The sequence below is a fragment of the Halomonas sp. EF61 genome (assembly GCF_040147045.1).
GTDB classification, from domain to species: domain Bacteria; phylum Pseudomonadota; class Gammaproteobacteria; order Pseudomonadales; family Halomonadaceae; genus Halomonas; species Halomonas litopenaei.
On the sequence record NZ_JAMSHM010000001.1, the window covers coordinates 634,252 to 690,977 of the forward strand.

Sequence of the window (56,726 nt, forward strand, 5' to 3'; positions counted from 1 at the left end):
GGCGACGCCTATTGCGCTTTCGGAGTCAGGTCCTTGAGAAACTGCATCAGTACACGCGTGGCCGCCTCACCGTCGGCGGCGGTGATGGCTTCGTCCGGATGGTGACTCAGGCCATCGGTACAACGCACGAACAACATGCCGATACCGGTCAGGTCGCACATCGCCAGACCGTCATGACCGGCGCCGCTGAACAGCAGATCAGCCGGCTCATCGCACCGTTGGCAGGCATCCCCCAAGGCCTCGATCAGCCAGTCCGCGCAGGCCACTGCTTCGGCCTCATAGGTCGTCTCCACCGTCAGTGACAACTCGCGCGCCTGTGCCAGTTGTCGGCAGGCGGCCAGAATGTCCTCGCGACCACGACGCCGAACCTCGGCGTGGGGAGAGCGCAGCTCGAGGGTGAACACCACCTCGGCAGGAATCACGTTGACCGCGTTGGGGCGTACCTCCAGCTTACCCACCACCCCGACAAAATCCTCGGTGGCGTTAAGGATGCGGTCGACCTCGGCGATCATCTCGGCAGCCCCCACCAGCGCATCGCGACGGCCCGGCATCGGCGTGGTGCCGGCGTGGCCTGCCTTGCCGGCAACCGTCAGCCGGTGACGCTCGATCCCGGTCAAGGAGGTCACCACGCCGAGAGCGTGATCGCGCCGTTCAAGTACCGGCCCCTGTTCGATGTGGACCTCGACGAAGCCCAGCACCGAGTCAGGATCTCGGGCCAATGACGGAATTTGCTCAGGATCACCACCAAAGGCCCGAAGCGCCTCGCCCACGCTGATGCCATCGGCATCCCTGGCCTCCAGACTGGCAGGATCGAAGATACCGGCCAGGGCACGACTGCCGATCAGCGTCGACTGAAAACGGGTCCCCTCCTCATCACCGAAGGCCACCACTTCGACGCCGTAGTCGAGCTCGATCCCATCCTTCTTCAATCGCTCCAGCGCCAGCAGCGGCAGCGCTACGCCGAGCATGCCGTCATACTTGCCACCTTCGACCACGGTGTCCTGGTGTGACCCCATGATCAGCGTGCGCGCGCCGGCGCGCGCCTTGTCGCATCGGCCAACCAGATTCCCGGAGGCATCCAGTTCGGGCTCAAGTCCGGCCCGGCGCATCCAATCGGCGATAAGTTCGAGTACCTGGCGGTGTTCCTGCGAGCAGAACTGCCGGGTCACGCCGGCACCAGGCTCCGAGAAACACGCAGCCTCGTCGAGGCGCTCGAGCAGTTGTGCGCCGAGCGTCATGGTCTCGTGGTCAGCGGTCATGATATCTCCAGATCGGGTGCCTTCAGGCACCGGAATAACCAAGGAATAGCGTCAACGACGCGGCAGGGACGCCAGAAAGTCGGCAAAGGCAGGCGCGCGCACACGCCTGGCCAGGGCGCGCAACTCGCCCGCGATATCGCCCTCACACCAATCGACACGCAGATCGAGGGGGGCCTGGGTGAACGACTCGATACGCAGGGCGGCGGAGCGCGTGCCTCTGACGTCGCCCCCCTCTGCCAGGGCGACCTCCAGGGCGTCGATCAGTCCCTCGAGCAGCGTCGCCTCATAGTCGTCGCGGTACTCGGGCGTTGCGCCCTGGCGCACGGCGTCGGCGTTGGTACAACAGGTATCGACAAAGGCATGAGCCAGGGCCTCGACCACCTTGGCGCTGGCCAGCAGGTTGCCCGCCGCGGCCACGCCGGGATAGCAACAGGAAGCGACAGTGGCGAGGTTGTCAGCACCGCTATGCAGCGCTGAGCGCCCCTGAGCATCCATCACCAGGCACTGGCGCAACGCGGCACCCTTGTCGGCGTCGACCTGCCGGGCAAGCGCACCGCGGGCATCCTCCCCCCGTTCCAGCGCCCGGCGGACACCGTCGGGATACCAGGGGTGGGTAACCCGCCCCTGGGTCGCGCAGGCGCCGACGCCACGCCACACATGGTGAACGTAGCCGCCCACCGCCACACCTCCGGTAGCGGTGAGGGCGGCTACCGTGCCGGTAGCCGGATGAACATGCAGCAGCGACAGTGTCATGGCGCAACCTAGTAGCCGACCATATGGCCGATCACCAGCCCACCCCAGGACAGCAGGTAGACCAGCGCCATGAAGGGCAGGATAGCCTTCAGCCACTTCTCGTAGGACACCCGGCCCAGCGCCAGCATCGCCAGGGTGCCACCGGAGGTCGGCACGATCAGGTTGGTCAGGCCGTCACCCACCTGGAAGGCGGTGATCATCAGCTGGCGGCTCATGCCGACCAGGTCGGCCACCGGCACCAGGATCGGCATGGTCACCAGCGCCTGGCCAGAGCCGGATGGCACAAACAGATTGATCACCCCCTGGACGACGCTGGCCATGATCGCCGACAGCGCCCCCGGGATGTCCTGAATCAGACCGCTCAAGGCGTAGACGATGGTGTCGATGATCTGGGCGTCCTTGAGGATCACCTGGATCGAGGCGGCCAGGCCGATGACCAGGGCGCCCGCCGTCACGCCGGATGCCCCCTCCATCATCTGCTTGACGATCTCGTTGGCCGACAGGCCGTTGACGATGCCGATCACGATGGCGATCAGCAGGAACATGCCGGCAATCTCATTGATGTACCAGCCCTGGGTAAAGACCCCCACCAGCATGGCGGCGAGGCCACCGACGAACACCACCAGCGTGAGCTTGTCGCGCTTGCTCATGTGGTACTCGTCCAGCGACTTGCTCATGGCCTTGGCGTCGTTGGGCTCCTCGAAGTCCATGCGGGTGACGAAGCGACAGATATACCAGGACAACAGGCCCAATGAGGTCAGCACCAGCAAGGCACGCAGCCAGGCGCCGGAAAAGGTCGGTAGCTCGGCGATGCCCTGGGCGACACCCACGGTATAGGGATTGATCGGCGACAGTGCAAAGCCCACGCCGATGCCACCCACCGCCATGGTGGTGCCCACCAGGCTGGAGCAGCCCACCGCGCTGGCGATCAGCACCGCGATGGGCACCAGCGCAATATTGTTCTCGAAACCGACGGCCACACCGAAGAAGCCGTAGATAAAGGTGCCGGCGGTGATGATGACGTTACGCCGTTCGACGCCGACGCGATTGACCGCCACCCCGATGGCGTTCTCGAGGGCGCCGGTGCGTTGAAGGATATGGAACAGCCCGCCGGCGATGAACACGATGAACAGGTACAGAGAGGCCGCGTTCAAGCCCTTGGGAATCGCCACGAAGATGTCGAAAGGCGAGATCGCCGCCACGTCGCTCAGATAATGAAAGGAGTCCGGCACCACGCGGGTGCGTCCATCCTGCATGACCCGCTCGAACTCGCCGGCGGGAATGATGAAGGTCAGCGCATAGGTGGCGAGCAGGATCAGGAAGATCAGCACCATCGGGTCTGGCACCGTGCGATACCACTTCTTGCGCTCTTTCAGCGTCTGGTCGTGGGCACTCATGGAGTTGTCCTTGTTGTGGAAGAACCGTTCTGGATCGTTTGTCGAAGAAGGCCTGGCGATGGAGTGACGCCGCGAGCGTATCGCGGCTACCTCCAGATGAACAAAAGTATTTATCATGATAAATAGAGGGTCAAGTCGGAACCGACGAGGTATCCGGACTGCCAGCGTTGGCAGGTGACGCGCGATTTGCCTGGCGCCCCGCTATGCTCAGCAACATGGGCGCAGGATAGTGCGCCCACCGCCTGAACATGGCCCGGGAGGATGCGATGGAAGAACTGGAACAACTACCCTTCGTGTCGCTGCTGCTGGGAGAGGTTCAGGCCTACCTGTCAGACATTGGCTCTGCTGGCCCACGACTGGCCGCCGGCCTGCTGCTGATCCTGGTGACCTGGCTGGTGGCGAGATTCGGCCGCGCCCTGGTGGCGCGGGTGGCTGACAAGGCCAAGCTCCGACGCAATCTGCGCGATGTCCTGACCATGCTGACGGGGCTCTGTCTTTGGCTCGGGGGACTTCTGATCACCATCACCCTGATCTTCCCCACCGTCACTCCCGGCAAGGCCCTTACCACCCTGGGCCTCGGTTCCATCGCCATCGGCTTCGCCTTCAAGGACGTGTTCGAGAACTTCCTCGCCGGCCTCTTGATCCTGTGGCGAGAACCCTTCCAGATCGGCGACCACATCGCCCTGGAGGCCAACGACGTGGAAGGTCAGGTAGAGCAGATCACGGTGCGCGACAGCCGTATCCGCCGCACCGACGGCCAGATGATCGTGGTGCCCAACGCCCTGCTGTTCCAGCAGCCGGTCATCGTCCGCACCAACCGCGATATCCGGCGCACATCCATCATCGTTGGCGTCGCCTACGACGAGGACGTGGACCAGGCTCGCGAGATCATCCAGGGCGCGGTCGCCGAGGTGGACTCGGTGCGCAGCGACGTACGTGCGGTGCAGGTCTTCGCCAAGGCCTTCGGCGCCAGTTCCATCGACTTCGAGGTGGCCTGGTGGACCGGGTCCCGCCCCGTCGACATCCGCGCTTCCCGCGATCAGGTGGTGGCATCCATCAAGCGCGCGCTCGATGAGGCCAATATCGAGATTCCCTTCCCCTACCGCACTCTGGTGTTCAAGGACCAGGCAGAGGCCGAACGCTTCCATCCTTCGGAAGCAGGTCGCCCACCAGACTTATGAACCAGCACTGTTTACGCGGTTCGTACTAGAAACTACGTGATCGCCTATCTAGACCAAGAGAGAAAATGGGTAGGATTCAAGTCGGAAGGACGCAGCTTATCGAACCAGTCTCCCTCAACTGCACACCGGCATCACGCTGGATCTACAGGACGAGATACCGATGCATCGCCCTACTGCTCCCGGATTTCCCGACCCTGTCGCCCCCGGTCACTCATCGCCCCAGGCCTTCGAGCTCAGGCGAGTGCTGCCGGGCTACTGGTTCGACAGCCTGGCGGGGCGCGAGAGTCGTCTCGACTTCTGTCTCAACGCTACCCTGGCGCTATCGTTCTACTATGCCGCCCTGTGGGCGACCACCATCACCGCCCCCGCCCTCGAGGACGCATTGACGATCAAGGCAGGCCTGCTGGGGATCTGGTGGGTTGTCATCAGCCTTCAGCCCTTGGTGCTGCACGGCACTCGTCGCCTGCACGACCTGGGCCAGGCGGGCTTGTGGAGCCTGATGCTGCTGGTCCCCGGCGCCAACCTGCTGCTGACGGTGGTACTCGCCATGCAGCCCGGGGAGTCCAGCGACACCGAGCACGACGAACGGGGCTCCACCAGCGGTGCAGTATTGGTGCTGAAGCCACTGCTGATCCTGGCCACCTGGGTCGGGTTCTTTTACGTCTTCCGTCAGTAGGTGCCGCAAAGCTCGGCCCTTCATCACCGGTCACCCGATCCGCAACCCATGCTGCTTGAGCTTGCGCACCACGCTTGGCTGGCTGATGCCCAGGTGTTCGGCGATGGCGTAGGTGGTGGGAAGGGTACGGCAACAGTCGGCAAGGATCTCACGCTCGCGCCGGGCCAGGGCGGCCTTCAGGCTCTCGCCCCGGGCAAGCGGCAGCTCGGGTCGAGCTGCACCTGGAGCGGATAGTGTCGCGGGTGACGTAGCGCCATCAGCCAGCGCAGCGGAGGCTCCGGTGACAGACGCCGCCGTCTGCTGCGCTTCACGCTGCTGCCCGCCGAGCTGCCCTACCGAGGCCCCCGTGGACGGCACCAGCAGATCGCCCTGGATGACATCGTCACTGGATAACCAGGCCCTTTCCAGAGTGTTTTCCAACTCACGCACATTGCCCGGCCAATCCCAGCCCATCAGCGCCTGCCACACGTCTCGCGACAGCATCTTGTCGCGTCCATAACGCCGATTGAGGCGCTTTAGCTGGCGCTCGACCAGGCCGGGAATATCCTCGCGACGCTCGCGCAGGGGCGGCAGGGTGACCGGAATCACGTTCAGCCGGTAGTACAGATCCAGGCGAAACAGGCCCTGCTCGACCCGTGCCGACAGGTCCTGATTGGTGGCCACCACCAGGCGAAAGTCGACCCGTCGCGGGGCCCTGTCCCCAAGCCGGGTAATACTGCCATCCTGGATGGTCTTCAGCAGCTTGGTCTGCACCGCCAGGGGCAACTCGCCGATCTCGTCGAGAAACAGGGTGCCGCCCTCGGCCTGCTCGATCAGCCCCTTGCGGCCCCCCGGCGCGGCGCCGGAAAACGCGCCCTTTTCATGGCCGAACATCTCCGATTCAAACAGGCTTTCGGGGATGGCGGCGCAGTTGACGTCGATAAAGGGGCCATCGCGGCGAGAACTCCAACGGTGCAGCTGGCGGGCGAAAGCGGTCTTGCCCACCCCGGACTCGCCCAGCATCAAGACCGTGGCGTCGGTGGGCGCGACCCGCTTGAGCAGCAGCGCCACCTCGCGCATCAGCTGGCTTTTCACCTCCAGGTCATCGAGCTCGGCCTCGAGTGCTTCGCTGTCGCTCTCCAGCGCATGCCCCCGGCGCAGGTGCTCGCTAAAGCGGCGCTGCAACAGCGCGTACTCCTGCTGCAGCAGCTGCAGATCGGTCAAGTCCATGGAGCGGCTGACCACCGCCACCAGCCGCTCACCCTCGAATACCGGATGGGCCTGGGCGATGACCCGGCGTCCGGTGCCGGTGCGCTGGACCAGCTGGGCCGGCCGCCCGCTGCGAATGACCTCCAGGCTGACCGACGGGGTCAGCACGCCATCGGCCTCGAGCCGCTGCACGCTGGTGGCGCAGAGCTCTTCGCAGGACATGCCGTAGACCGCCGCCGCCCCAGGACTGACGTCGCGGATACGACCGTCCGGCGCGACGATGAAGAAGTGGTCGTGGGCGGTATCGATGATGGTCTTGAGAATCTTGGTGTCGTCGTCGCTCATCCAGCGATCCATAAATGCATCATTGATTCAGAAGTGTATCACGATGCGTCGAGATCGTGATTCACTTCTGGATCACTTCTATCACCACAGCAGACCATCCCTTGGAATCTCTGCACCTCTATTACATCTTTAGTATAAATGCTCAAAAGATGGCACGGCGTCTGCATCACTCACAACAACCGTCAGGCCCAGGGCCGCGACCGTCCCCATCCACGATGCCAGGAGTTCCCTGTGAGCGACTTCAATCAACCTCTCGGCGGCAACGAGATGCCGCGCTTCGGTGGCCCTGCCACCATGATGCGTCTGCCCACCCAGACCAGCGCCGAGGGTCTGGACGCCGCCTTTATCGGCATTCCCATGGACATCGGCACCTCCAACCGCCCGGGCACCCGACTGGGGCCGCGCCAGATCCGCGACGAATCGCGCATGCTGCGCCCCTACAATATGGCCACCCGTGCTGCACCCTTCGACAGCCTGCAGGTGGCGGACATCGGCGACGTGCCGATCAACACCTTCAACCTGCCGAAGAACCTGGACATCATCAGCCGCTTCTACGACGACGTCCTGTCCCACGATTGCGTGCCGCTGACCCTGGGCGGTGACCACACCCTGACCTGGCCGATCCTGCGCGCCATCGCCAAGAAGCATGGCCCGGTCGGGCTGATCCATATCGACGCCCACGCCGACGTCAACGAGCACATGTTCGGTGAAGAGGTGGCCCACGGCTGCCCGTTCCGCCGTGCCCAGGAAGAAGGGCTGCTGGACGCCAACCGGGTCGTCCAGATCGGCCTGCGCGGCACCGGCTACGCCGCCGAGGACTTCGACTGGTGTCGCCAGCAGGGCTTCCGCGTGGTCCAGGCTGAACAGTGCTGGCACAAGTCTCTCGAGCCGCTGATGGCCGAGGTGCGCGAGCAGATGGGCGATGGCCCGGTGTACATCTCGTTCGACATCGATGGCCTGGACCCGTCGGTGGCGCCCGGCACCGGCACGGTGGAAATGGGCGGCCTGACCTCGGCCCAGGGCCTGGAGATCGTGCGCGGCGCCCAGGGGCTCAATATCGTCGGCGGCGACCTGGTCGAAGTCTCCCCGCCCTACGACCCCAGCGGCAACACCGCCCTGATGGGCGCCACCCTGCTCTATGAAATGCTGTGCGTGCTCCCCGGAGTCGCGCGCCGCGACTGAATCCTCACAGGGCCAGGGAGTGGCCCTGGCGACAGCCAACGAGGCGCCCGCGTCAGGGCGCCGACCATTACAACAGCAAAGAGTGATCGCCCATGTCCTCCCACCTGCATTCTGCCGACAAGATCACGACCGACGGGGGCAAGCTAAGCACCCATGGTCTGATCAAGTTCCTCGTCCCGTCGTTGATCGGCATCCTGCTGTTCCTGGTGCCCTTCTCGGTCGGTGATACCATCAACATCGGCATGGGTCTGGCCGCCGACTGGCTCAAGGCCACCCTCGGCGACGCCCTGCCCGCCATCGCCACCGTAGTGCTCACCCTGTCCATCGTGCTGACCCTGGTGGTCAAGCTGACCAAACCAGGCTGGGCCCGCCAGGGCGCGATGAAGGAGCTGTTCGACATCGCCCCGCTGTGGGTGGTGATGCGCGCCCTCGGCGCCGCCTTCGCGCTGATGACCTACTTCCAGGTCGGCCCGGAGATGGTCACCGCCTCCTTCACCGGCGGGGTGATGCTCAATGACCTGGCGCCGGTGCTGCTGACCTTCTTCTTTTTTGCCGCCATCCTGCTGCCCTTCCTGGTGGACTTCGGCTTCATGGAGTTCATCGGCTCCATGGTGCGCACGCCCTTTCGCAAGATCTTCGGGCTGCCCGGGCGCAGCGCCATCGACGCCACCGCCTCCTGGATGGGCTCCGGCACCGTCGGCGTACTGATCACCACCCAGCAATACGAGCAGGGCTTCTACAACGCCCGCGAGGCCTCGGCCATCGCCACCAACTTCTCGATCGTGTCGATCGCCTTCGCCCTGCTGGTGACCAGCTTCATCGGCATCAACCACCTGTTCGTGCCGTTCTACCTGACCGTGGTGGTCGCCGGCCTGGTCGCCGCCGTCATCGTGCCGCGCCTGCCGCCGCTGTCACGCAAGGCCAACACCTACTACGAGCCGGTGGGCTGCCAGATCCAGGAAGAAAACACCGGCAACCAGAGCCTGTTGCGCTACAGCCTGGGCATCGCCGTGGCCCGCGCCGAGACCGCCCCGGGCCCGCTCAAGCTCGCCCGTCTGGCGCTGTTCAACGTCGCCGACATCTTCTTCGGGCTGCTGCCGCTGGTCATCGCCATCGGTACCGTGGCGCTGGTACTGGCCGAGTTCACTCCGCTGTTCACCTGGCTGTCCATGCCGATGGTGCCGGTGCTCGAGTGGATGGGTCTGCCCGAGGCCGAGGCCGCCGCGCCGGCGACCCTGGTGGGCTTCGCCGACATGTTCCTGCCGGCGGTACTGGCCAGCGATATCGAGAGCGAACTGACCCGCTTCGTCATCGCCTGTCTGTCACTGACCCAGTTGATCTACATGTCAGAGATCGGCGCCCTGCTGCTGAAGTCACGGATCCCGCTCAAGCTGTGGGAACTGGTGGTGATCTTCCTGCTGCGCACCGCCATCACCCTGCCCATCATCGTGGTCATGGCCCACTGGCTGGTGGGTTGATCGGGAGGCCGACATGACAGACCCAAACGATGCTCACGCCGTCGGCAAGGCGGCCTTCACCCGCATCGACCAAAGCACGGCAGAAGACTGGGCGGTGATCGCCGCCCACGACGCCGACTACCTGGCCGGCCTCGCCGACAGCGTACTGGACACCCTCGCCCGGCTGGGCGAGGGCCACCAGCCCTACCAGATCACCCGGCTGGAGCACTGCCTGCAGAGCGCGACCCGGGCCGAGCGTGCCGGCGCCGACGAAGAGATGATCGTCGCCGCCCTGGTCCACGACATCGGCGACGAACTGGCGCTTTTCGATCACGCCGCCTTCGCTGCCTCGATCCTGCGCCCCTTCGTCAGCGAGAAGACCCACTGGATCGTCCAGCATCACGACGTCTTCCAGGGTCACTACTACTGGGACAAGGTCGGCGGCGACAAGGACGCCCGCGAGCGGTTCCGCGGCCATCCCTGGTTCGACGACTGCGAAGCCTTCTGTCGTGACTGGGACTGCCCGTCCTTCGACCCCGCCTATGACACCCAGCCGCTGGCGCACTTCGAGCCCATGGTCAGGCGGATCTTCGCAAGAGCCCCCTACTCGGTGGCCCCGGACCCTGCCCTCGCCTCTGGCTCGTCTCAAGCCCCTGAACCGTCTCAAGGAAGTACCGCATGACCTGCGCTGAACTGCTGATCCGTCTGCTGCGTGACACCTACGACGTGGACACCGTCTTCGGTATCCCCGGCGTCCACACCATCGAGCTCTATCGTGGCCTCGAAGGCGGCAATGGACACGACCACCAGGGCAGTGGCATCCGCCACGTCACCCCGCGCCACGAACAGGGCGCCGGCTTCATGGCCGACGGCTACGCCCGTACCACCGGCAAGCCCGGCGTGTGCTTCATCATCACCGGCCCCGGCATGACCAATATCGCCACCGCCATGGGCCAGGCCCTGGCCGACTCGGTGCCGATGCTGGTGATCTCCAGCGTCAACCGCCGCGACACCCTGGGACGCGGCCAGGGCCGGCTGCACGAACTCCCCGGCCAACGCGAGCTGATGGCCGGCGTCTCGCGCTTCAGCCACACCCTGCTCGACCCGAACGGCCTCGGCGAGGTGCTGGCCCGTGCCTTCGCCGTGTTCGATGGCGCCCGTCCCGGCCCGGTGCATATCGAGATCCCCATCGACCTGTTCGACGCCCCGGTCAGCGAGCCTGTCAGCACGCGCCGCACGGCGCTGGCCAAGGCCGCACCGGCCCCCGCCGCGCTCGAGCAGGCGCTCGACTGGCTGGTCGACGCCAAGCGCCCGCTGGTGCTGCTCGGCGGCGGCTGCGTCGATGCCCCGGACGCCGCCCGTCGTCTGGTCGAGAACCTCGACGCCCCCACCGTCACCACCATCAACGCCAAGGGCCTGCTTGGCCGCGACCATCCGCTGGATCTGGGCGCCAACGCCTCGCTGCCGGCGGTGCGGGAGCTTGCCCATGAAGCCGACGTGGTGCTGGCCATCGGCACCGAGCTTGGCGAGACCGACTATGACGTGGTGTTCGACGACAGCTTCACCCTCGACGGTCGACTGATTCGCATCGACCTGGACCCCGAGCAGCTTGCCCGCAACCAGCATGCCGACCTGGCACTGGTGGCCGACGCCGCCTCCAGCCTCGAAGCGCTGGCCGCCGGCTGCGACCAGCGCCTCGGCGGTGAGCAGCTTTCGCGCGATGGCCGCAAGCGTACACATGATGCGCTGAGCGCCCTGGCGCTGGCCGATGATCCGGCCTTCCGCCCCTATGTGCCGCTGTTCGACACCCTGCACGAGAGCCTGCCGGGGGCGATCCTGGTGGGCGATTCCTGCGCCACCACCTACGCCGCCAACCATCTGGTAAGCCAGGACGCGCCGCGCCGTTTCTTCAACGCGTCCACCGGCTACGGCACTCTCGGCTACGGCCTGCCCGCGGCCATGGGCGCGAGCCTCGGCCAGCCGGACCTGCCAGTGGTGGCGCTGGTGGGCGACGGTGGGGTGATGTTCACCCTGACCGAGCTTGCCTGTGCGGTGGAGGAAAGGCTGCCGGTCATCGTGCTGCTGTGGCACAACCAGGGCTACGAGGAAATCCGCCGCTTCATGGACAACGCCGGCGTCACCCGCCTCGGCGTGGACATCCAGGCACCGGACTTCCAGACCCTGGCGGCCGGCTTCGGCTGCGCGGCGACCCGGGTCGGCAACCCCGCCGGCCTCGCCCGGGCCATCGCCCATCGCCCCGAAGACGGCCCGATGCTGATCGAGATCGACGCCACGGCATGGAACGCCGCGGTGGCCTGATCCAGCGACGCCCCCTTTGCCGGCGCCACGGCGCCGGCCCTTTTGCTCCGTTTTTTGCTCCTTTTATCTGCTCCGTTTCTTGCTCCCAATTTCACTCCCCTGCGGTACCTACCAACCATAACCACAAAGGTTTCCATGATGATTTCACTCAAGCGGCTGATCGGCCACGACACCCTGGATGAACACCAGCATAAGAGCATGGGAGGCATGGCCACCTTCGCCCTGTGGCTCGGCGCCAACGTGGTCGTCACCACCATCCTCACCGGCATGCTGCTGGTGCCCGATCTGCGCTTCCCGGTCGCCATGACCTGGGTCCTGATCGGCTCGCTGATCGGCGCCATTCCGCTGCTGCTGGTCGGGCTGATGGGCCAGCGCACTGGCCTGCCCTCGATGGCCCTGACCCGCCGCGCCTATGGCCCCACCGGCTCGAAGATCATTTCGCTGGTCAACATGGCGGTGCTGATCGCCTGGAGCTGGATCCAGGCGCTGCTGGCCGGCATGAGCCTGGACTACGCCATCGAGGCCACCACCGGCTACTCCAACCTGCCGCTGATGACGATCCTGTGCGAGACCATCGTGGTGCTGATCGTGCTGCGCGGCCACCTGGGTATCGAGCGCATCGAGCGCTGGGCGGCGGCGGCCATGATGGTGCTGGCGGCCGGCGTGGTCTACCAGCTCAACCGTCACTACGAGGTCGGTGCGCTGTTCGAAATGCCCGCCGAATCCCGCAACGGCATCACCCTGGGCATCGCCTTCGACATCGTCGTCGCCACCGCCTTCTCGTGGATTTCCACCTCCGCCGACTACAACCGCAACTGCAAGAGCGGACGCATCGCGGTACTCGGCACCTACGGCGGCTACGTCTGCGCCTCGATGATCGCCATGGGGCTGGGTGCCGCGGTATCCGGCCTGTCGGTGCTCGGTGGCATGGAACAGACCTACGACCCGACCCGGCTGCTGTCCGGCTTCGGCTTTGGCCTGCCCGCCGCGCTGGTGATCTTCTTCTCGGTGATGACCACCAACGTGATGGCGGTCTACAGCGCCACCCTGTCGTGCATGAACGTGTCCCCCGGCATGGCCTTCTGGAAGCCGGCGCTGGTGATCGGCGTGGTGACGGTCTTTGGCGCCCTGATCCCCGGTATCCTCGACCAGTTCCAGAACTTCCTGTTGCTGATCGGCGCCTTGTTCATTCCGGCCTTCTCGGTGATGATCGTCGACTACTACCTGGTCGGCCGTGACGGCTACAACGCCGAGCTGCTGCGCTCGCCGCACCAGCTCGGTCGGCCCACCGCCGGTATCGCCATCGGCGCCTACCTGATCGGTGCGGCCCTGGCGGCCTACTGGACCCTGGTGGCACCGCTGTCCATCGGCGCCTCGCTGCCGGTGTTCGTCATCACCGGCGGACTCTACTGGCTGGGCTGTGCCCTGTTCACCCGTTCCAGCCTCGCTACCCAAGGAGACTGATCCATGCGCCTGATGCTGGCCCAGACCGACCCCGTCCACGCGGATGTCGCCGCCAACCTCGATGCCCTCGATGGCCTGTGCCAGCAGGCGGTGGCCGCCGGCGCCCAGCTGCTGGCCCTGCCGGAACTGGCGCTGACCGGCTACAACGTGTTCGAACGGCTCGATGAACTCGCCGACGAAGGCGAGTTGATCGATCAGGTCGCCCGGTTGGCGCACCAGTATCGCCTGCACCTGCTGTTCGGCCTGGCCCAGCGCCAGGCCGACGGCCGCCTGACCAACTCGGCGGTGCTGGTCGACGACACCGGCACCACCCTGGCCTGCTACCACAAGCGCCAGCTATGGGATCGTGAGCACCAGTACTTCATCCCCGGTGACGAGCTGTGCGTGGTCGACACCCGGCTCGGCCGCCTGGGCCTGATGATCTGCTACGACAACGAGTTCCCGGAGATAGCCAGAGCGCTGGCCCAGGCCGGCGCCGAGGTGATCCTCTCGCCCACCGCTAACATGGTGCCCAACGCCGAACGCCAGCAGTTGCAGATCCGCGCCCGGGCGCTGGACAACCAGCGCTTCGTCGCCTGCATCAACCGCGCCGGCATCGAGGGCGAGCTGCACTACTGCGGCAACAGCCTGGTGGCGGGACCGGACGGCGAGGTGCTGGGGCGCCTTGGCAACGACGCCGGAGTGCTGGTGGTGGACATCGAACACTCGCGTATCGACGAGAGCCGCAGCCACCAGGACTACCTGAAGGACCTGCGCGCCCTGCCGGGAGGTAACACGTGAGCACCTTCACCCTGCCCCGGGGTGACGCCGCCAGCTGGTATCGCACCCAGCGCCTGGCCGACGGCATCACCCTGATCGACGAACCGGCCATCAAGCCGTTCTACCGCTGCAATATCTGGCACGTTCGCGGCCGCGAGCGCGATCTGGTGGTGGACTTCGGCCTGGGCGCGGTGCCACTGCGCGAGCGCGTGGCACTGCTGGCCGAACGCGAGATCGTGGCGGTGGCAAGCCACACCCACTTCGATCATATCGGCGCCGCTCACGAGTTCGACTGCTGCCACGTTCATCGCGCCGAGGCCGATATCCTGGCAAGCCCCGACAACCGTCGCACCCTGGCCGAGGCCTTTCTCGACGACGCCATGTTCGACGCCCTGCCACCGCTGCCCTACGCCCACAGCGGCTATCGCATTGCGGCGCCGCCGCGTATCGAGACGCTGGAGGACGGCGACGTCATCGAGCTGGGCGATCGCCATTTCGAGGTGATCCACACCCCCGGCCATTCGCCCGGCGGCATCGCCCTGTGGGAGGCCGCCAGCGCCACCCTGATCAGCGGCGACATCATCTACGACGGTGAGCTGATCGAGGACGCCTATCACAGCGACCTGGACGACTACGCGGCGAGCCTCGAGCGCCTGCGGCGGTTGCCGATCGCCACGGTGCACGGCGGCCACTTCCCGAGCTTCTCGGGCCGTCACTGCCACGCCATGATCGATGACTGGCTCAAGCGCCACCAGGCGTGAACGCGGGACACCCCCTCATCTCGCCGATCATTTCATTCGCTTATTCCCTCTAATGTCTTTGCCCCTGGAGTCCCTCCGTGCAACAGCTGACACAACAGTTTATCGACAACCGCTGGGTCGATAGCCACAGCCGCCGGCGCCTGGCTGTGACCGATCCCTACCGCCAGACCCAGATCGCCGAGATCACCGCCGGCGATGCCAGCGACGTCGACGCCGCCGTGGCCAGCGCGCGTGCCGCCCTGCCCGCCTGGCAGGCGCTGGGCGGACAGCGTCGGGGCGACTTTCTCGAAGCCTTCGCCACGGCCCTCGAAACCCGCCGCGGCGATCTCGAACGGCTGTCCTCCACCAACAATGGCAAGGCCCTGGCCGAGGCCGCCATCGACCTGGACGACGCCATCGCCTGCTACCGCTACTACGCCGGCCAGGCCCGCGCTCTGGAACAGCGTCAGGGTCGCCTGCTCGAGCACGGCATGGACGGCGTCGAGGCGCGGGTGTTCGAAGACCCCGCCGGCGTGGTCGGACTGATCACCCCCTGGAACTTCCCGCTGGTCACCAGCGCCTGGAAGATCGCACCGGCACTGGCCGCCGGCTGCACCCTGGTGTTCAAGCCCTCCGAGGTCACCCCGCTGCCCGAGGTGGCGTTGGCCGACATCGCCGTGGAGATCGGCCTACCCGCCGGTGTGCTGAACCTCTTGCTGGGTGACGGCGAAGGCATCGGCGCTCCCCTGTCCGCCCATCAGGGTGTGGATAAATTGTCCTTCACCGGCAGCAATGCGGTAGGCGAGAAGGTCATGCGGGCCGCCGCCAACGGCGTGCGCGGCGTGTCACTGGAGCTCGGCGGCAAATCGCCGATCCTGGTGCTCGATGACGCCGAGGTCGAAGCCGCCGCCGACTGGGTGATGGCTGGCATCTACTTCAACTCCGGGCAGATCTGCTCCGCCACCTCGCGACTGATCGTGCATCAGACGCTGGCCGAACCGCTCTACCAGGCCCTGGCAAGCCGTATCGACGGCCTCACCCTGGGTGACCCGCTGGCCGAGGGCACCGACATGGGCCCGATGACCAGCGCCCGTCAGCGCGAAGCCGTGGAGCGCTACCTCGAGATCGCCAAGGACGAAGGTCTGACGCCGGTGCGTGACGGCCGCCATCGTGACCTGCCGGCCCAGGGCGAATTCGTCGCCCCTACCCTGTACCGCGACGTGCCCACCTCAAGCCGTCTGTGGCGCGAGGAAATCTTCGGCCCGGTGCTGTGTGCGCGCAGCGTAGAGAGCGAAGCCGAGGCCATCGCCCTGGCCAACGATAGCGCCTTTGGCCTCGCCGCCACCGTGATCTCTGGTGACGCCGAGCGCGCCAGGCGTGTTGGCCGCGCCCTGCGTGCAGGCAGCATCTGGTTCAACTCCGAACAGCTGGTGATGCCCGAGGCCAGCTGGGGCGGCTTCGGCGCCAGCGGCATCGGACGTGAACTCGGCCCCTGGGGGCTGTCCGGTTATCTTGAGGTAAAGCATCTGATTGGCCCTGCCGCTTAACCTCTCCCGGTCCTGTTTCCGGACCATCGCCTCAGCGACGACTCAGTATCTCCCAGGCAATATCTCGACAACATCACCCCGATGGCAGGGCAAGGCGCCCGGCCATCGGGGTGTTTTTTTGTCGCAGCGACGCAATTTCGTGCCAGTTCGGCCAACCCGAGGTCAAATAATTAGAAAATTCTTAAAAAGAGAAAGTATGTAGGAGATCCCCTATATCCTCTGACGAAATGGCTTTCTAGAGTCGCAGTGAAGCCTTCGCTGCAGGCACCAATGATGCGTTCCTCATGCAAGGACAACATGCGCCACCGCCAACCATTGCCATGACGACTGACCATCCATCAAGGCATGGGAAAATCCGACAACGCCTTGACACCTTTGATGAATCGAAGACCGATTTAAAGAAGGAAACAGGAGAAGAAGATGAGACTCAACTCCATGTCGTCAGCCACCTCATCTTCCGTCACCTTGCCGCTGCCGCTGTATAGCGTACCCGGTAGAAGCAGCAGACTCTGGTCAACTCGTGGCCGTATCGGGCGCATTCGCTACTGTAGCCGACTTGCCGCAGTAGGACTCATCTATAACCTCGCGCTCTTTCTCCCACTTTATCTCGACTACCTGTACCCTGCGACACTCACCCAGAGCACCTTTACCATCCTGTTCTACGCCTACGCAGGCCTGTACTCAGTCTTCACCCTTTTCGCCATTCTTCAGGCAAAACGTCGCCTTAACGATCAGGGGCGTTCTGGGTGGGTACTGCTTCTTGGACTGATTCCCCTGATCAACGTATGGCTGGTCATCACCCTGGTCTTCTCTCGTGGCACACCAGGAAGCAACCCCTTCGGACCACCACCTTCTCCATCGACTTCATCGGAAACGAAGCGCTTCTGGTGCTTGCTCATTCTTAACATTGCCGTGGCGTCAGCGGCCATCTGCTATGGACCACTACAGTTTCACCTGGGTCTTTAGACCCTCCCAGTGGACTGCTAAAAGCATAGATATTAACCGACTCGGCGAAAGGATCGCCGGAACTCTTACCCCAAGGAAGGAAGCAGCAAGATGACAAACGAAAGCACTACGTTAGATAACTCAAATGAAATCAACTTCCCTTCAGATACAGAAATCTCCAACACGCAAGGTGATGCAAACGACCGCCAGGTAGCAAATAAAAACCCTGGACTATGGTCGACCAATGGTCGTATCGGTAGAGTAAGATACTTTAATCGCTTGACCTTGCCGGTGTTGTTCGTCTATGCCGTATACGGGATACTTATCTACTATAGTCTGACGGCAACACCGGCCGCTGCAGAGACAGCCGCCAGCGCCTTTACCATCAGCCAATTCGTGCTTGGAATTCCATTGACTATCTTTGCGCTAATCCAGGGAAAGCGCAGGCTAAATGACCTGAACAAATCAGGCTGGCTCATGCTACTTTTCTTTATCCCCCTTATAAACCTCATCCCATTTATCATGGTGACCTTCATCAAGGGGAGTGATGGTGATAACCGCTTCGGTGCTGAACCTTCCCCCCTCACTTCCAATGAGATGACCCTGTTCTGGTTCCTGACCGGACTGTCGGTCGTTGCTTGCGTAGCGCTGGCTTCTTTAACGCTCTAAAAAATATTCCCCGCGCTACTACCAACAACGACAACCACAAGAGCGCCACAGCCCCGCCAGCATGGCGGGGCTGTTTTTTCACTGCCAGGTGAGCGGAGGCCGGTCAGACGGCTGCGACCTCGGTGGTGCCCTGCTTGCGCCGCCGAAGCAGGATCAAGACGGCCATCACCATCTCGACCACATCTCCCCGATGGCAGGGCAAGGCGCCCGGCCATCGGGGTGTATTCTTTTCGCTGCGACGCAACTTCGTACCAGTTCAGCCAATGAGAGAATAAAAAATTAGAAAATTCTTAAAAAGAGAAAGTATGTAGGACATCCCCCATATCCCCTGACGAAATGGCTTTCTAGAGTCGCAGTGAAGCCTTCGCTGCAGGCACCAATGATGCGTTCCTCATACAAGGACAACATGCGCCACCGCCAACCATTGCCATGACGACTGACCATCCATCAAGGCATTGGAAAATCCGACAACGCCTTGACACCTTTGATGAATCGAAGACCGATTTAAAGAAGGAAACAGGGGAAGAAGATGAGACTCAACTCCATGTCGTCAACCACCTCATCTTCCGTCACCTTGCCGCTGCCGCTGTATAGCGTACCCGGTAGAAGCAGCAGACTCTGGTCAACTCGTGGCCGTATCGGGCGCATTCGCTACTGTAGCCGACTTACCACAGTAGGACTCATCTATAACCTCGCGCTCTTTGTCCCACTCTATCTCGACTACCTGTACCCTGCGACACTCACCCAGAGCACCTTCACCATCCTGATCTACGCCTACGCAGGCGTGTACTCAGTCTTCAGCCTTTTCGCCATTCTTCAGGCAAAACGTCGCCTTAATAATCAGGGTCGTTCTGGCTGGTCACTGCTTCTTGGACGGTTTCCCCTGATCAACGTATGGCTGATCATCACCCTGGTCTTCTTTCGTGGCACACCAGGAAGCAAGCCCTTCGGACCACCACCTTCTCCATCGACTTCATCGGATACGAAGCGTTTCTGGTGCTTGCTTATTCTCAACGTTGCGGTGGCATCAGCGGCCATCTGCTATGGACCACTACAGCTCAACCTCTAACCCTTTACCAACCGCTACACGAAGCAAAGGCATGGATCATCTCGGAATAGGGACCACCCGCACACCAACACCAGGGAAGGAATCTACAAGATGACAATCGAGACGCTCAGCACAAGTGTGGCTCACCCCTTCGTTTCCAAAGACACTCCATCGCCACCGATAGCACACGAGGGAACCACCGGTGCATTGTCATCATCGTCCGCGGGACTCTGGTCGACCAGTGGTCGTATCGGCAGAATCCAGTACTTCAACCGTACCGCGGTTCCTGGCCTTGTCGTAAACGGAATCATCCTGGCCATCAGCTTCACCAACATTGACATCTACTCACCATCGGCTTTCACTACTGCCCTTTTTCTTCTGGTTACTCAGCTTATTCTCACTGTGTCTTTTACTATCTATGCTGTCATCCAGGCCAAGCGACGCCTGAACGACCTGAACAAGTCAGGCTGGCTCATACTCCTTTTTCTCATCCCTCTGATAAGCCTCATTCCCTTTATTATGGTGACGTTTATCAAGGGAACCGATGGCGACAATCGCTACGGGAGAATCCCGCCCGCTACCGGGCCACGAGATTTCAGGCTGTTCTTCGCATCTCTCGGCCTATTGATCATCGTCAGCGCAATATTGGTCTCCCTGGCGATATAAAACAGATACTAATCTCCGGGTTACCAACAACGACAACCACAAGAGCGCCACAGCCCCGCCAGCATGGCGGGGCTGTTTTTTTACTGCCAGGTGAGCGGAGGCCGGTCAGACGGCTGCGACCTCGGTGGTGCCCTGCTTGCGCCGCCGAAGCAGGATCGAGACGGCCAGCACCACCAGCATGGCCCAGGGGTACGGGGTCAGGAAGGAGGCAAAGGCTGACGGCGCGGCGACCTCGTTCTGTACCGCGGTGGAAGCGATGACCTCCTGCCAGACCGCCACCACGATGTGCCAGGGAAGCAGAAAGAACACCGTGCAGACCGCGCAGTCCATCAGGTTGGCGGCCCTGGCCGGCGAGATGCCGAACTGCTGAGCCAGGCTTCGTACCAATCCCGGCCCCACCAGCAGCAGCGCCGGGGCGTTGGCCGACAGCGGAGTAGATGCGGCAATCGTCACTGCCACGATGCTGGTCTCGGCGCTGGTCCGGTCCTTGACCAGGCGCTTCCTGGCGCCGTCCAGCAGTTTTTCCATCAGACCGGTATCGAGAATCACCTGAGTCAGCGCCAGCACCATCAGCGCAAACAGCACGGCGCCGGTTACCGAAGCGATACCATTTTCGATCAGGCCGGTGCTCTCGCCTCTGGCCTCGGGCAACGAGAACAGATCGCCCAGTCCAATGGCACCGATCGCCAGGGCGCACAACATGGCCACCAGATTGCCGATAAACATGGCTTCGACGATGTGTCGGCGCTTCAGCGCAAAGAACACCACCGCCGCGAGCGGAATCAGCATGACCAGGCCGGAGGCATGACCGGAAGGCACCTCCACGGCTGACGCCGAGGCCTCGCCGCTGGCACCGAACAACAGGAAGATCAGCATCGAGATCGCCGCAGCCGTCAGCGCCAGCGGTAGACGGGTGCGGATCACGTCGGCGATTTCCGCCCCTTGGGTATAGGAGGATACGATGGTGGTATCCGACACTGGGGACAGGTTGTCACCGAAGGCCGCACCGGACAGGATCGCCACCGCCAGCATGGACGGATCCGCCCCCAACAGGACGCCCGCCGGGTACAGCACCGGCGACAGCCCGATGACGGTACCAGTACTGGTGCCGGTCCCCAGGGCAAACACCATGGCCATGGCAAAGGCCAGCAGCGTGAAGGCCGCACCCTCGGCGCCCACCGCTGCTCCCAACCACATCAACCCATCGATCAGGCCGCCGGCAGCCATCAGCTTGCCGAAGACACCGGCCAGCAGCCACAGTGCGATGATGGCTGTCGCGGTGGAATTGCCCATCCCCTTGAGCAGGCTGTCACAGTACGCCGTGCGTTGTCGGCACAGAAAGAGTCCCACGCCCATTGCCACCCAGGCGCAGGCCCAGAATGGCTTGGTGCCGGCACGCTCGAACACCGACAGATAGATAAGGCCTAGCACCAGCAGGATCAGAGGCGTCAAGGCTCCCAGGGTGCCCCCACGAAAGGACAGTGAAGGTGTTGCGGTTGTTGTAGTCATTGTCAGGGACCTTATTGTGTTTTATTGGTGTATCAGCAAGAGCAGCGTTCCATCGCCGCTCAGCTACCCAGCCCGCCGAAGACCACCACCCCCAGCACGATGGCCAGCAGCAGCAGGGTCTCCAGCACCATCAGGATGACCGGCTTCCAGCCGACCACCGCGAGCTTCTGAAAGGAGGTCTTGATGCCGAGGGCGGCGATGGCGGTGACCAGACACCAGCGCGAGAGCGTCGACAGTCCTTCGTTCACGCTCTCGGGAATCAGCCCCAGGCTGTTGATCAGCACCAGCGCCACGAACCCCACCAGGAAGCCAGGCAGCATCGGCACCTGGCGCTTTCCCTCGCTGTTGCGCGAAGCGCGATAGAGCCAGCTGAAGATCATCACCACCGGCACCAGCATGGCCACACGCACCAGCTTGACCAGGGTCGAGACATCGCCGGTCTCCTCCGAGATGATGTACCCCGCCCCGACCACCTGGGCCACGTCGTGGATGGTCCCCCCCAGAAAGATGCCGGCCTGGGTATTGGCAAGGTCGAGCACTCCCACCAGCAGCGGGTAGATCACCATGGCCACCGTCGACAGCGTGGTCACGCCCACCACCGTGAGAATGGTGTTGCGCTCGCTGGTGTCGTTTTTCGGCATCACCGCCGACAGCGCCAGCGCCGCCGAGGCCCCGCAGATCGCCACGGCACCACCAGTCAGCAGCCCCAGATCACGGTGCAGGCCAAGCGCCCGGGCCAGCAGTCCCCCTGCGCAGATCACCAGCCCCACCGCGGCGAGCACCGTCAGCACCGGTCCAAGCCCCAGGTCACCAACCTGCTCAAGCGTCATGCGCGCGCCGAGCAGCGCCACGCCAAGGCGCAGCACGGTACGCGCGGCAAACTCGATACCCGGCAGGCAGCGCCCCTCCTCGCTCAAGAAGTGCAGCGACATGCCGAACAGCAGGGCGTAGAGCAGGGTTGGCCCACCGTAGTGATCGGCGATAAAGGTGGTGGCCAGGGCAATGGTCACGCACACCAGCAGTCCTCGCCCGATCGGGCTCAGGGACGCCAGTCGACGGCTTAGCCGCTGTCGCGAGGTCGCCGTCGAGGGGGAAGAAGAGGGTGAGGTCATGGGACGACTCCGGATCGTGAAAACGAGCGACCCCGGTCCTGCCGGATGAGGCCAGCGGACGAAGGCGTCTCTTTGGTGAACGGGACAGGAAGATCGACGTGCTGGCGGCGCTCGACGCCGCCCTGTTTCAACCTCTGTGCAGCGCTCTCGTTACAGCGCTCTCGTTACAGTGCTCTCGCTTCAGCGCTCGACTCGGTTCTCCGAATCAACCGCGCGGTGCCTTTCCGGTGGCCGCAGCGACCACGTCTTCGGCCAGCACCTGCACGGTATCGATGATCGGCACGCGACCGTCGAGCGCATCGCGGATCACCGAAAGCTCAGTACAGGCCAGGACCAGCACGTCGGCACCACGTGCCTGGACGTCATGGGCGGCCTCGATGAAGGCCGCGTGGGTGCCGGGCGCGCGCCCGGCACCACGCTTGACCGCTCGAATCACGTCGAGCACGCGATCCTCGTTGTCGGGATAGACCAACGACAGCCCCCTTGGCTCGATGAAGCCCTCGTACAGGCCAATCTTGCGAAGCGCCGGCGAGCACAGCATGCCCACCCTGGCCCCTGGCATCTCGGCGGCGACCCGGTCCAGGGTGCGCTCGACGATATGCCACACCGGAATGTCCACCGCCTGCTGGGCGGCCGACCAGTAGTAGTGGGCGGTATTGCAGGGCATGACCAGAAAATCGCAGCCTGCCTGCTCGAGTCGTCTGGCCATGGCGGCGATGGCAGGCGCCGGTGACTCGCCGTCGCCGTCGATCAGCGCCTTGATGCGTGATGGCACCTTGGGATTGTTGTCGACCAGCATATGCACGTGGTCGATATCGTCCTCGCCGGGCGTCACCTCGATGACCTTCTGCATGAAGGCCACCGTGGCGTCCGGTCCCATGCCGCCCAGCACGCCGACCATCGTGTGGTCGGCGATGGTTGCGGAGTTATCGGTGGAAAGCGTCATAACGGGTCCTTTTGACGAGTGATGACCGGTATCAGAAGCCGACGCCCAGGCTCGCGGCGAACTCGGACTCAAGCAGGGCGGTCTCACCGGCCTCGCCTTCGGCCAGGTTGTAGCGATGCAGGCGACCGCTCTGGAGCACGGCCACCGCCGAGGCGATGGCGTCGTCAGAGATGGCTTCCTGCTGGGTGAAGGATTTGGCAAAACGGCGCATGGCAGGCTCCTCCGCTGGCGACTCAGTAACGAGCCTGACGGTGAACAGTGAAATCCCATTCCTGCTCGGGGAAGTACTTGGCCAGGCGCCAGTCACAGGCCCGGGCGTGGCCTTCCATGCCCTCGGTACGGGAAATCCGGGACCCCACCGCGCTGAAGGTCAGATTGGCCTCGACGCTCAACTGCTGGGTGGTCAGCACCTTCATGAACTTGTGGACATTGAGTCCACCGGAGTAACGCCCGGCGCGCTTGGTCGGCAGGATATGGTTGGTACCGGAGCACTTGTCACCATGGGTGACGGTGCTGCCCTCACCCAGAAACAGCGAGCCATAGTTGCTCAGATGCTGCTTCCACCAGCCCAGATCCTCGCACAGCACCTGCAGGTGCTCGCAGGCGTACTGATCGCTGATCGCGACGATCTCCTCGCGGCTGTCGCCCACGATGACCTCACCGAAGTCGTGCCAGGCAGCGTGAACAATATCCGCGTTGGGCATGTCGTCAGCGACTTTCGGCAGAATCTCCATCACTTCGCGGGCGATCGCTTCACTGGTGCTGAACAGCCACACCGGTGAATTCGGGCCGTGCTCGGCCTGGGACACCAGATCGACGGCGATGGTCATCGGGTCGGCGGATTCGTCGGCGATGATCGCCGACTCGGTGGGGCCGGCAAACACATCGATACCCACTTCACCGAACAGCAGGCGCTTGGCTTCGGCTACGTAGGCGTTGCCGGGACCGACCAGGATGTCGGCCTCGCGGCCACCGAACAGACCGAAGGCCATGCTGGCCATGGCGTGGACGCCGCCCATCTCGAGGATCATGTCGGCGCCGGCCACATGCATGGCGTAGGCCACCGCCGGGTTGATGCTGTCGCCCCGGGGCGGCGAACAGGCCACCACGTGTTCGACACCGGCGGCCTTGGCGGTAGCCACGCTCATCAGCGCCGAGGCGGCGTGGGCGTAGCGGCCGCCCGGCACATAGCAGCCGGCGCTGTGTACCGGCAGGATACGCTGACCGAGCAGCACGCCCTCTTCGGTCTCGATCTCGAAGGAGGTCAGGCTGTCACGCTGGGCCTCGGCAAAACGGCGGATCTGGCGGTGGGCGAAGTCGATGTCGTCCTTGACCGACTGGGGCACGCTGTCGATCAACTGACGCCGCTTGTCGTCGCTCAACACAAAGTCGCCGGTCCAGCCGTCAAACTTCTCGGCGTATTCGCGCACGGCCACCTCGCCGCGGGCACGAATATCCTCGAGCATGCCACGCACCGCTTCCGTCACGCGCTGGTCTTCGGCGGCAACGCCAGCGGCGGCCTCCGCCTTCTTGAGATGACGAATGGTCATTGTTGTCTCCGAATAACGTCGTCGAGGGCGCCCGAACTCAGCGGGCGCCTGCCCTGGATTGCGCCGGACTCACCCCTTGTGGTCGGGGAAGTCGAAGGCATCGGGATAACCGAACAGCGCAACGGCGCCGCCGGTGTGCAGGAAGACGACGTTTTCGTCCTGCCTGAAGTGGCCCTTGCGGATCAGGTCGATCAGCCCCGCCATGCCCTTGCCGGAGTATACCGGGTCCAGCAGGATCCCTTCGTGACGGGCCAGCAGGGTGACCGCCTCGATCATGCTGTCGGTGGGCACACCGTAGCCCTCGCCCACGTAGTCGCAGTTGGCGACCACCTGGTCGCGGCTGACGACGCCGGACAGGCCGAGCTTGGCTTCGGTCTTCTGGGCAAGGGCAAAGACGTTGGCTTCCTGCTTGTCCTTCGGCGCGCGAACGCCGATGCCGAGCACCGGGATGCCGGCGTTGCAGGCGCTGAGGCCGGTGACCAGGCCCGCCTGGGTACCGGCGCTGCCGGTGGCGTGGACCAGATGATCGATGCGCAGGCCCATGTCGTTGGCCTGGGCCAGCAGTTCCAGAGCGGCATTGACGTAGCCCAGGGCGCCGATCTCGTTGGAGCCACCGCCGGGGATGATGTAGGGCTTCTTGCCTTCACTCTTCAGACGATCGGCCAGGCCTTCCATCTCGGCGGCCATGTCGGCACCGCCCGGACGCTTCTCGACGCTGGCGCCGTGGAGTTGATCGAGGAAGACGTTGCCGTTGTAGTTGTAGTTGGGGTCCTCGCTGCCGGTGCGGTCTTCCAGCAGGATGTGGCACTCGAGCCCCAGCTTGCAGGCGGCGGCCACGGTCTGGCGGGCGTGGTTGGACTGGGTAGCGCCCTGGGTGATGATGGTGTCGGCGCCCTGCTCCAGAGCGTCGGCCATCAGGAATTCCAGCTTGCGGGTCTTGTTGCCACCGGTGGACAGGCCGGTGCAGTCGTCGCGTTTGATCCACAGGCGCGGACCGCCGAGCAGCTTGCTCAGGTTGTCCATGGGCTCCAGCGGAGTGGGCATATGGCCGAGACGGACACGGGGGAAACGGGACAGGTGCATACGGGCCTCCAGGCGAGTCATTGTTGGCATATTCGTGCTCTCTTGACGACCTACGTCGAAAGTTACAGCAGACCTGAAGGCCTGCCCTCGAGCGATCGCTTTCAAGTTAAAGCCCGCCTGGTACATGCGGCCAATGCCAAGTTACTCACCAACTGTTAAATTTTTGCATAGCCACTGCTTAGCCCCGGCCGCTCTCCACAAAGGCAGACCAAAACACCAATGAAGATCGAATGGATAGAGGATTTTCTCGAGCTTATCGAGGCGGGTACCTTTTCCCAGGCGGCCGAACGGCGCCACGTCACCCAGCCGGCCTTCTCGCGCCGTATCCGCCAACTGGAAGAATGGCTGGGGGTGGCGCTGATCGATCGCAGCGCCTCGCGCCTGGAGTTGACCGCCCACGCGCGGGCGTACGAGCCCCAATTGCGAGAGTGGCTGGCACGCCTTTACGCCATGCGCAGTCGTCTCAGAAGCGATGCCCGCCAGGGGCCCAGGGCCATTCTGACCACCCAGCACACCCTGACCGTCAGCTACCTGCCGCGTCTATTGCGCCACCTGCGTCATCACGCGCCTGAGGTGGGACTGCAGATCACCTCATCCGACCGCAGCCAGTGCATCCACGACTTCGAGCAAGGCAAGGCCGACCTGTTGCTGTGTTCGGAGCTGGAGGGCGCTCCCCTGTTCAGTGGCAGCGACAGCGTCGAGCGGCTGTCACTGGGCGTCGAACGGCTGTTGCCGGTGTGCGCATCGGATCATCACGGTGGTCTCATGCACGAACTCGAGGAAGGTCAACGACTGCCCTTGATCGGCTACGATCCAGACAGCTTTCTTGGCCAGGCCCTGGCGACGCCTTACCTGCTCGATGCCCAACGCCACTACGAGATCGAACTGGTCTGCGAGACCGCCTTCACCATCGGCATTCGCCAACTCGCCCTGGCCGGACTCGGTATCGGCTGGCTACCCCACGGGTTGATCGAGGAAGACCTCGAGAGCGGTAAACTTATTTCCTTGCAGGAAATCCTCGGCGGCCCCTCTCTGGAAGTGGCCTGCTATCGCCATCGCGACGAGACAGCGGTGGCAGCGCCTCTGTGGCACCTGCTGGAAGAACGCCCTCCCGCGGTCTAGCACTCCCCTGCCGTTCGAAGCCCCTCGATCTCGCACCTCAACCTCCCTGAGGGGCGGCGGAAAGCGTCAGCTCGATGGCGTCATGGCGCCAGTACTCGTCGTCACAGTCGATGGCACGGCCGTTCTGGTCGTGGTTGATGCGGGTGATGCGCTGGGCGGGGCTGCCGCGTACCGCGTTGAGCGCGCTGGCGGCGTCGCTGGAAAGTACACAGGTGCCGAGCTCGTAGCTGACCCGCCCGACCCGGATGCCGTACTCGCGGCGGTAGAGCTCGGTCAGCGATTCCCGCGCCAGATCGAACTCCAGAATGGCGGGAAAGCAGCGCGGCAACAGATGGTGTTCCACGTAGAGCACCCTACGTTCGTCCACCAGCCGGGCACGACAGATGCGGTAGACGCGCTCGCCTTCGGCGAGTCCCAGCCGGCGGGCGACCGTGACGGGTGCGATCACTTCCTCGGCACTGATCAACAGGGTTCGGGCGCTGCGCTGCTGGGATCGCACCATCTCGTGAAACGGCAGGCAGGCCAGCAGGTCGTAGCGTAGCCGTGGCGGCGACACGAACCAGCCGCGCCGATTCTCGCGATACACGCAGCCCTCCGCCTCCAGCTCATTGAGTGCCTCACGCAGGGTGATGCGGGTGGTCTGGAGGCGCGCCATCATGTCTCGCTCGCTGGGCAGGCGGCGATCGACCCGTGTCGAGGCCAGGCTCAGCAAGGGCGCAAGACGCTCGCGCAGGCGATGGGCGGGTGAGGCGTCGTGCGAGGTGTCGTCAGGGACAGTAGGCAAGGCGGACTCTCGAAGCTCTGACCAGGATCGCCGCCGAGCGGCTTCCGGCGGCGTCCAGCTTTCTGGTATAGACCAAAGAAGGTTCAACGTAGTTTCAGCAGTCTAGTGGCAAGCCGGTGACAAGGCGATGACAGTGCTCGAACGAGTCGGGTTTTTCGTCCTTTACCTAGCTCATATGAACTGAGACGAGACTGCCACGCAACTGACACGAGGCTGTCACGCTAGCTCCTTAGGGTGATCGTCAACGGAAACTGATCTAGACCAGAAAGGCGCATCGGTTTCCGTCGACTTCACGCCCCTGACCCGGAGACCCTCCCGTGATCGTCACTTCTCTGCGTTACCCGACCCTGACCGCCCTGGCCTGCGTTGGCCTGCTGTCCACCGCCGCCCAGGCAAACACCGCCGAGCTTGAGTCACTGATCGAGGCCGCCAAGCAGGAAGGCCACGTCGACAGCGTCGGCATGCCCGACACCTGGGCCAACTGGAAGGACACCTGGGCCGACCTGGAAAGCGTCTACGGCCTGGCGCACACCGATACCGACATGAGCTCTGCCGAGGAAGTCGCCAAGTTCAAGGCCGAGGGCGAGAACGCCACCGCCGATATCGGCGACGTCGGCTTCGCCTTCGGACCGATCGCGGTGCAGCAGGGGGTGACCCAGCCCTACAAGCCCACCACCTGGGACGAGATCCCCGACTGGGCCAAGGACGAAGATGGCCATTGGATGCTCGGCTACACCGGCACCATTGCGCTGATGATCAACAAGAACCTGGTGGAAGAGGACCAGCGCCCGAGCTCCTTCGCCGACCTGCGCGAGGGTGACTACTCGGTATCAGTGGGCGCCGTGGGCCAGGCTTCCCAGGCCAACAATGCGGTACTCGCCGCCGCCTACGCCGCCGGTGGCGACGAAGCCAATCTGGCCCCGGGCCTCGAGCTGTTCGCCGAACTGGCCGAGCAGGGCCGACTGTCGCTGGCCGACGTGTCCATCGCCAACCTGGAGAAGGGCGAAGTGGAAGTGGCCCTGCTGTGGGACTTCAACGCCTTGAACTACCGCGACCAGATCGACCGTGACGCCTTCGAGGTGGTAATCCCCTCGGACGCTTCGGTGACCTCCGGCTACGCCACCATCATCAACACCCACGCCCAGCACCCCAACGCCGCCAAGCTGGCCCGTGAGTACATCCTGTCCGATGAAGGCCAGTTCAACCTGGCCGAGGGCTACGCTCGCCCGATCCGCGCCGAGCACCTGACCCTGCCCGACGATATCGCCGCCAAGCTGCTGCCCAACGAGCAGTACGCCAGCGCCCGCCCGATCCAGGACTTTGCCGCCTGGGAACAGAGCGCCAAGGTGCTGCCGCGCCAGTGGCAGTCCGAGGTGCTGATCCACCAGCAGTGATCAAGCGCTGAGGACAGCCCCGCTACAACGATCGACCGCTGAAGACAGTGCCCACGAGGCCTGTCTTCAGCGCATTCCACGTCTTATCGCGACAGCGCCGCGCCCTGTATTGCCGCGCGGCCGGGAGTCATCATGACCAGACCCGTCATACTGGTGGTGCTGGACGGCCTCAATCACGCCGTCGGCCATCACGCCATGGGCCACTTGAGCGCCCTGGTGGAGGCCGGCCGCGGCTACACCACCCACCTCGACTGCGAGCTGCCGGCCATGTCTCGGCCGCTCTACGAGTGCCTGCTGACCGGCGATCGCCCGGTGGACTCCGGGGTAGTGCACAACGACATCGTGCGCCGGTCCCATGGCACCAGCCTGTTCGACCTGGCCCGCGGCCAGGGCCTTGCCACCGCAGCGGCGGCCTATCACTGGGTCAGTGAGCTCTACGTCAAGGCACCCTTCGAGCGCACCAGCGATCGTTTTCTCGACGATCCGGCGGCGGCCATCCAGGCCGGCATCTTCTACTGGCAGGACCACTATCCGGATGACCACCTGTTCAGCGACGCCGAGGCCCTGAGGCAACGCCACGCGCCGGACTTCCTGCTGGTTCACAGCATGAACATCGACGACACCGGCCATCGTCACGGCGGCGACTCGCCCCAGTACAGAAACGCCGCCCGCCACGCCGACATCGCCCTGGCCGACTACCTGCCACGCTGGCTGGCCGACGGCTGCCAGGTGATGATCACCGCCGACCATGGCATGAACGCCGATCGCTCCCACTCGGGCCTGCTGGAAGAAGAACGCCGGGTGCCGCTGTGGCTGTTCGGCGACGCCTTTGCCGACCCCGCCGGACGGGTCATCCGCCAGACCCACCTGTGCGGCACCTTGGCAAGCGTCCTCGGGCTCTCCCACGACAAGCCCTGGCATCCCGAGCTGTTGGCCGCGACCAACACTGCCAGCGTCGCATCCACCGCGAACGCCACCTGCAACGAGGAGGCCGGATCGTGAAGGCGCCACTACCGGCCTGGCTGTGGCTTGTGCCTTTCGCCGTGATATTCACCGCCTTCCAGCTGGCGCCGATGGCCTGGGTCGCGATCAGTGCCTTCAACGTCAACGGCGACTGGGGCCTTGGCCACTTTCAGGAGATCGCCCAGTCGGCGTTCTTCCGCCAGGCGATCTGGAAGAGCCTGACCATCTCGCTGGTGTCCAGCGCCATCGGCCTGGTCATCGCCACCCTGACCTGCCACGCCCTGGTGCGTTCCGGCGGACGCCTGAGGCGAGCGATGATCGCCTTCACCAACATGACCTCCAACTTTGCCGGCGTGCCGCTGGCCTTCGCCTTCATCATCCTGCTGGGGGCCAACGGCGTGCTGACCCTGGCGCTTCAACGACTCGGCATCATCGAGGACGTGCGTCTTTACTCCACCGGCGGGCTGATCGTCATCTACACCTGGTTCCAGATTCCGCTGGGCATCCTGCTGCTGTTCCCGGCCTTCGCCGGCCTCAAGGCCGAATGGCGTGATGCCGCCAGCCTGCTCGGCGCCGGGCGCATCGCCTACTGGCAGCGCATCGGCCTGCCGGTGCTGTGGCCGGCCCTGGCCGGCACCTTCACGGTACTGTTCGCCAACGCCATGGGCGCCTACGCCACCGTCTACGCGCTGGTCAACACCAGCTACAACCTGATGACCATTCGTATCGCCAACCTGGTGGCCGGCGACCTGTTCCTCGAGCCCAATCTGGCAAGCGCCCTGGCGCTGATCCTGGTGCTGCTGCTGGTGCTGGTCACCCTGGTCCAGCAGTGGCTGTTGAGAAGGAGTGCACAGCATGGCTCACGCTGAGACCCTGCCGGCTCACAAGAGCCCGACCGCAGCGCCGCTGTCGGCGACCTTCAACCCCTACGCCTGGATCGTCGGCAGCGTCTTCGCGGTGCTGGCCCTGCCGCTGGTGGCGACCCTGGGTTACGCCCTGGCCACCCGCTGGGGCGCGACCCTGGTCCCCGATGGCCTGACCCTGGCCTGGTTCGTGGAGCTATGGACCACTCCGCGCTTTGTGGCCGCCTTCGTCCGGTCGCTGGCCGTCGCCGTGGGTGCCCTGGCGCTGTCGCTGGTGCTGGTGATGCCGGTGGCCCTGCTGGCCCACACCCGCTATCCGTGGCTGGACCGCTGGATGAACACCCTGATCCTGATGCCCTTCGCGGTGCCCCCGGTGGTGTCCTCGGTGGGGCTACTCAAGCTCTACGCCGGCGGCCCGCTGCCGCTGGTGGGCACCCCCTGGATCCTGATTCCCACCTACTTCACCATCGTGCTGCCGTTCATGTACCGCGCCATCGCCAACAGCCTGCGTGCGGTGGACGTGCAAAGCCTGATGGACGCCGCCCAGCTACTGAGTGCCGGGCCGCTGAAGGCCTTCTTTCTGGTCATCCTGCCCAACCTGCGTGGCGGGGTGCAGATCGCCATCTTCCTCTCGTTTTCGTTCCTGGTCGGCGAATTCGTCTTCGCCAACATGCTGGTGGGCACCCGCTTCGAGACGCTGCAGGTCTATCTCAACAATATGCGCGGCGCCAGCGGTCACTTCACCAGCGCCCTGGTGATCACCCTGTTCGCCTTTACCCTGATCCTGACCTGGCTGGGCAATCGCCAGGCCGAGCACACCATCACGGAGGCCACACGATGATGGCTGCCACCACACTTGCCACCCAGCGCGCCGCCCCGTCCACTGTCGCATCCACTATCCCGTCCTCGGTCCAGACCACGACCCCGTCAGCGCCAGGCCACCAGGAAAGCGGCAACGCGGTCTCGCTGAGGGGGCTGGCCAAGCGCTTCGGCGAGACCTCGGTGTTCGCCGACATCGACGCCGATATCGCGCATGGCGAGTTCATCACCCTGCTGGGGCCGTCCGGCTGCGGCAAGTCGACCCTGCTGCGGGCCATCGCTGGACTGACCTCGCTGGACGCCGGCAGCATCCACATCGGCGGTGACGACATCACCCGCCTGCCGCCCCAGCGGCGCGGGGTCGGCATGGTGTTTCAGCACTATGCGCTGTTTCCCAACCTCAAGGTCGCCGACAACGTCGCCTTCGGCCTGCGCATGCAGAAGGTCCCCGGTGACGAGCGCGCGCGCCGGGTGGACGAGGTGCTGCGCCTGGTCGAGATGCAGGACCAGGCGCACAAGTTCCCCCACCAGCTGTCGGGCGGGCAATGCCAGCGGGTGGCACTGGCACGCTCGCTGGTGGTGGAACCCAAGGTACTGCTGATGGACGAGCCGCTGTCGGCGCTGGACGCCCGCATTCGTCGACATCTGCGCGACCAGATCCGCGAGATTCAGAAGACCCTCGGCCTGACCACCCTGTTCGTGACCCATGACCAGGAAGAGGCCATGTTGATGTCCGACCGGGTGTTCCTGATGCACCAGGGGCGGATCCTGCAAAAGGACACCGCCGAGGTGCTCTACACCCGGCCCCGGGACGAAAACGCCGCCGGCTTCATGGGCCACTACTGCCTGCTCGACGCCGTCGAGGCCGCGCCACTGCTGGGCTTTCGCAGCCAGGCCAAGCGAGTCGCGCTGCGCCCCGAGGCGCTCTATCTCAGCGTGCAGGGCCGCCCTTTAGGTGGTGAGCTACCGGCACGGGTGGGGCCGGGCGTCAGCGGACGTGTGCGTCGACATCGCCTGCTCGGTAACATCGTGCGCTACGACATCGACTGCGATGGCACCAGCCTCGCCGTCGACACCCTCAATCGCTCCGCCCGCACCTTGCTGCCCGCCGGCTGCGAGGTGACGATCCACGTCGATCTCGACGAGGTTCAGGAGCTGGATGCATGAACGATCTGACGAGCGCTGTCACCATGACCACTGACGCCTGCCACGGCGACGCCGCCAAGGCCCCCGACACGCCCATGACCCTGGCGCTGTTCGACCTCGACGACACCCTGCTCGACGGCGACATCACCGGACTATGGAGCCAGTGGCTGATCGATCTCGGCTGGATCGAGGACGGCGACGCCTACCGCGCCGCCTTCGCCGAGCATATGGCCGCCTACGCCGCCGGGACGCTCGACATGGAAGCCCACCTGGCGCTGTTGCTGACGCCGCTGGCCGGCCGCAGCGAGGCCGACGTCAGGCAACAGGTCGACGCCTTCCTCGAGGCCAAGGTGGTGCCCCGGCTCTTCCCCCAGGGCCACGAACGCCTGGCCTGGCACCGTGACCAGGGCCACCGGGTGGTGATCATCTCGGCCTCGCCGATCCACGTGGTCGGCCCGCTGGCCGAGCGCCTCGGTGCCGATCAGGCGCTGGCCACCGCTCTCGAACTTGACTCCTGCGGGCGCTACACCGGCAAGGCCGAGGGCATCCGCACCTTCCAGGGCGGCAAGCTCGAGGCGCTGCGCGAGTGGCTGGCCGAGCACACCCCGGTGGAGAGCTTCGGCTACTCCGACTCGCGTAACGACCTGCCCCTGCTGGAATTCGTCGACCGTCCCTTCGCCATCAACCCCGACTCGACGCTTGACGCCACCGCCCGCGAGCGCGGCTGGCCGGTACAGTGGTGGCGGCAGGTCGACTGAGCGTGGAGGCACCGGGCGGAAGAGGTTAGGCTGTTACCTACTTTCTAATCTACAACGAGCCGCCCGTATGACCTCTCCTGCCACCATCGCCCTGCTGGGCACCGGTATCATGGGCCTGCCCATGGGCCGTCATCTGATCCGTGCAGGCTTCCCCCTGCGTGCCTGGAATCGCAGCATCGACAAGGCCGCCCCGCTGGGCGAACTTGGCGCCACTCTGGCCGAGACACCCATCGAGGCAGCGGCAAACGCCCAGGCGGTGGTGATGATGGTAAGTTCGGGCGCGGTATGCGAGACGCTGCTGTTCGGCGACGACGGCATCGCCCGTCAGTTGTCCCCCGGTACTCTGCTCATCGTGATGTCGACTATTGGCCACAGCGAAGCAATCGCCTTGGCCGAACACTGTCGCGAGCTTGGCCTTGGCTGGGTGGACGCCCCGGTCTCCGGCGGCGAAAGGGGCGCGCGCGAAGGATCTCTTTCGATCATGGCCGGAGCAGACGCCGCCGATTACGACAGGGCAAAGCCCATTCTCGAGGCCATGGGGCATCCCCTGCATATTGGCCCGGCAGGCAGCGGCGCCCTGGCCAAGCTGGTCAATCAGTTGACGGTGGCCAGCACCATCGCGGCGGTGTCGGAAGCCCTGGTGCTGGCCGAAGCCGGCGGCGCCGACCCCGCCAAGGTGCGCCAGGCCATGCTGGGGGGCTTCGCCTACTCGCGGATTCTCGACCAGCATGGCCAACGCATGCTGGACGGCGACTTCGCACCCGGCGGCCCGGCCAGGCATCAGCTGAAGGACACTCGCGCCGCCTGCGACGTCGCCCGGGAACTCGGCCTCGACTTGCCACTGCTTGAGTTGACCGACCGCCTGTTCGGCGATCTGGTCAACGCAGGTGGTGCTGACCTCGACCACAGCGCCCTGCTGCTCGAGGTCCGGCGACGCAACGGCATGGACGCCGGCGAACTCGACCGCAACGGCTGACGGACGGCGAGCCCGCCTGGCGTTATCGGCTATTGGCTGAACGGCTATTGGCTGATCGGCTATTGGCTGATCGGCTATTGGCTGATCGGCTATTGGCTGCTCGGGCCATGGCCATCCTCCCCCTGCCCCTCCTCCAGGCGCTCGATAATAAAGGCCGCCATGGCAGCGGCGGCCGGCGATAGGCTGCGACCGGCCAGGCGCACCAGGCCCACCTGGCGCTCTACCACCGGGCACTCCAGCGAAACGAACCTCAGCCGCTCGTACTCCTCGGCAAACGCCAGTCGCGGCAGGGTGGTGATGCCGAGCCCCGCCACCAGGCTGGCGGTCAGCGAGATCATGTTGGAGATAAAGAAGGTGGGACTCGCCAGCAGCGCCTCGGCCTCGGTGCCCTCGAGCAGCCGCGAGGTACCGTTGCCGATCAGGGTCTCGCCGGCAAGCTCGCGCCAGTGCAGGCTCTCGCGCCCGGCGAAGGGATGGTCATCGCGACACACCACCCCCACCTTGTCGCGCAGCAGTGGGGTAAACGCCAGGGCGTCGTCAGGCTGCCACAGGCTTGAAAGCCCGATATCCACCTCACCGCCCAGCACCTGCTCGCGCACGAAGTCGGCGTTGCCGTCGTGCAGCGCCACGCGGATGCCCGGATAGCGCTCGACGAACTCCGACAGCAAGCTCGGCATCAGGCGGCTGGCCACCGACGGTACCGCCGCCATATCTAGATGCCCCGCCTGGCGCTCGACCTGGGCGAGCAGGTCACGGCTCAGGCGATCATGCTGGAGGATCAGCTCGCGAAAGCGCGGCACGCAGTACTCGCCGAAGGGGGTGAGGCTCGCCTGGGCACCCTTCTCGAACAGCGCCTCGCCAAGGCGCGCTTCCAGCTCGCGCACCGCCATCGACACCGCCGGCTGGCTGCGGTGAAGCTGGCGCGCGGCGGCGTGAAAGCCGCCGTGGTCGACGATCGCCAGCACGTAGCGCAGCGGCTGGATCTTGAGGTCGGGGAGCATGGCATTTCCTCACACGGGCCGTCACACAGGCCGTCACACAGACAGGTGGTAAGCTTTACTTATCATATGCTCGTTATTATTGATTATCTTTATTTTGATGACTCTCCTAGGCTGTGTCGCATTCGTCACAGGAGGTCATCATGTCTCAGCAGTCAGCCTACGCACTCTATATCGACGGCCAGTGGATCGACGGCGTCGACCAGATCGAGAACCGCAGTCCGTCGGATACCAGCGACCTGATCGGCGTCTACGCCCAGGCCTCGACCGAGCAGGTCAAGGACGCCATCGCCGCCGCCCGCCGGGGTGGCCGCGAATGGGCCAAGAGCGGCCTGGAGCAGCGCTACGGCGTGCTGATGGCGGTGGGCGACGAACTGATGGCGCGCAAGGCCGAGCTCGGCGAGCTGCTGGCCCGTGAAGAGGGCAAGACCCTGGCCGAGGCCGTCGGCGAGGTCCACCGCTCTGCCCAGTTCTTCCACTACTACGCCGCCGAGGTGCTGCGCCAGATCGATGAGCGCGCCGAGTCGGTGCGTCCCGGCGTGGAAGTGGAGGTGCGCCGCGAGCCGGTGGGGGTGGTCGGTGTCATCAGCCCCTGGAACTTCCCCATGGCCACCGCGGTGTGGAAGATCGCCCCGGCGCTGGCCTTCGGCAACGCCGTGGTGTTCAAGCCGGCCAACCTGGTCCCCGCCAGCGCCTGGGCGCTGACCGAGATCCTCAGCCGCCAGGCGCTGCCCGCCGGCACCTTCAACCTGATCATGGGGCCGGGCTCGAGCGTCGGCGACGCCCTGATCTCGAGTCCCGAAATCAACGCCCTGACCTTTACCGGGTCGCTTGAGGTCGGTCGCCGGGTGGCCGGCGCCACCGCCGCCAACCTGGTCAAGTGCCAGCTCGAGATGGGCTCGAAGAACGCCCTGATCGTAGCCGACGACGCCGATCTCGACCTCGCCGTGGAGGCCGCCTTCAACGGCGCCTACTCCGGCACCGGCCAGAAGTGCACCGCCTCGTCGCGCTTGATCGTCACCGAGAAGGTCCACGACGCCTTCGTCGAGCGACTGATCGAGCGCCTGAAGCAGGTACGTGTCGGCCCCGCCCTGGAAGACGGCGTGCACATTGGCCCGGCGGCCGACGCCCGCCAGCTTGCCTCCAACCTGGCATGGGTCGAGCGCGCCCAGGCCGACGGTGCCCGGCTGGTGTTCGGCGGCGAGCGCGTCAGCGCGGCCAGCGACGGCTACTTCATGGCACCGGCGCTTCTGGTGGATACCACCAACGACATGGCCATCAATCGCGAGGAGGTGTTCGGCCCGATCGCCTGCGTGATCAAGGTCGCCGACGCCAACGAGGCCATCGAGGTGCTCAACGACACCCACTTCGGCCTGACCGCCGGCATCATCACCGACTCGCTGAAGCTTGCCAGCGAGTTCAAGGCCCGCGCCGAGACCGGCTGCGTGATGGTCAACCTGCCCACTGCGGGCACCGACTACCACGTACCCTTCGGCGGCCGCAAGGCGTCGAGCTTCGGCCCCCGCGAGCAGGGCCGCTATGCCCGCGAGTTCTACACCGTGGTCAAGACCTGCTACGTCAAGGCCTGAGGAGAGACGTCATGTCCCGAGCAATGCTGACCATCGACGGCCTGCAGTACTCCAACTGGTCGCGGGAAATCTTCGAGCAGATGCGCGAGGGCGGCCTGGATGCCGTCCACGCCACCCTGGTCTACCACGAGACCACCCGCGAGACGCTGTCGCGCCTGGGCGAATGGAACCGCCGCTTCGAGGCCCATGCGGACCTGATCATGCCGGTGCGCGGACCCGGCGATATCGCCAAGGCCCAGGCCAGCGGGCGCATCGGGGTCTTTCTCGGCGCCCAGAACTGCTCGCCCATCGAGGACGATATCGACATGGTCGAGGTGATGCGCGATCTCGGCCTCTTGATCATGCAGCTCACCTACAACAACCAGAGCCTGCTGGCCTGTGGCTGCTACGAGGCAGAAGACAGCGGTATCACCCGCTTCGGGCGCCAGGTGATCCGCGAGATGAACCGGGTCGGCATGGTCATCGACATGTCCCACAGCGCCGAGCGCTCGACCCTCGAGGCCATCGAGCTGTCGAGCCGCCCGGTGATCATCTCCCACGCCAACCCCGAGAGCTTCCACCCGGCCAAGCGCAACAAGTCCGATCGGGTACTCAGGGCCATCGCCGAGTGCAACGGCCTGCTGGGCTTCTCGGCCTACCCCTTTCACCTGCGCAACGGCCCGGACTGCACCCTTGCCGAGTACTGCGAGATGATCGCCCGCACCGCCGACCTGATGGGGATCGAACACCTGGGCATCGGCACCGACCTGTGTCAGAACCAGCCCACCTCGGTACTCGACTGGATGCGCAACGGCCGCTGGTCCAAGGACATGGACTATGGCGAGGGCAGCGCCACCAACGCCGGCTGGCCGCGGCCACTGGCCTGGCTCAAGGACAGTCGCGACTTCCCCAACCTGATACAGGGCCTGCGCGACGTCGGCATGAACGAGGACGAAGTGGCCGGCATCATGGGCCGCAACTGGGTGGCGCTGCTGGAGCGCGCCGCCACGCCTCAGGGTATCGCCAAGGTCGCCTGAGGCGGCACTCGGAACAGCCCCCGACCAGTCCTCGACCAGCCCTCGACCAACCCTGGACCAGCCATCCGTCAGCCACCGACCCGCCGGCATCCCAGATTTCAACAACAACCGAATGCCTGCGGCCATCAATCACCATAACAGGCACCGCTCCGACGGTGCCGCACGCCAGAGGTTCATGCCATGACCACCTCCACCACCGGCACCTCGTCACCCGCCGATCGCTCGGCGCCAGCGACCACGGACTTGCCCGCCGGCCAGTATCGCCTGGGCGACCCCGTCGTGCTCTGTCTCAGTATCGGTTTCATCCTGCTGTTCGTTGGCCTGTCGCTGTACGACATCGACGGCGTCGCGGGGGCCATCGGCACGGGCTTCGCCTGGACCGCCAAGGCGCTCGGCAGCTACTTCCAGATTCTGCTGCTGCTGACCTTTTTTATCGCCATGGGGCTGATCGCCACCCCGGCGGCGAGTGCACGCATCGGCAACACCCGCACGCCGGAACTGTCCACCTTCAAGTGGGTGTCGATCATCATGTGCACCCTGCTGGCAGGGGGCGGGGTGTTCTTCGCCGCCGGCGAGCCGATCTACCACTTCGTGGTCACGCCGCCGGCCTTTGCCGGCAGCGCGGCCATCGAGGCTGGCAGCGACTCCGCCATCGCCCCGGCCCTGGCCCAGTCGTTCATGCACTGGGGCTTTCTGGCCTGGGCGGTGCTCGGCAGCCTGACCGCGGTGGTGCTGTCCCACGCCCACTATGACAAGGGCCAGCCGCTGCAGCCGCGCACCCTGCTCTATCCGGTGCTCGGCGAGCGGCTGATGAAGGGCCCGCTGGGCGGCGTGGTCGACGCCCTGTGCGTGATTGCGGTGGTGGCCGGTACCGTCGGCCCCATCGGCTTTCTTGCCACCCAGGTCAGCTTCGGTCTGCACGAGCTGTTCGGTGTGGCCAACACCTACATGACCCAGTTGATCATCCTGATCGGCCTCGGCGCGGTCTACGTCACCTCGGCGGTTACCGGCATCGACAAGGGCATCCAGATCCTGTCGCGCTTCAACGTCTTCCTGGCGCTCGCCATCGCCGCGGTGATCTTCCTGTTCGGGCCGACGCTGTTCATGGTCAACGCCTTCACCCAGGGCTTCGGCGAGTACCTGACGTCGTTCTTCGCCATGTCGACGATGACCGCCCAGAGCGCGCCGGACTGGTGGATGCAGTGGTGGACGGTGTTCTTCTTCGCCTGGTTCATCGGCTATGGCCCGCTGATGGCGATCTTCGTCGCGCGCATCTCCAGGGGCCGCACGATTCGGCAGATGGTGCTCACCGTGGCAGTGCTGGCACCGGTGGCCACGGCCATCTGGTTCACCCTGCTGGGCGGTTCCGGCATCTTCTACCAGATGACTGGAGCCATCGACCTGACCGAGGCGCTCAACAACTTCCAGTTCGACGTGGCTACGCTGACCGTGGCCCAGGCGCTGCCCGGCGGTACCGTCATGGCGGTGGCGATCCTGGTACTGACCACCATCTTCGTCGCCACCACCGGTGACTCCATGAGCTACGCCATCGCCGTGGTCGGCGCCGGTCACGACGAGCCGAGCCCGCTGGTTCGCGCCTTCTGGGGCATCGCCATGGCGCTGATGGCGGCTATCCTCCTGTATATGGGCTCGGGGCAGATCAGCGCCCTGCAGCAGTTCATCGTGCTGACCGCCATCCCGGTGTCGCTGGTGCTGCTGCCGTCGCTGTGGACCGGCCCCCAGGCCGCCCTCGCCATGGCCCGCGCCCAGGGCATCACCAGCCACAAAGCCAGCGCTACAGGGGAGGCCTGAGATGAGACGCGAAGACCTCGCCAGCCGCCTTTCCGACGTCGAGCAGCGCCTGCGTCTGCGCGCGCCCGACGAGGTGATGCAACTCGATCGCCTGGGCAGCCTGCACGCCAGCCGGTTGAGCTTCGTGCGTAGCCTGGTGCGCCAGATGGCGCGCCAGCGCTGGCAGATCAGCACCACCCGCTTCGAGCTCGACGCCGAGGGCCACGGTGTCGCCATCTATCGTCTGCAGACACCCCAGGCCCGCTACCACGGGGTGATCTTTTCCCAGCCACTGGACGACGCCGCCCGCTCCGACCGGGTCATCGCCGAGGCCTGGGACGTCACCTTCGGCGTGGTCGAAGGTGACGTGGACGACTCGCTGCTCGAACAGATGGCCGCCAATGTGCCGCTACAGGAGGCCGGGCGCCAGCATCCACGTCTGCTGGTGCTGTCCCGGGCCAACCGCAGCCTCAGAAACTTCGCCGCCTTTCTCGACGCGCTGTGCGCCGGGCGCCAGCCGGACCCGGCCTGGCTGACCCGGGTCGGCTATCTGTATCGCACCACCGCGGTCTACGGAAACGGCAAGTTCGGCATCGCCGACTTCGATCGGCTGAAGCACAACCCGGACTTCCAGCGTCCCTTCTCGGCCCAGATGCTGGCGGTCTACCTGCTGCGCCACTTCTCCATCGAGCAGATCGAGCATATGGCCCGTGCCCGGGCGCCGGGCAGCGCCGTCGCCATGGCCGCACCGCTGCGCCGCTATCTGGGCATCGGCAATTCCACCGGACTGGGCATGGCGCCCTTTCTGATCAACCACCCGCAGCTGATCCAGCGCTGGGTCGAAAGCCGCGAGAAGGCGCTGGCCCAGGTCAGTGGTCAGGTCCCTGGTGAACCGGAGCGACAGCGCCTGGTGGCGCTTGTCGCCCGGGCCGAGCGCCACCTGGTCCAGACCGTGACCGAGGATAGCGAGCAGAGCGCGCGCAACCGCGAGACCGCCAGCGCCCTGCCGGCGGTGCGCGCCTGGCTCGAGCAGGTACCACTGGCCGAGGAGCTGTGGCAGGAGTTGATCGACTGGAGCCGCCAGACCCTGAGCCTGGAAGCCCAGGAGCTGATCCACACCCTGCTGCTTGAGCTCTACCCGGAGATCGTCGATCCCTTCGAGGACCAGATGGGGGTCGAGGAGGGCCTGGAGCTGACCCCGGACATGCCGCTGGTCAGACTCAAGCAGTTGATCGAGACCCACTACGACTGGGCCCTGCGTCATGACTTCGGCGACCCCGAGGAGCGCTACTGGTTCTGGTATCGCTCGGTCGAGAAGGAAGAACCGCGCCTGGGCGTGCGCGACGTCGAACCCGGCGCCGACCGTGAACTGAAGCTCGCCATCGCGCCTCGGGTGGCCGATACCCATGGGGTCATCGACGACTTTCTCAGCGCCCATCCACGCGCCCTGGTGGTGGAGTTCCTGATTCACCACCCGCGTCACAAGGACATCATCCGGCGGATCCAGAGCATGGCTGAGACGCCCTTCGGCGAGATCCGCGCCAACCTGTGGGCCCGCGAGATGAAGCCGATGCACCTGCTTCGCACCAAGCTTTCGTTCTTCGGCGCCAGTCGCTTCGATCCCAAGTCCGATCGCTGGGTGCGCATCACCCTGTTCCAGGGCGCGCCATTGGTCGAAGAGCTCAACGCCGAGCCCAGCGACCTGATCGACTTCGACGACTGGAGCTTCCCACTGGAGCCCGACCAGGACGCCGCCGGCACGCTCAGGGAAGCCGATGCCCAACCCCGCCAGCACGCCGGAGCCAATCTATGAAGGTGTCTTACAACGAACTCCAGGGACTCTGCCGCAAGGCCTTCCAGGCCATGGGCTTCGAGGACGGAGACGCCAGCGACGCCGCCGACATGGTGGCCTGGATGCAGCTCTACGAGCTCGGTGGACTGGCAGCGCTGGGACGAGGCCTCGACTTTCTGCTCGCGGATCAGGGCGAGCGCCCCCCGGAACTCGTCTACTCCGACGGCGACCTGGCGGTGCTCGACAGCCACGGCGCCAGCGTGCTCAAGAGCTCGACCCTGGCACTGGAACTGGGCTTCGCCAAGGCCCGGGCACGAGGCCTTGCGGTGATCAAGATCCGCCACTGCCACAATCGCCAGTTGATCATGGGCTACCTGGCGCGACTGGCCGGGCGCGGGATGAACGTCACCGCCTTCTGGCGCAATGCCCAGGCGCCTGACGGTGAGGCCCGGACCGCTGGCGCAGAGCAGGCGGCAGCCACCCCGCTGATCGAGCAGGTGGTGGGCTTTCGCGCCGGAAGTTCGGTGCCGGAGATCCGCGTCTACGCGGTGCACGAGGTGCCCGAGGAAAACGAGCCCAACGACGGGGTGACGCTGATCATGGCCAACCACGTGGACCTGCTGCCGTCGCTGCGCTCCGAGTATCAGCTCGACCTGCTGGCCCGCCACCAGGAGTCCGACCTGCTGGCTTGCCGCGAGCGTGCCATGCAGCAAGGCATCGAGGTCGACGACGGCCTGTGGGCGCAGCTCAAGGCGCTGGCCACCCGGCTGCTGGTGGAGTCTACCGAGGCCTCTCGCAGCGGCGCCGGCGCCGGCACCCACGACAACGACTGACACACAACCCTCACCCCTTGGCACTCTCTTTGCCCTACTGCCCCCGACTTCCAACGTTCGAGGATACCCCATGGTTCACCCGGTCAAGACCGAGCTGTTCGCCTCCCGCGCCCCACTGTCCTGGGCCAGCGTCGGCAACGGCATCCTGTTCACCGCCCAGATCCCCATCGACAAAAACGGCGAGGTGGTCGACGGCGGCATCGAGGCCCAGACCCGCCAGACGCTGGACAATCTGGTGCACACCCTCGCCTGCGCCGGTGGCGGCGTTGAATCGCTGACTCAGGTATTGATCTACGTGACCCGACGCGAGGACCTTGCCACGGTCAACCGGGTCTACGCCGAGTACGTCAGCGAGCCCTACCCCAACCGCGCGGCGGTGATCGTCTCCGGCTTCGCCCGGGAAGAGATGCTGGTCGAGATGGTGGCCTACGCGGCGCTACCGGTGACGCCCTAGGGCTTGTCTGAAAAGTGCCTGCGCTCGGTAATACGGCGTTAAAAATCGGATCAAAATGCTCATTTACACCACGTAAACTGCGCTTTCTCACCGATTTTTGCCTTGTCTAACCTTCGCTCGTCGACTTTTCGGACAGCGCCTAGCCGCCTATTGCACCGTGCCGCCGACGGCGTAAATGGCCGAACCCCCGACACCAACGAGCCCTCCGATGGGGGGCTCGTCGCATGGTGGGCTCCTTGCATAGCGGGCTGTCACGCCTCTCGTCTTCCCCCCCGTGGGAGGTCGACTCCGCCGGTGCTATTTCTCGAAGTAGCGGGCCCACAGCGCCTGGTAGTCGCCGTCGTCCTTGAGCGCCTGGATGGCCTCGCTGAACTCGACGGCCAGTTCCCGATCACGCTGGCGGAAGGCGGCGCCGACGCCGGGCCCGTAGATCGACTCGGGGCCGGTCACCAGCTCGCCCTTGCGCGCAAAGCGCTCATCGCTGAACAGCCGCTCCTGGGCCAACGGGAAGGCGGTAAAGACCAGGTCCAGCCGGCCGGTAAACATGTCGTTGACCACGCCGCCGGAGTCCGAGTAGCGACGAATGTCCGCCTCGCCATGGTAGGTGGTCACGTACTCGTCCTGGATGGTGCCCTGCTGCACACCGATAGTCATGTCCGACAGGTCGCCTTCGGGATCGATCTCTGCGTCGGCCTGACCGACCCACACCGAGGGCACCTGATAGTAGGGATCGGAGAACAGTACCTGTTTCGCGCGTTCCTCGGTGATGTTCATGGCCGAGGCGATCAGGTCGTACTTGCGCGCCAGCAGCCCCGGGATGATGCCGTCCCAGCCCTGCTCGACCCATTCGCACTGGCGCTGCATGCGCTCGCAGGCGGCCTCGACCAGCTCGACCTCGAAGCCGGTCAGGCTGCCGTCGGGCAGCTTTTCCTGGTACGGAGGATAGGGCACGTCGACACCGATGCGCAGCGGACGATCATCGGCCTGGGCGGTGGTGGCAACAGCGGCGCTGGCGCCAGCAAGGGCCATCGCCAGACCAAGGGAGGCAGACAGCGAAGCGTTAATTTTCATGGTCGTTTCTCGCTCTATTGTGATTGTGTGGTCAGGTGATCGGAGGTCGCCAGTGCCAGCTCGCCCAGCGTGATGGAGGTCAGCGGTGGGCGAATGCGGTAGTAGCCGACCTCGTCCATGTCGCGGCCCTGCTCGCGGGCCATCAACCGCGACACATTGGTGCCGCATAGCCGTCCCTGGCAGGGGCCCATGCCACAGCGGGTGAAGGCCTTGAGCTGGTTGGGCCCGGCGGGCCCTGCTTCCAGCGCCGCCTTGAGTTGGGCCCGGCTCACCCCTTCGCAGCGACAGATCAGGGTCTCGCCAGACTGTCGCTCGACCCAGTCCGCCGGTGGAGTGAACAACGCATCCAGCAGACGTCGGCCGGACAGATCCTGGCGGCGTCGGCGCCTCAGCGCGGCGCTTTCCCTGGCGCTTTCCCTGGCGCTTTCCCTGGCGCTTTCCCTGGAGCTCTCCCTGGCGCTCTCCCTGGCGACCGCCCGGCGGTTATCGGCGTCTGGTATCGGCGCCGCGGCGCCTTTCGCGTTGGCTGTCGTGTCCTGCGGGTCAGCCATCAGGTCAGCCATCAGCTCATCCAGCACGGCCAGCGCCGCCAGTCGCCCTTCGCGTTCGGCGTTCACAGCGCCGCCGATGCCACCGCCGTCACCGGCCAGCCACACGCCCGGGCGCACCGACAGGTCGTCGCGGCGATCTGGCACGAACGCCTGCTGAGCCTCCTGCCAGCGGTGCTCGATGCCCAGCCCTCGGGGGAGCTGCGGCTCGGGCACCACCCCCATATGGGTCAGCAGCCAATCGGTCTTGAGCCTGTGCTCTTGGCCATCTCCACGCCGCCGATAGCGCACCCCGGTCAGGCGCTGGTCGCCCTCGGCGGCCAGCGACTGGACGCCACGCACGATCGGCACCCCAGCCCGCCTCAACGCCGCCAGCATGCGTGCGCCCTTGGCGAGGTAGCCGCGCGCCCGCCAGGCCCTGAGCGGATGGCGCAGGGTCCGCGCCAGTCCCAGGTTCGGCGCCGTATCGAGGATCATCCGGGGCGGGCAGCCGGCGTTGAGGTACTGCCAGGCCAGCAGGTACAGCAGTGGCCCGTTGCCCGCCAGCACCGGCGGCCCCTCGGTCAGCAGCGCGCCCTGCTTCATCAGGATCTGGGCAGCGCCGGCCTGCATCACCCCAGGTAGCTGCCAGCCGGGGAAGGGCCAGCCCCGCTCCATGGCGCCGGTGGCGATGATCAGACGCTCCGCAACCAGTTCCCGGCTGATGCCATCGTGCCCCCTCACGCCCAGGCGATGGGCGTCGTTCAGGGCGTCGTTCAGGGCATCGCCCAGCGCCTCGATCCACCACACCCGCGTGCCCGGGCGATAGTCGATCTCGCCCCGCCTGGCGGCATCCAGGAAGGCGCCGACCAGGGCCCGACCGCGATGGTAGTCCTTGCCCATGACGGCGGCGTCGAGCTGGGGCTGGTCGAGATCGCGATAGATCTGCCCGCCCGGCGCCCTGGCCTGATCCAGTACCAGCGCGCGCAGGCCGGCCTCGGCCAGTCTCAGGGCCGCCGCCATGCCGGCAGGGCCGGCGCCGAGCACCACCACTCGGGCGCGGTCCTTGCTGCCGTCGGTGGCGTCGGTGACGTCGGTTTCCTTCGGCTCACAGGTCTGCATCGTCGCGCCCCCTTAGGTCGTCACCACTGGCATGGTTGGTGGTGTCCAACCGGGAAGCCGTCGCTGTCTCTTCGTCGAGCTGACGGCGTACCCGCATGCCCTGCTCCACCGTGACCAGACAGCCCTGCCGATTGGGGGCATCGTCGATGGTAATCAGGCAGTCGTGGCACACCCCCATCATGCACAGCGGCGCGCGATGGCCACCGGCGGCGTGGCGGCGGTAGCCAGCAGCGCCCTGGTGCATCAACACCGCGGCCGCCACGCTAAGCGTCGAGGGCACCTGGTATGGTGCGCCGTCGATGGTGATGGTGACCTCGGGTGTGGCCGTGGCCCTTTCATGCCGCTTGAACATCGAAGCGTCCTCCCGAGAAGAGCGGATAGCGCTCGGTGAGCCGATCATCGTCCAGCGCTGCGGCCAGCTCATCGGCGTGAAAGGCGGCCAGGGTGATGCCGCTGTGGCAGCTCAGGTTGTAGGCCCCGGGATAGCGCTGCGAGGCCTCGTAGACGGGGCAGCCGTCCGGCGTCATGATCCTCAGCGCCGCCCAGCTGCGCACCAGGCGCGCCGACGCCAGATCGGGATAGATGGTCACCGCCCGCCGCGCCAGGGCGTGCAGGGTATCGAGGGTGACCCGGGTGTCGTGGCCAACGTGCTCGAGCACGTCGCCGATCAGGTAGCCGCCGCTCGCCGTCTGGCGGATCTGCGGTGTCGGCAGGCGGCCGGCGGCGGGCAGGCGCTCGCTGACCAGCACCTGGCCGCGCACCGGCGTGACCCGACAGCAGAGACCCAGCGGCGGTGCCAGCCGCGCCGCCCCCAGTCCGCAGGCCAGTACCAGCCGTTCGGCACGCACGACGCCACGGGCGGTGTGGGCAACAAAGCCCGCCTCGCCGGGGTCGATCGAGGCGACCGGATGATGAGGCCGTACGTCCACGCCAAGCGCCTGGCAGGCGCTGTAGAGTGCGCGCAGCAGAAACAGCGGATTGCAGTGGCCGTCGTGGGGTGTCCAGATGCCCCCCGGGACGTCGCCGCCAAGGCCCGGCAGCAGTCGCTCAAGCCGCGTGCCCTCCAGGTACTCCCAGCGCACGCCGGCCTCACGGGCCCAGGGCGCGTCGTACAGTGCCTGGTACTCGGCGCAACGCTTACGCACCTCGTCGTCGTCGAGACACAGATCGACGCCTCCGGGCTGCTCGAACTCCAGATCCACCCCGGTGCGCTTGCCAAGCTCGCCGGCGAATCTCGGCCAGGCTCGACTCGAGGCCAGCGACATCGCCGCGTAGGCGGGCATACCGGTACCCTTGCCCTGGACCCAGACCAGGCCCGCGTTGCCCCGGGAGGCCTTGAGCGCGGTATCGTGTTCATCGAGAACGCAGACGCGACGGCCACGGCGCGCAAGCCCGTAGGCCACCGCCATGCCAACCACACCCCCGCCAACGATCATCACCTCGTGTGCCATGGAAGCCTCGAAACCCTAGCCGTCGATTGCCGATGACTCGACGATAGAAGTCACATCCCATACGATCCAATACCAATCAATGGCAAACCCATGCCCTGATGTTATGGCTCCTTTCGATGCAGGGCTGGATGCAGGGCTGATGGGTGGGGCTGATGGGTGGGTTCAGTGGAGGTTTCGATGGAGGACAGCGATGGACAGCCCCCGGCTCAGTGACCGCCAGTTGCAGGCCTTTCAGCACACCATGGACAGCGGCAGCGTCACCGCCGCCGCCAGCCGCATGCGCATCGCCCAGCCAGGCGTCACTCGGCTGTTGAAGCAGCTCGAACACGACCTCGGCTTTGCGCTGTTCTCGCGGATCAAGGGACGTCTGGTACCGACGCCGGAGGCGCGCCTGTTCTATCGCGAACAGCAGCGCCTGTGGCAGGGACTGGAACACCTCAGAGACAGCGCCCGGCGGATTCGCCAGCGCGAGCTTGGCGGGCTCGGCATCAGCGCCATGCCGCTGCTCGGCCTGACCTTTGTCCCGGACGTCATCGCCGGGATGGCCAAGGATCACCCGGACCAGCACCTACGATTGTCCACCTACCGCTCCGAGCAGGTGGTGGAAGACGTGGTCACCCAGCGCTCGGAGATCGGTTTTTCCCTGCTGGGAGGCCAGGACGAACGCCTCGGTGCGTCAGCCTTCACCCTCGATAGCGTCTGCCTGCTGCCCCGGGATCATCCACTGGCAAGGCGCGAGAGCATCGCCCTTGAGGACCTCGACGGCCAGACGCTGATCCACTATGAACCGGGAGACCCCAGCCGCCAGACGCTGGAGCGTGCCCTGGCCGAGCGAGGCGTCGCGCCGCGCTCGCGGCTGGAGGTGTCGCTGGCGCTGCAGGCAACCCGGCTGGTTGGCCAGGGCGCCGGCATCGCCATCGTCGACGCCCTCAACGCCCGCGCCATGGGCGGCAGCGACAGCATTGCGCTACCGCTGCAAGAGCCCCTGACCGAGACCTTCTACCTGCTGACACCCCGGGACCAGCCGCTGTCGCGGCTGGCCGAGGAGTTTGTTCAGCGCTTTCGTCATCGGTTTGCCGAGGTGCAGGCAGAAGCGAAGCAATAGCCCTTCGCAATAGCCCTTGGCAATAGCGGTGGGAAATGGCCCGACACAAGAACCCGCTGGGCTGACCCGGTGGCAAGGACCGCCCGTTACAGCCGCAGCCTGGGCTGGATAACATCGAGAAACGCCTGAATGCGGGCCGACAGGGCGGTATTGCGGTAGTACACCGCCTGCACCAGTTCACGGGGACCGCCGTGGCGCATGGCGTCAGGCAGGATGACCTCGAGGCGTCCGCTGGCGATATCATCGCCCACCATGAAGTTCGAATGGCAGGCGATGCCCTCCCCGGCCAGGCACAGGTTTCGCATCACCTCGCCACTGGAGGTCGCAAGCGTGGGCGTGATCTCCTCGTCCAGGCCCTCCACTGGCCAGCGATTGAGCGCTGTCGGCGCGAGAAAGCCAATCAGCTGATGATCGGCCAGCTCCGCCACCGAGGCTGGCCGTCCGGCCCGCTCGAGATAGGCGGGGCTCGCCACCAGATACAACCGCGAGCGCCCCAGCAACCGGGCGTGCAGGGTGGAGTCCGCCAGGGCACCGATGCGAATGGCCACGTCGGCACGCTGCTCTAGCAGATTGATGATGCCGTCGCTGGCGGAGAGCTCCAGCTCGATACCGGGATAGCGACGACGGAATTCTCCCACCAGAGGCACCAGCTGGTGCAGCACGAAGGGGCTGGCGGCATCCACTCGCAGGCGCCCGCGGGGCTCGCCGCGTCCCAGCGCCAGCGACTCTTCGGCGGCGATCAAGCGCTCGAGCCCGACGCGCACCTGCTCGATAAAGCGACAGCCTTCATCGGTCAGGGCGACGCTTCGCGTGGTGCGGTTTAAAAGCGGGACCTCGAGGCGCTGTTCCAGGCGCTGCACCGCCCGGGAGACCCGCGCCACCGGGACGTCCAGGCGCGACGCGGCTGCGCTGAAGCCGCCGCTATCGACCACCGCCAGCAGCAGTTCCAGATCTTCTGAGCGGGTCTTCATCGTTGCGGTTCCTGTTCGGTTCGGCGCTGCTGAGTTCGTTTCTGTTTATCTCGTTTCTGTTTAGCGCGCAATTGTCTCGATAGCGACAAAGGTGTTTCTCAATTGGACGCGTTTATCGCAAAAGTCTCCTCCGCCAGACTCCGCGTCGTCAAGTCGTCTCCGAGACGACGCCATCTCGACAGGAGAAACAGATGCCCATCGCGCTATTTGCGCTGACCCTCAGCGCCTTCGCCATCGGTACCACCGAGTTCGTCATCGTCGGACTGGTGCCCACCATCGCCCAGGACCTGGGCGTCAGCCTGCCCTCTGCGGGACTGCTGGTCAGCCTCTACGCTGCCGGTGTCGCGGTAGGGGCACCGGTACTGACCGCCCTGACCGGCCGCTTCAATCGCAAGTGGGTCCTGCTCGGCCTGATGACGCTGTTCATCGCCGGCAATCTACTGGCCTGGCAGGCCCCCGGGTATGGTTCGCTGATCACCGCCCGCATACTGACCGGCCTCGCCCACGGCGTGTTCTTCTCGATCGGCTCCACCATTGCCACCAGCCTGGTCGCCAAGGACAAGGAAGCCAGCGCCATCGCCATCATGTTCACCGGCCTGACCGTGGCGCTGGTCACCGGCGTGCCGCTGGGCACCTGGATCGGCCAGACCTTCGGCTGGCGCGCGACCTTCCTGGTGGTCTCGGCGCTCGGCCTGCTCGCCCTGATCGGCAGCGCCCTGCTGATTCCTGCCAACCTCAAGCGCTCGGCTCCGGCGACGCTGGGCCAGCAACTCAAGGTACTGACCCATCCGCGACTGCTGCTGGTCTACGCCATCACCATCCTGGGCTACGGCGGCACCTTCACCGCCTTCACCTTCCTCGCCCCGATCCTCGAGCAGACCACCGGCTTCGCGCCGTCCATGGTCAGCCTGATCATGCTGGTCTACGGCGCCTCGGTGGCCATCGGCAACCTTTATGGCGGCAGGCTGGCCGACCGTCTCGGCCCCATCCCCGCCCTGACCCTGATCTTTGCCGGACTCGTCGCCATCCTGCTGGTGCTCAGCGTCAGCGCCGTCCACCCGATTGCGGTAGTGCTGACGATCCTGGTGTGGGGCGCCTTCGCCTTCGGTAACGTGCCGGGGCTGCAGGTCTACGTGGTCAAGCTGGCCGAGCGCTATGTGCCCGAAGCGGTGGACGTGGCCTCAGGGCTCAATATCGCTGCCTTCAATATCGGCATCGCGCTGGGCTCGGTGGTCGGAGGCCAGGTGGTCACGCACCTCGCGCTGACCGACACCGCCTGGATCGGCGCCATCATCGTGCTGGCGGCGCTGGTGCTGACCCGGCTGTCCGGCAGGCTCGATCAGCGTCGCGCCGCTCGCCTGGCCAGCGCCTGAAGCCCGCGACCCGCGACCCGCGTCCCGCGACAGCCACCGAGCGAACGGGAGAGCCTCGTGGCTGTCGCATCATTGCTTCGCCTGCTAAATTTTTTTGACGAACCCTTGAAGTCGCAAGGGTCTCCCCGCATGTCATTAACGACACATCGAAGCACGTATCGGCAAAACACCGGCCTGCCGGTGACAAAGGAATCCAGGGTCCCGCTGTGCGGGCCTCGCCACGACAATGGAGCCAAGATGTCTCAGCCTATCCCCAACCCCGGTCTCGGTACCTTTCGCCTGACGGGCGACACCCTGCGTCACGCGGTCACCACCGCGCTGAAGCTCGGCTATCGGCATATCGATACCGCCCAGTTCTACGGCAACGAAGCCGAGGTCGGCTCCGCCATCGAAGCGAGTTCGGTCCCCCGCGACGAGATCTTCCTGACCACCAAGGTGTGGTGGGATCGTCTGGATCCGGTATCGCTCAAGGCAAGCGTCGAGGAGAGCCTGTCCAAGCTGGGCACCGGCTACGTCGACCTGCTGCTGATTCACTGGCCGTCGCCGGATGATGAAGTCCCCATGCGCGACTACCTGACCGCCCTCAAGGAAGTGAAGGACGCCGGCAAGGCGCGCCACATTGGGGTGTCCAACTTCACCAAGGCGCACATCGATCAGGCGGTGGATATCCTCGGCAAGGGTGAGATCCTGACCAACCAGATCGAGGTCCACCCCTTCCTGCAGAACCGCGAACTGATCGCCCACTGCGAACGCCACGGCATCATCCCCACCGCCTTCATGCCGCTGGCCGTGGGCAAGGTGCTCGAGGACGAGACGCTGAAGACCATCGCCGAGAAGCATGGCGCCAATCCGGCCCAGGTCGCCATCGCCTGGCTCAACCAGCTCGGCATCCCGACCTTCCCCTCCTCGACCAAGGAGCAGAACCTCAAGAGCAATCTCGAGGCGCTGAAGCTCGAGCTGTCCCAGGAGGACATGGACGCCATCGCCAAGCTGGATCGGGGCGAGCGCGTCGCCAGCCCCGATTTCGCACCGAAGTGGGATCAGTAGACCGGCAGACCGACGCTGCCATCGCTGATCTCTTGATGGGCTGATCGTCGATCAGACCTGCCCCAAGGCGCCACCTGAGGTTACTACCGCAGGTGGCGCCTTTTTTCGCTTCTTGCGTCAGGTGTCTTGGCACACGGTCTGACAATCTAGGCATCACCTGGCCCACCTCATGGTGAGCCGAGCAAATGTTTCCGATAGTGAAGTCACGGGTCGACCACGGGGTCACTCGTTTATCGTCTTCACGGGAGCACGCGCATCATGGCCGATACTCTTATCAAGATCGATCTGCACCAATCCCCCTACGACAACGCCCAGGTACACAACCGCTGGCATCCGGACATACCCATGGCCGCCATGGTCAAGCCTGGCGACGACTTCATCATCGAGTGTCACGACTGGACCGGAGGGCAGATCCACAACGACGACAGCGCCGAGGACGTGCGCGACGTGGACCTTTCCCAAGTGCACTTTCTGTCGGGTCCGGTGGGCGTCGAAGGGGCCGAGCCCGGCGACCTGCTGGTGGTCGACATCCTCGACATCGGTGCCTTTGGCGACAGCCAGTGGGGCTTCAACGGCTTCTTCTCCAAGCAGAACGGCGGCGGTTTCCTGACCGAGCACTTCCCCCAGGCCCAGAAGTCGATCTGGGACTTCAACGGCATGATGACCTCTTCCCGTCATATTCCTGGCGTCGAGTTCGCCGGTCTCATCCATCCCGGCCTGATCGGCACCCTGCCGTCCCGGCCCCTGCTCGAGGAGTGGAACCGACGCGAGAAGACGCTCTACGACAGCGACCCTGACCGTGTGCCGGGCCTGGTCAACCTGCCCTACGCCGACACCGCCCATATGGGAAAGCTAAACGGTGATGCCCGCGACCGTGCCGCCGCCGAGGGTGCCCGCACGGTGCCGCCACGCGAGCACGGCGGCAACTGCGATATCAAGGACCTGTCTCGCGGCTCGACGGTGTACTTCCCTGTCTACGTCAAGGATGCGGGTCTGTCGGTGGGCGATTTGCACTTCAGCCAGGGTGATGGAGAGATCACCTTCTGCGGCGCCATCGAGATGGCCGGCTGGATCCACCTGAGGGTCAAGCTGATCAAGGACGGCATGGCCAAGTACGGCATCAGGAATCCCATCTTCAAGCCGTCGAAGATCGCTCCGCGCTACGACGACTACCTGATCTTCGAGGGAATCTCCGTCGACGAGCAGGGCAAGCAGCACTACCTCGACGTTCACATCGCCTACCGTCAGGCCTGCCTCAACGCGATCGAGTACCTGACCAAGTTCGGCTATAGCCGCTCCCAGGCCTATTCGCTGCTCGGCTGCGCGCCGGCCCAGGGTCACATCAGCGGCGTGGTGGACGTGCCCAATGCCTGCGCCACGCTCTGGCTACCCACGGATATCTTCGACTTCGACATCAAGCCCGGTGCCGATGGCCCGACGAAGCAGGTCGACGGCAAGGACCTGCCGCTGGCGCCCGACAAGGCTTCGGACCAGACATCGGACAAGGACCATTGAGGAGGAGCTGACAGATGCCCGTCTACGACTACAAGTGCCCTGAGCACGGTCTGTTTCATGAACTGGTCGCGATGGATGCCAGCGGCGATACCCAGCCCTGCCCAGAGTGCGGCGACCTGGCACCAAGGGTGTTGCTGGTGTCACCGGGGCTGCTCGACATGGCGCCAGAGCGTCGCCAGGCCATGGACAGAAATGAACGCGCGGCCCATGAGCCCCGCCACGGCAACCACGCAAGCGAGCAGGACGGCGGCTGCCGGCATCGACCGCGCGACAAGCCCAGGCTGTTCTACACCGCCGACGGTCACAAGACCTTTCCGTCTGCGCGCCCCTGGATGATCAGCCACTGATCCTTGATGTGCCGGCGGCAATGGAGGCGGTCACTGGATAAACCCATCCCGCCTCCCCTCTCGCCGGGCGGCCGCGCCACCGCCCCCTTGGCGCTGTCTTCACTCCTTTGGCGTGGCGCTGTCTTCACTCCTTGGCGCCTGGTACCTCTGGTGTAGCGTCGTCCTCGGGTGCTGCCAGCGGCTTGATCGTCCAGCCGGTGTAGCCGTAGAGCACGGTGACCAGCGGCGACAACCAGCAGAAGAAGTTGAACGGCAGATAGGCAATCGTCGCGACTCCCAGCGTCGCCGCCTGGTAGGCGCCGCCGGAGTTCCAGGGCACCAGATTGGCGGTGACGGTGGCCGAATCCTCCACCGCCCGGGACAGGTTCTCCGGCGCCAGTCCCCGCTCTCGGTAGGCCTCGGCGTAGGTGCGTGCGCCCATGACGATGGCCATGTACTGATCGCACAGCACCACATTGGCGCCGATCGACGTCAGCACCGTGGACAGGATCAGCGAGCCCCGGGTCCTTGCCGCCTTCAGAATGGTCTCGGCGATGGTCCTGAGCTGCTGGGTGCGCTCCATGACCCCGCCGAACATCATCGCCACGATGACCAGACTGATGGTGTAGAACATCGAGTTCAGGCCGCCGCGGCTAAGCAGGCTGTCCACCGCCTCGACACCGGTATCGGAGGTCACGCCACCAAAGGCCACCTGCATCAGTTCGGCGTAGCCGGCCCCCTGCATGCCCAGCGCACAGAGACCACCGGCGATGACCCCCAGGGTGATGCCAGGTATCGCCGGCAGCCGCTTGTAGGACACGAACAGCACCAGCAAGGGCGGCAGCAGCAGCACCGGGTTGATGACGTAGTGCGCCGCCAGGGTCTGTTGCATCACCTCGACCCGCTCGAGCCCGCCGGACGTGCCCGAGTAGTAAAGGCTCAGCGCCATCTCGATCACCAGGGTCAGGCCAATGCTGACCCCGGTGGTGTAGGACATGTGCTTGATATGGGAGAACAGGTCGGTACCGGCCATGGCCGGTGCCAGGTTGGTGGTATCCGACAGAGGCGACATCTTGTCGCCGAAGTAGGCCCCGGACAGCACCGCCCCGGCCACCAGCGGCAGCGGAATCCCCAGCGAGCCGCCGATCCCCATCAGCGCCACCCCCAGGGTGCCGGAGGTGCCCCAGCTCGACCCGGTCGCCAGCGACGAGATGGCGCAGATGACCACCGCCGCCGGCAGGAAGATCGTCGGCGACAGCAGCTTGAGGCCATAGGAAATCAGCGTCGGCACCACCCCGGCCTGAATCCACACCCCGATCAGTACCCCCACCACCATCAGGATGATCAGCGCCGGCAGGGCGTTGTGGATGCCTCGCACCATGCCTTCCTGAATATCGTCCCAGCGGTAGCCGCAGCGCAGCGCCACCAGACTTGCCACGATCACCCCCAGCAACATGGGAATCTGCGGGTCGAGACCGTAGACGACGATGGACACGCCGATGCCGACCACCAGGGCGATCAGCGATATCAGCGCCTCCGTCAGGGTCGGAGGGCGCTGCACAGGGGAAAAGAGGCGGTGGATCAAAAGGGGCACTCCTGAGCAGGGTCGGTCGCCGACAGAGCCGGAGAGAATCTGCGAGCCCTGGCCACTGCTCGAGCGCTCCCCCCGACGATTCAGGAAAGCTAGGCGGCGATTCACAACGCTGCCATCAAAGCGTCATCAATCGTTTCAATTCAGCAAAGTCGCTAGCGTATGTCGGCGCCCTATAACGTCAATGTCCAACCGACTAGGGGTCATGAAGCCTCCCCCACACCGCCAGCCCCTTTTGTCCCTACCTGGATGTCCCCCGCTCCGCCTCGGCCAGAAAGTCCTCGACGTTGCCTTGAAAGCCCTTCAGATGGGCCTTGATACGCTCGTCCGGCCAGTCCCACCAGGCCAGGCGTTCGAGCCGTTCGGCGATGGAAGGATCATCGAAGCGTGGCCTGAGCACCCGGGCGGGGTTGCCCACCACGATGTGGTAGGCCGGCACGTCTCTGGTCACCACGCTGCCGGCGCCGACGATGGCGCCATGACCGATGGTCACGCCGGGCAGCACGATGGCGCCATGGCCGATCCAGACGTCGTGGCCGATATCCACCCGATCCGCCTCGCGCCAGGCAAATACCTCGCCGTCGAGGGCCTCGTCACTGAAGCCGAACTTGCCGGGGCGGTAGCTGAAGTGGTGCAGGGTCGGCCTCCACCAGGGGTGGTTGCTCGGATTGATGCGCACGCTGGCAGCGATGGAGGTGAACTTGCCGACGGTGGCGAACATGACGTCGCCGTCACGCTCGATATAGCTGTAGTCGCCGAGACTGACATGGTTGAACACGCAGCGACTGCCGACCTCGGTGAAGCGCCCAAGCTCAGTGTGGTGCAGGCGAGCATCGGTAGCGACGTTGGGCCGCTCGGAAAGACGCGGGGACGTCGGCTGGTCCAGCGCGCTGGATGAGTCGCTGGGCGAGTCACTGGGCGAGTCACTGGGCGAGTCACTGGGCGATTCACAAGATAAGGAGCCGTCAGACACAGACGGCGTGGGGATATCGGACATGATCAGGGGTGCTCTCGCAGATAAGTCAGCATGAAGGAAGCCAAGGCCGCGCCTAGCCTGGGCTTAAGTACGAAAAGCCGGCGAGCGATGGTTAGACAAGGCAAAAATCGGTGAGACAGCGCAGTTTACGAGGCGTAAATGAGCACTTTGACCGGACTGTCGCACCAGCCGATTTTTAATGCCGTATTACCGAGCGCAGGCACTTTTCCTGCAAGCCCTAGCAGACGGCGTCCAGGCGATCCCAGTCCTCCAACGTCTCGCCGTCCCGGGCGATGCGCACCTTAGGCGGCAAGGGGATCGGCTGGTCCAGGCGCTCGGCGTCCAGTTCATGGCTGATGTGGGTGAGATAGGCCCGGGGCGGGTCGAGCCGGGTGATGATCTCCAGCGCCTGGGTGATGCTGTTGTGGTTGCGCGTCTCGAGCTGGCTGGCCGGGTGGCAGGCGTCGAGCACGACGACGTCGGCGTCCCACTGGCGCAGAAAACGCTCGGTGGCGCCGGGCAGACCCTGGGTGTCGGTCAGGTAAGCCAGACGGGTGC

At 65.1% G+C, this 56,726-nt stretch carries 53 protein-coding genes (1 of these 53 running past the window's edge); 33 read left to right on the forward strand and 20 right to left on the reverse strand.

What is annotated here, in order from left to right; translation table 11 throughout:
- Window positions 1–8: 8 nt before the first annotated feature.
- The 3 genes from NFI08_RS02670 to NFI08_RS02680 are packed head-to-tail and all read right to left on the reverse strand — an operon-like array spanning window position 9 to window position 3,409.
- The gene (locus NFI08_RS02670) at window positions 9–1,259 is read right to left on the reverse strand and encodes an allantoate amidohydrolase (RefSeq protein ID WP_349586978.1); all 1,251 of its coding nucleotides are present in this window, start codon (window positions 1,257–1,259) and stop codon (window positions 9–11) included.
- 51 nt (window positions 1,260–1,310) lie between these two features.
- Entirely contained in the window at window positions 1,311–2,012 is a 702-nt protein-coding gene (locus tag NFI08_RS02675) for a DUF1028 domain-containing protein (protein WP_108449237.1), read from the reverse strand.
- Between the two features lie 8 nt (window positions 2,013–2,020).
- Window positions 2,021–3,409 carry a YfcC family protein gene (locus NFI08_RS02680; RefSeq protein WP_045993637.1) on the reverse strand — a complete coding sequence of 463 codons (1,389 nt, stop codon included), beginning with the start codon at window positions 3,407–3,409 and terminating at the stop codon, window positions 2,021–2,023.
- Between the two features lie 266 nt (window positions 3,410–3,675).
- Here NFI08_RS02680 and NFI08_RS02685 point away from each other — a divergent pair, with 266 nt between their 5' ends.
- Window positions 3,676–4,590, forward strand: a complete 915-nt coding sequence (locus NFI08_RS02685) for a mechanosensitive ion channel family protein (protein ID WP_108449236.1) — start codon at window positions 3,676–3,678, stop codon at window positions 4,588–4,590.
- A 160-nt stretch (window positions 4,591–4,750) separates the two neighbouring features.
- Entirely contained in the window at window positions 4,751–5,266 is a 516-nt protein-coding gene (locus NFI08_RS02690) for a DUF805 domain-containing protein (protein ID WP_108449235.1), read from the forward strand.
- 30 nt (window positions 5,267–5,296) lie between these two features.
- On the opposite strand, the gene NFI08_RS02695 is transcribed toward NFI08_RS02690, so the two are convergent.
- Complete coding sequence (locus NFI08_RS02695) at window positions 5,297–6,799, reverse strand: sigma-54 interaction domain-containing protein (protein WP_349586985.1); 1,503 nt, start codon at window positions 6,797–6,799, stop codon at window positions 5,297–5,299.
- A gap of 231 nt (window positions 6,800–7,030) precedes the next feature.
- On the opposite strand from NFI08_RS02695, the gene speB reads away from it, so the two are divergent.
- The 12 genes from speB (at window position 7,031) to NFI08_RS02755 (ending at window position 19,595) form a co-directional block, all read left to right on the forward strand.
- Entirely contained in the window at window positions 7,031–7,981 is a 951-nt protein-coding gene (gene speB, locus NFI08_RS02700) for an agmatinase (protein ID WP_045993646.1), read from the forward strand.
- Between the two features lie 92 nt (window positions 7,982–8,073).
- Complete coding sequence (locus NFI08_RS02705) at window positions 8,074–9,459, forward strand: YjiH family protein (protein WP_083970496.1); 1,386 nt, start codon at window positions 8,074–8,076, stop codon at window positions 9,457–9,459.
- Between the two features lie 13 nt (window positions 9,460–9,472).
- Window positions 9,473–10,120: an HD domain-containing protein gene (locus NFI08_RS02710; protein WP_349586990.1), complete on the forward strand. Its 648-nt coding sequence runs from the start codon at window positions 9,473–9,475 to the stop codon at window positions 10,118–10,120.
- Window positions 10,117–11,757, forward strand: coding sequence for a 5-guanidino-2-oxopentanoate decarboxylase (locus NFI08_RS02715; protein ID WP_108449233.1), 1,641 nt, complete (start codon window positions 10,117–10,119; stop codon window positions 11,755–11,757). The genes NFI08_RS02710 and NFI08_RS02715 overlap by 4 nt, the downstream gene beginning before the upstream one ends.
- 135 nt (window positions 11,758–11,892) lie before the next feature.
- Complete coding sequence (locus NFI08_RS02720; RefSeq protein WP_349586993.1) at window positions 11,893–13,221, forward strand: purine-cytosine permease family protein; 1,329 nt, start codon at window positions 11,893–11,895, stop codon at window positions 13,219–13,221.
- Between the two features lie 3 nt (window positions 13,222–13,224).
- Window positions 13,225–14,001, forward strand: coding sequence for a carbon-nitrogen hydrolase family protein (locus NFI08_RS02725; protein ID WP_349586996.1), 777 nt, complete (start codon window positions 13,225–13,227; stop codon window positions 13,999–14,001).
- Complete coding sequence (locus tag NFI08_RS02730; protein ID WP_108133485.1) at window positions 13,998–14,741, forward strand: MBL fold metallo-hydrolase; 744 nt, start codon at window positions 13,998–14,000, stop codon at window positions 14,739–14,741. Before NFI08_RS02725 ends, NFI08_RS02730 begins: the two co-directional genes overlap by 4 nt.
- A 77-nt stretch (window positions 14,742–14,818) precedes the next feature.
- Window positions 14,819–16,267 carry an aldehyde dehydrogenase family protein gene (locus NFI08_RS02735; protein ID WP_349587000.1) on the forward strand — a complete coding sequence of 483 codons (1,449 nt, stop codon included), beginning with the start codon at window positions 14,819–14,821 and terminating at the stop codon, window positions 16,265–16,267.
- A gap of 420 nt (window positions 16,268–16,687) precedes the next feature.
- Window positions 16,688–17,233, forward strand: coding sequence for a DUF805 domain-containing protein (locus tag NFI08_RS02740; RefSeq protein WP_108133483.1), 546 nt, complete (start codon window positions 16,688–16,690; stop codon window positions 17,231–17,233).
- Window positions 17,234–17,323: 90 nt separating this feature from the next.
- Window positions 17,324–17,881 carry a DUF805 domain-containing protein gene (locus tag NFI08_RS02745; protein ID WP_083970499.1) on the forward strand — a complete coding sequence of 186 codons (558 nt, stop codon included), beginning with the start codon at window positions 17,324–17,326 and terminating at the stop codon, window positions 17,879–17,881.
- A gap of 529 nt (window positions 17,882–18,410) precedes the next feature.
- A complete protein-coding gene (locus tag NFI08_RS02750; protein WP_349587004.1) occupies window positions 18,411–18,950 on the forward strand; it encodes a DUF805 domain-containing protein in 540 nt (179 codons plus the stop codon).
- Between the two features lie 90 nt (window positions 18,951–19,040).
- Complete coding sequence (locus NFI08_RS02755) at window positions 19,041–19,595, forward strand: DUF805 domain-containing protein (protein ID WP_349587007.1); 555 nt, start codon at window positions 19,041–19,043, stop codon at window positions 19,593–19,595.
- A 105-nt stretch (window positions 19,596–19,700) separates the two neighbouring features.
- Here the strand turns inward: NFI08_RS02755 and NFI08_RS02760 are convergent, their stop codons facing one another.
- The 6 genes from NFI08_RS02760 to cuyA all read right to left on the reverse strand — a co-directional run bounded on the left by NFI08_RS02760 (window position 19,701) and on the right by cuyA (window position 25,795).
- Window positions 19,701–21,104, reverse strand: coding sequence for a Na+/H+ antiporter NhaC family protein (locus tag NFI08_RS02760; RefSeq protein WP_349587010.1), 1,404 nt, complete (start codon window positions 21,102–21,104; stop codon window positions 19,701–19,703).
- A 59-nt stretch (window positions 21,105–21,163) separates the two neighbouring features.
- A complete protein-coding gene (locus NFI08_RS02765; RefSeq protein WP_349587013.1) occupies window positions 21,164–22,216 on the reverse strand; it encodes a YeiH family protein in 1,053 nt (350 codons plus the stop codon).
- Between the two features lie 205 nt (window positions 22,217–22,421).
- Complete coding sequence (cuyB, locus tag NFI08_RS02770; RefSeq protein ID WP_349587016.1) at window positions 22,422–23,162, reverse strand: cysteate racemase; 741 nt, start codon at window positions 23,160–23,162, stop codon at window positions 22,422–22,424.
- A gap of 31 nt (window positions 23,163–23,193) precedes the next feature.
- Complete coding sequence (locus tag NFI08_RS02775; RefSeq protein WP_349587019.1) at window positions 23,194–23,373, reverse strand: hypothetical protein; 180 nt, start codon at window positions 23,371–23,373, stop codon at window positions 23,194–23,196.
- A gap of 22 nt (window positions 23,374–23,395) precedes the next feature.
- Window positions 23,396–24,712, reverse strand: a complete 1,317-nt coding sequence (gene hisD / locus NFI08_RS02780) for a histidinol dehydrogenase (RefSeq protein WP_349587022.1) — start codon at window positions 24,710–24,712, stop codon at window positions 23,396–23,398.
- A 69-nt stretch (window positions 24,713–24,781) separates the two neighbouring features.
- Window positions 24,782–25,795 (reverse strand): D-cysteate sulfo-lyase, encoded by a 1,014-nt coding sequence (gene cuyA / locus NFI08_RS02785; protein WP_349587025.1) that lies wholly within the window; start codon window positions 25,793–25,795, stop codon window positions 24,782–24,784.
- Window positions 25,796–26,014: 219 nt separating this feature from the next.
- On the opposite strand from cuyA, the gene NFI08_RS02790 reads away from it, so the two are divergent.
- On the forward strand, window positions 26,015–26,917 hold the full coding sequence (locus tag NFI08_RS02790; protein WP_349587028.1) for a LysR family transcriptional regulator: 903 nt from the start codon (window positions 26,015–26,017) through the stop codon (window positions 26,915–26,917).
- Between the two features lie 37 nt (window positions 26,918–26,954).
- On the opposite strand, the gene NFI08_RS02795 is transcribed toward NFI08_RS02790, so the two are convergent.
- Window positions 26,955–27,701: a UTRA domain-containing protein gene (locus NFI08_RS02795; RefSeq protein WP_349587031.1), complete on the reverse strand. Its 747-nt coding sequence runs from the start codon at window positions 27,699–27,701 to the stop codon at window positions 26,955–26,957.
- Between the two features lie 317 nt (window positions 27,702–28,018).
- Between NFI08_RS02795 and NFI08_RS02800 the strand changes: the two genes are divergently transcribed.
- From NFI08_RS02800 to NFI08_RS02830, 7 genes are all read left to right on the forward strand, one after another.
- On the forward strand, window positions 28,019–29,095 hold the full coding sequence (locus tag NFI08_RS02800) for an ABC transporter substrate-binding protein (protein WP_349587034.1): 1,077 nt from the start codon (window positions 28,019–28,021) through the stop codon (window positions 29,093–29,095).
- Between the two features lie 132 nt (window positions 29,096–29,227).
- Complete coding sequence (locus NFI08_RS02805) at window positions 29,228–30,097, forward strand: alkaline phosphatase family protein (protein ID WP_349587037.1); 870 nt, start codon at window positions 29,228–29,230, stop codon at window positions 30,095–30,097.
- Window positions 30,094–30,927 (forward strand): ABC transporter permease, encoded by an 834-nt coding sequence (locus NFI08_RS02810; protein WP_108449221.1) that lies wholly within the window; start codon window positions 30,094–30,096, stop codon window positions 30,925–30,927. Before NFI08_RS02805 ends, NFI08_RS02810 begins: the two co-directional genes overlap by 4 nt.
- Window positions 30,914–31,762, forward strand: a complete 849-nt coding sequence (locus NFI08_RS02815; protein ID WP_349587040.1) for an ABC transporter permease — start codon at window positions 30,914–30,916, stop codon at window positions 31,760–31,762. The genes NFI08_RS02810 and NFI08_RS02815 overlap by 14 nt, the downstream gene beginning before the upstream one ends.
- Window positions 31,759–32,907, forward strand: a complete 1,149-nt coding sequence (locus NFI08_RS02820) for an ABC transporter ATP-binding protein (protein ID WP_349587043.1) — start codon at window positions 31,759–31,761, stop codon at window positions 32,905–32,907. Before NFI08_RS02815 ends, NFI08_RS02820 begins: the two co-directional genes overlap by 4 nt.
- Window positions 32,904–33,644, forward strand: coding sequence for an HAD family hydrolase (locus tag NFI08_RS02825; protein ID WP_349587046.1), 741 nt, complete (start codon window positions 32,904–32,906; stop codon window positions 33,642–33,644). The genes NFI08_RS02820 and NFI08_RS02825 overlap by 4 nt, the downstream gene beginning before the upstream one ends.
- A 67-nt stretch (window positions 33,645–33,711) precedes the next feature.
- Window positions 33,712–34,620 (forward strand): NAD(P)-dependent oxidoreductase, encoded by a 909-nt coding sequence (locus NFI08_RS02830; RefSeq protein ID WP_349587049.1) that lies wholly within the window; start codon window positions 33,712–33,714, stop codon window positions 34,618–34,620.
- 89 nt (window positions 34,621–34,709) lie between these two features.
- Here NFI08_RS02830 and NFI08_RS02835 read toward each other — a convergent pair whose 3' ends face one another.
- Window positions 34,710–35,621, reverse strand: a complete 912-nt coding sequence (locus NFI08_RS02835; RefSeq protein WP_349587052.1) for a LysR family transcriptional regulator — start codon at window positions 35,619–35,621, stop codon at window positions 34,710–34,712.
- A gap of 140 nt (window positions 35,622–35,761) precedes the next feature.
- Here NFI08_RS02835 and NFI08_RS02840 point away from each other — a divergent pair, with 140 nt between their 5' ends.
- The 6 genes from NFI08_RS02840 to NFI08_RS02865 all read left to right on the forward strand — a co-directional run bounded on the left by NFI08_RS02840 (window position 35,762) and on the right by NFI08_RS02865 (window position 43,093).
- Window positions 35,762–37,207 (forward strand): aldehyde dehydrogenase family protein, encoded by a 1,446-nt coding sequence (locus NFI08_RS02840; RefSeq protein ID WP_108449216.1) that lies wholly within the window; start codon window positions 35,762–35,764, stop codon window positions 37,205–37,207.
- 11 nt (window positions 37,208–37,218) lie between these two features.
- The gene (locus NFI08_RS02845; RefSeq protein ID WP_205254691.1) at window positions 37,219–38,223 is read left to right on the forward strand and encodes a dipeptidase; all 1,005 of its coding nucleotides are present in this window, start codon (window positions 37,219–37,221) and stop codon (window positions 38,221–38,223) included.
- Window positions 38,224–38,403: 180 nt separating this feature from the next.
- Complete coding sequence (locus tag NFI08_RS02850; RefSeq protein WP_349587056.1) at window positions 38,404–40,035, forward strand: BCCT family transporter; 1,632 nt, start codon at window positions 38,404–38,406, stop codon at window positions 40,033–40,035.
- Between the two features lies 1 nt (window position 40,036).
- Window positions 40,037–41,827 (forward strand): hypothetical protein, encoded by a 1,791-nt coding sequence (locus NFI08_RS02855; RefSeq protein ID WP_349587059.1) that lies wholly within the window; start codon window positions 40,037–40,039, stop codon window positions 41,825–41,827.
- The gene (locus NFI08_RS02860; RefSeq protein WP_045993663.1) at window positions 41,824–42,639 is read left to right on the forward strand and encodes a DUF3726 domain-containing protein; all 816 of its coding nucleotides are present in this window, start codon (window positions 41,824–41,826) and stop codon (window positions 42,637–42,639) included. The genes NFI08_RS02855 and NFI08_RS02860 overlap by 4 nt, the downstream gene beginning before the upstream one ends.
- A gap of 70 nt (window positions 42,640–42,709) precedes the next feature.
- Window positions 42,710–43,093, forward strand: a complete 384-nt coding sequence (locus NFI08_RS02865; protein ID WP_349587063.1) for a RidA family protein — start codon at window positions 42,710–42,712, stop codon at window positions 43,091–43,093.
- Between the two features lie 297 nt (window positions 43,094–43,390).
- On the opposite strand, the gene NFI08_RS02870 is transcribed toward NFI08_RS02865, so the two are convergent.
- The 4 genes from NFI08_RS02870 to NFI08_RS02885 are packed head-to-tail and all read right to left on the reverse strand — an operon-like array spanning window position 43,391 to window position 47,264.
- On the reverse strand, window positions 43,391–44,164 hold the full coding sequence (locus tag NFI08_RS02870; protein WP_349587066.1) for a transporter substrate-binding domain-containing protein: 774 nt from the start codon (window positions 44,162–44,164) through the stop codon (window positions 43,391–43,393).
- A gap of 14 nt (window positions 44,165–44,178) precedes the next feature.
- Window positions 44,179–45,813 carry an FAD-dependent oxidoreductase gene (locus tag NFI08_RS02875; protein ID WP_349587069.1) on the reverse strand — a complete coding sequence of 545 codons (1,635 nt, stop codon included), beginning with the start codon at window positions 45,811–45,813 and terminating at the stop codon, window positions 44,179–44,181.
- Window positions 45,800–46,165: a (2Fe-2S)-binding protein gene (locus NFI08_RS02880; protein ID WP_108449211.1), complete on the reverse strand. Its 366-nt coding sequence runs from the start codon at window positions 46,163–46,165 to the stop codon at window positions 45,800–45,802. Before NFI08_RS02880 ends, NFI08_RS02875 begins: the two co-directional genes overlap by 14 nt.
- A complete protein-coding gene (locus tag NFI08_RS02885; protein ID WP_349587073.1) occupies window positions 46,149–47,264 on the reverse strand; it encodes an NAD(P)/FAD-dependent oxidoreductase in 1,116 nt (371 codons plus the stop codon). Before NFI08_RS02885 ends, NFI08_RS02880 begins: the two co-directional genes overlap by 17 nt.
- A 190-nt stretch (window positions 47,265–47,454) precedes the next feature.
- Between NFI08_RS02885 and NFI08_RS02890 the strand changes: the two genes are divergently transcribed.
- Window positions 47,455–48,369 carry a LysR substrate-binding domain-containing protein gene (locus NFI08_RS02890; protein WP_349587076.1) on the forward strand — a complete coding sequence of 305 codons (915 nt, stop codon included), beginning with the start codon at window positions 47,455–47,457 and terminating at the stop codon, window positions 48,367–48,369.
- 86 nt (window positions 48,370–48,455) lie between these two features.
- Here the strand turns inward: NFI08_RS02890 and NFI08_RS02895 are convergent, their stop codons facing one another.
- Entirely contained in the window at window positions 48,456–49,340 is an 885-nt protein-coding gene (locus NFI08_RS02895) for a LysR family transcriptional regulator (RefSeq protein ID WP_045993670.1), read from the reverse strand.
- 191 nt (window positions 49,341–49,531) lie between these two features.
- On the opposite strand from NFI08_RS02895, the gene NFI08_RS02900 reads away from it, so the two are divergent.
- The 4 genes from NFI08_RS02900 to NFI08_RS02915 all read left to right on the forward strand — a co-directional run bounded on the left by NFI08_RS02900 (window position 49,532) and on the right by NFI08_RS02915 (window position 53,622).
- The gene (locus NFI08_RS02900; protein WP_349587079.1) at window positions 49,532–50,713 is read left to right on the forward strand and encodes an MFS transporter; all 1,182 of its coding nucleotides are present in this window, start codon (window positions 49,532–49,534) and stop codon (window positions 50,711–50,713) included.
- A gap of 237 nt (window positions 50,714–50,950) precedes the next feature.
- On the forward strand, window positions 50,951–51,760 hold the full coding sequence (gene dkgB / locus NFI08_RS02905; RefSeq protein WP_108449207.1) for a 2,5-didehydrogluconate reductase DkgB: 810 nt from the start codon (window positions 50,951–50,953) through the stop codon (window positions 51,758–51,760).
- Between the two features lie 258 nt (window positions 51,761–52,018).
- Window positions 52,019–53,275: a formamidase gene (gene fmdA / locus NFI08_RS02910; RefSeq protein ID WP_349587083.1), complete on the forward strand. Its 1,257-nt coding sequence runs from the start codon at window positions 52,019–52,021 to the stop codon at window positions 53,273–53,275.
- A gap of 14 nt (window positions 53,276–53,289) precedes the next feature.
- Entirely contained in the window at window positions 53,290–53,622 is a 333-nt protein-coding gene (locus NFI08_RS02915) for a zinc ribbon domain-containing protein (RefSeq protein ID WP_349587086.1), read from the forward strand.
- Window positions 53,623–53,746: 124 nt separating this feature from the next.
- Here NFI08_RS02915 and nhaC read toward each other — a convergent pair whose 3' ends face one another.
- From nhaC to phnP, 3 genes are all read right to left on the reverse strand, one after another.
- The gene (gene nhaC, locus NFI08_RS02920; RefSeq protein WP_349587089.1) at window positions 53,747–55,186 is read right to left on the reverse strand and encodes a Na+/H+ antiporter NhaC; all 1,440 of its coding nucleotides are present in this window, start codon (window positions 55,184–55,186) and stop codon (window positions 53,747–53,749) included.
- 247 nt (window positions 55,187–55,433) lie between these two features.
- Window positions 55,434–56,189: a DapH/DapD/GlmU-related protein gene (locus NFI08_RS02925; protein WP_349587092.1), complete on the reverse strand. Its 756-nt coding sequence runs from the start codon at window positions 56,187–56,189 to the stop codon at window positions 55,434–55,436.
- A gap of 217 nt (window positions 56,190–56,406) precedes the next feature.
- Window positions 56,407–56,726 carry the final stretch of a phosphonate metabolism protein PhnP gene (phnP, locus tag NFI08_RS02930; RefSeq protein ID WP_349587095.1) on the reverse strand. It continues 460 nt past the right edge of the window, so the window shows 320 of its 780 coding nt (coding positions 461–780); the start codon falls outside the window, past its right edge; its stop codon occupies window positions 56,407–56,409.

What these genes read in the sequence shown, in the direction of transcription:
- NFI08_RS02825 (WP_349587046.1), top strand. Translation starts at nt 32,904, where the DNA reads ATGAACGATCTGACGAGCGCTGTCACCATGACCACTGACGCCTGCCAC.
- hisD (WP_349587022.1), bottom strand. Translation starts at nt 24,712, where the DNA reads ATGACCATTCGTCATCTCAAGAAGGCGGAGGCCGCCGCTGGCGTTGCC.
- NFI08_RS02695 (WP_349586985.1), bottom strand. Translation starts at nt 6,799, where the DNA reads ATGAGCGACGACGACACCAAGATTCTCAAGACCATCATCGATACCGCC.
- NFI08_RS02875 (WP_349587069.1), bottom strand. Translation starts at nt 45,813, where the DNA reads ATGCAGACCTGTGAGCCGAAGGAAACCGACGTCACCGACGCCACCGAC.
- NFI08_RS02835 (WP_349587052.1), bottom strand. Translation starts at nt 35,621, where the DNA reads ATGCTCCCCGACCTCAAGATCCAGCCGCTGCGCTACGTGCTGGCGATC.
- NFI08_RS02670 (WP_349586978.1), bottom strand. Translation starts at nt 1,259, where the DNA reads ATGACCGCTGACCACGAGACCATGACGCTCGGCGCACAACTGCTCGAG.
- fmdA (WP_349587083.1), top strand. Translation starts at nt 52,019, where the DNA reads ATGGCCGATACTCTTATCAAGATCGATCTGCACCAATCCCCCTACGAC.
- NFI08_RS02890 (WP_349587076.1), top strand. Translation starts at nt 47,455, where the DNA reads ATGGACAGCCCCCGGCTCAGTGACCGCCAGTTGCAGGCCTTTCAGCAC.
- NFI08_RS02925 (WP_349587092.1), bottom strand. Translation starts at nt 56,189, where the DNA reads ATGTCCGATATCCCCACGCCGTCTGTGTCTGACGGCTCCTTATCTTGT.
- dkgB (WP_108449207.1), top strand. Translation starts at nt 50,951, where the DNA reads ATGTCTCAGCCTATCCCCAACCCCGGTCTCGGTACCTTTCGCCTGACG.
- NFI08_RS02895 (WP_045993670.1), bottom strand. Translation starts at nt 49,340, where the DNA reads ATGAAGACCCGCTCAGAAGATCTGGAACTGCTGCTGGCGGTGGTCGAT.
- NFI08_RS02790 (WP_349587028.1), top strand. Translation starts at nt 26,015, where the DNA reads ATGAAGATCGAATGGATAGAGGATTTTCTCGAGCTTATCGAGGCGGGT.
- NFI08_RS02815 (WP_349587040.1), top strand. Translation starts at nt 30,914, where the DNA reads ATGGCTCACGCTGAGACCCTGCCGGCTCACAAGAGCCCGACCGCAGCG.
- NFI08_RS02685 (WP_108449236.1), top strand. Translation starts at nt 3,676, where the DNA reads ATGGAAGAACTGGAACAACTACCCTTCGTGTCGCTGCTGCTGGGAGAG.
- NFI08_RS02775 (WP_349587019.1), bottom strand. Translation starts at nt 23,373, where the DNA reads ATGCGCCGTTTTGCCAAATCCTTCACCCAGCAGGAAGCCATCTCTGAC.
- NFI08_RS02805 (WP_349587037.1), top strand. Translation starts at nt 29,228, where the DNA reads ATGACCAGACCCGTCATACTGGTGGTGCTGGACGGCCTCAATCACGCC.
- NFI08_RS02915 (WP_349587086.1), top strand. Translation starts at nt 53,290, where the DNA reads ATGCCCGTCTACGACTACAAGTGCCCTGAGCACGGTCTGTTTCATGAA.
- NFI08_RS02745 (WP_083970499.1), top strand. Translation starts at nt 17,324, where the DNA reads ATGACAAACGAAAGCACTACGTTAGATAACTCAAATGAAATCAACTTC.
- NFI08_RS02705 (WP_083970496.1), top strand. Translation starts at nt 8,074, where the DNA reads ATGTCCTCCCACCTGCATTCTGCCGACAAGATCACGACCGACGGGGGC.
- NFI08_RS02690 (WP_108449235.1), top strand. Translation starts at nt 4,751, where the DNA reads ATGCATCGCCCTACTGCTCCCGGATTTCCCGACCCTGTCGCCCCCGGT.
- NFI08_RS02880 (WP_108449211.1), bottom strand. Translation starts at nt 46,165, where the DNA reads ATGTTCAAGCGGCATGAAAGGGCCACGGCCACACCCGAGGTCACCATC.
- NFI08_RS02760 (WP_349587010.1), bottom strand. Translation starts at nt 21,104, where the DNA reads ATGACTACAACAACCGCAACACCTTCACTGTCCTTTCGTGGGGGCACC.
- NFI08_RS02755 (WP_349587007.1), top strand. Translation starts at nt 19,041, where the DNA reads ATGACAATCGAGACGCTCAGCACAAGTGTGGCTCACCCCTTCGTTTCC.
- NFI08_RS02725 (WP_349586996.1), top strand. Translation starts at nt 13,225, where the DNA reads ATGCGCCTGATGCTGGCCCAGACCGACCCCGTCCACGCGGATGTCGCC.
- NFI08_RS02865 (WP_349587063.1), top strand. Translation starts at nt 42,710, where the DNA reads ATGGTTCACCCGGTCAAGACCGAGCTGTTCGCCTCCCGCGCCCCACTG.
- NFI08_RS02715 (WP_108449233.1), top strand. Translation starts at nt 10,117, where the DNA reads ATGACCTGCGCTGAACTGCTGATCCGTCTGCTGCGTGACACCTACGAC.
- cuyA (WP_349587025.1), bottom strand. Translation starts at nt 25,795, where the DNA reads ATGCACCTGTCCCGTTTCCCCCGTGTCCGTCTCGGCCATATGCCCACT.
- NFI08_RS02855 (WP_349587059.1), top strand. Translation starts at nt 40,037, where the DNA reads ATGAGACGCGAAGACCTCGCCAGCCGCCTTTCCGACGTCGAGCAGCGC.
- NFI08_RS02720 (WP_349586993.1), top strand. Translation starts at nt 11,893, where the DNA reads ATGATGATTTCACTCAAGCGGCTGATCGGCCACGACACCCTGGATGAA.
- NFI08_RS02860 (WP_045993663.1), top strand. Translation starts at nt 41,824, where the DNA reads ATGAAGGTGTCTTACAACGAACTCCAGGGACTCTGCCGCAAGGCCTTC.
- NFI08_RS02680 (WP_045993637.1), bottom strand. Translation starts at nt 3,409, where the DNA reads ATGAGTGCCCACGACCAGACGCTGAAAGAGCGCAAGAAGTGGTATCGC.
- NFI08_RS02820 (WP_349587043.1), top strand. Translation starts at nt 31,759, where the DNA reads ATGATGGCTGCCACCACACTTGCCACCCAGCGCGCCGCCCCGTCCACT.
- NFI08_RS02850 (WP_349587056.1), top strand. Translation starts at nt 38,404, where the DNA reads ATGACCACCTCCACCACCGGCACCTCGTCACCCGCCGATCGCTCGGCG.
- NFI08_RS02830 (WP_349587049.1), top strand. Translation starts at nt 33,712, where the DNA reads ATGACCTCTCCTGCCACCATCGCCCTGCTGGGCACCGGTATCATGGGC.
- NFI08_RS02765 (WP_349587013.1), bottom strand. Translation starts at nt 22,216, where the DNA reads ATGACCTCACCCTCTTCTTCCCCCTCGACGGCGACCTCGCGACAGCGG.
- NFI08_RS02845 (WP_205254691.1), top strand. Translation starts at nt 37,219, where the DNA reads ATGTCCCGAGCAATGCTGACCATCGACGGCCTGCAGTACTCCAACTGG.
- NFI08_RS02900 (WP_349587079.1), top strand. Translation starts at nt 49,532, where the DNA reads ATGCCCATCGCGCTATTTGCGCTGACCCTCAGCGCCTTCGCCATCGGT.
- NFI08_RS02675 (WP_108449237.1), bottom strand. Translation starts at nt 2,012, where the DNA reads ATGACACTGTCGCTGCTGCATGTTCATCCGGCTACCGGCACGGTAGCC.
- NFI08_RS02750 (WP_349587004.1), top strand. Translation starts at nt 18,411, where the DNA reads ATGAGACTCAACTCCATGTCGTCAACCACCTCATCTTCCGTCACCTTG.
- cuyB (WP_349587016.1), bottom strand. Translation starts at nt 23,162, where the DNA reads ATGACGCTTTCCACCGATAACTCCGCAACCATCGCCGACCACACGATG.
- NFI08_RS02885 (WP_349587073.1), bottom strand. Translation starts at nt 47,264, where the DNA reads ATGGCACACGAGGTGATGATCGTTGGCGGGGGTGTGGTTGGCATGGCG.
- NFI08_RS02740 (WP_108133483.1), top strand. Translation starts at nt 16,688, where the DNA reads ATGAGACTCAACTCCATGTCGTCAGCCACCTCATCTTCCGTCACCTTG.
- NFI08_RS02840 (WP_108449216.1), top strand. Translation starts at nt 35,762, where the DNA reads ATGTCTCAGCAGTCAGCCTACGCACTCTATATCGACGGCCAGTGGATC.
- NFI08_RS02870 (WP_349587066.1), bottom strand. Translation starts at nt 44,164, where the DNA reads ATGAAAATTAACGCTTCGCTGTCTGCCTCCCTTGGTCTGGCGATGGCC.
- NFI08_RS02710 (WP_349586990.1), top strand. Translation starts at nt 9,473, where the DNA reads ATGACAGACCCAAACGATGCTCACGCCGTCGGCAAGGCGGCCTTCACC.